Origin of the sequence: Tistrella mobilis KA081020-065 (assembly GCF_000264455.2) — a bacterium.
Taxonomy (GTDB): Bacteria; Pseudomonadota; Alphaproteobacteria; order Tistrellales; family Tistrellaceae; genus Tistrella; species Tistrella mobilis.
The window spans coordinates 2,710,001-2,764,196 of the sequence record NC_017956.1 but is presented as its reverse complement, the minus strand read 5'-3'; the positions used below and the strand labels follow the sequence as shown (position 1 = coordinate 2,764,196).

The window sequence follows — 54,196 nt, the reverse complement described above, 5'->3', positions numbered from 1 at the left end:
TGCGAGATGCCGTTATCGGCGCAGAGGGCCAGCAGCTTGCGGGTCAGGTGGAAGTCGAAGGGGCCGGCGCTGTCCATCATCGCGACGGTGACGCCGGTCTCGCGGCTGGCCTGGCCCGGGGCGGTGGTGCCGTTGTCGATGGTCACCATCTCGGCGATCTCGCCATGCAGGATCGACGAGGCGCCGGAGCCGACTTCCTCCGAGATGGTGAACAGCAGATAGGTGTCGACCGGCGGCTTCACGCCCGAGCGCTGCACCGCCTCGGCGGCGGCAAGCAGGGTGGCGACACCGGCCTTGTCGTCCAGATAGCGGCTGTTGATGAAATCATTGGGGCCGATTTCGGGGTTCGGGTCGACGGCGATGATGTCGCCCACCCGGATGCCGAGGGCTTCGAGATCGCGCTCGTTGTCGACCAGCGCATCGACGCGCAGTTCGACATAGTCCCAGCCGACCGGCAGCTTGTCGATCTCGCCGCCGAAGGTGTGGCCCGATGCCTTGAGCGGCAGGATGGTGCCGCGATGGCGGCCGTCATCGGTGAAGATGGTGCAGCGGGCGCCTTCCGAGAACCGCGCCGACCAGTGGCCGATCGGCACGACCGACAGCCGGCCATTGGGCTGCAGGCGCTTCACGATGGCGCCCAGCGTGTCCAGATGGGCGACCAGCGCCCGGGCCGGATGGCGTTCACGCCCGCGCAGCACGGCGCGGATGGCACCGCGGCGGGTGAGATCGAATTCGATGTCCAGCCGCTCCAGTTCCTGGCCGACCATGTGGACGATGCCGTCGGTATAGCCGGAGGGGCTGGGCGTGTTCAGCAGGGCCAGCAGGGTGTCGAGCAGGTAGTCGCGATCGATGCGGATGCCGGCCTCGGGGCCATGTCCATCCCGATGGCGTCGGGTCGCGTCGTTCATGCCGTCTCCTCGGCCTGGGCCGGCATGCTGCGCCGGCGGGTGGCCGTCTGTGGGAACAGGAAGTCGATGAAACGTTCGGCGGTCGGCTGGGGCTCGTGATTGGCAAGGCCCGCGCGCTCGTTCGCCTCGATGATCCAATAATCCGGCTGATCGGCGGCCGGGACCATGAAGTCCAGGCCGACCACCGGAATGTCCAGTGCCCGGGCGGCGCGGACTGCCGCCTCGGCCAGGGCCGGATGCAGCTCGGCGGTGACGTCGTGAATGGTGCCGCCGGTGTGCAGATTGGCGGTCTTGCGCACCCGGATCACCTCGCCCGCCGGCGGCACGTCGTCCATGGTCCAGCCGGCCTCGGTCACTGCACGCTCGGTTTCGGCATCCATGGGGATCCGGCTTTCGCCGCCGGTCGCGGCGGCCCGGCGGCGCGATCGCGCCTCGATCAGCGCGCGCACGGTATCGGTGCCGTTGGCGGTGATTTCGGCCGGCTTGCGGATCGCCGCCGCCACCACCTCGCCGTCGATCACGATGATTCTCAGATCCTCGCCCTCGACGAAGGTTTCGACCACGCCCGCCACACCCTGTTCCGACAGGGCGCGGCAGGCGCGGGCCAGGGTGTCGGCATCGCGGATGTCGACCTGCACGCCGCGGCCCTGCTCGCCATCCACCGGCTTCACCACCACCCGGCCATGGGCGGCGAGGAAGGTTTCGGCCCGGGCGAGGTCGGCGGCGGTGACCTGTTCGGGCACCGACAGCCCCGCCTCGGCCAGAACGTCGCGGGTGACGCGCTTGTCCTGGCAGCGGCTCATGGCGATGGCGCTGGTCAGTTCGGTCAGGCTTTCCCGGCAGGTGATCGCGCGGCCGCCGAAGGTGAGGGTGAAATAGCCGCGGGCGGCATCCAGCACCTCGACCGCGATGCCGCGGCGCCGGGCCTCGTCGACCAGGATCCGGGCATAGGGGTTGAGCGCGTCCGAGGGCGAGGGGCCGATGAACAGCTTCTCGTTGATCGGGTTCTTGCGCTTCACGCAGAACACCGGCACCCGCTGGAAGCCCAGCTTCTCGTAAAGCGCGATCGCCTCGGCATTGTCATGCATGACCGAGAGATCCATATAGGCGCGGCCGCGGGCGAGGAAATGCCCGGCCAGATGCAGCGTCAACGCCGAGCCCACCCCCGGCAGAGAGGCCTGCGGATCCACCGCCAGCGCCCAGAGGCTGGAGCCGCCTTCCGGATCACCGAAGGCCTGGACGTGATCGACACCCATCACCGTGCCGATGATCGCCCCGGAGGCCGTCTCCACCGCCACCAGCTGGGTGACGGTGCGAGACCGGCGGAAGGCCAGCGCCATGTCTTCGGGCACCGGCACCATGCGCCGCGCGGCATAGATCCGGTTGACCTCGGCGACCTCTTCGGCCGTGCGCACCCGGCGGATGGTGAAGCCGCGCCGCCGCGGCGGGGCCGGGCGATAGCGGTCCATCCACAGCCGGTAGGTGTGCGACGGGTCGAGGAACAGCTCCTGCGGGGCAAGCGACAGCAGGACATGGGGCTCGGCCAGATAGAGCGCCACATCGCGCTTGCCTTCCTCTTCCATGCGGATGGCATCGGCGAGGTGGCGGTTGTCGTCGAAGGTCTGGCCGAAGATCAGCCGGCCCCAGCCCATGTCCACCGTCGCCTCCTGGCGGCTGAAGGCGGTGCCATGGGCCTGGCGGCCGGCGAGCGAGGGGCCGGATCGTCGATCCAGCCGGGTATCCCGCGCGGGGCGGGTGTCGCGGTTCTGGCGGCGCGTCATGTCGACCGGAGCCTTTCTGGTCATCTCGGAGCGGCGGGGGAGGCCGGGACCGGTGGATGCGGGTGCGTCGGCCATGGTCGGGTCACCCGCGGATGCCGTGGGTGTCGAGCCAGAGTTCGAGCAGGGCCAGCTGCCAGAGCTTGGAGCCCCGGAGCGGCGTGATATACGCCTTGGGATCGGCCAGCAGCCGGTCGACCGCCGCCTGATCGAACAGGCCGCGCGACCGGGCGCCCTCGCTGCCCAGGCTGGCGCGGACCATCTCCAGATAGGGGCCTTCCAGATGCTTCAGCGCCGGTACCGGGAAATAGCCCTTGGGCCGGTCGATCACCGCATGGGGGATCACGGCGCGGGCGGCCTCTGCCAGCACATATTTGCCCTGGGCCAGATGGCGGCCGTCGGGGGTGGTCTTCACCTTCATCTCGGCCGGCACGCGGGCCGCAAGTTCGACCAGTTCATGGTCGAGGAAGGGCACGCGCGCCTCCAGCCCCCAGCTCATGGTCATGTTGTCGACCCGCTTCACCGGGTCGTCGACCAGCATGATGTTGCTGTCGATGCGCAGCGCCTTGTCGATCGGGCGCGTGGCGCCGGGCTGTGCGAAATGCTCGGCCACGAAACGGCGGGCATGGTCCTCGTCGACCCGGTGTTCGGGCCGCACCAGCCCCAGATATTCGTCATGGGGGCGGTCGCAGAAATGGCGGGCATAGGTCTCGACCGCGGCCTCGTCGCCGGCGGCCAGCATCGGCGGATACCAGTGATAGCCGCCGAAGACCTCGTCGGCGCCCTGGCCCGACTGCACCACCTTCAGATCGCGCGAGACCGCCTCTGACAGCAGGTAGAAGCCGACCGCGTCGTGGCTGACCATCGGCTCGCTCATCGCCGCCACGCAATCGGGCAGGGCTTCGAGCGTTTCCGAGGCGGAGACCCGGATCTGATGGTGATCGGTGCCGAAATGGGCGGCCACGACATCCGACCAGCGGAACTCGTCGCCCTCTTCGCCGCCGGCGGCGTCGAAGCCGATCGAATAGGTCTTGAGGTCCTTCTGCCCGGCCTCGGCGATCAGCCCGGTGATCAGGCTGCTGTCCAGCCCGCCCGAGAGCAGCACGCCCACCGGCACGTCGGCGACCAGACGGCGGCGGACGGCGGTGCGCAGGGTGTCGAGCACCTTCGCCTGCCAGTCCTGGAAAGAGAGATCGCGTTCATCGGCGCGCGGGCCGTAATCGGGTGCCCAATAGATCTCGTCGCGGGCGGTGCCGTCGGGCTCGATGATCCGGCGGGTGGCCGGCGGCAGCTTGCGGATGCCCTTCAGGATGGTCATCGGCGCCGGAACCACGGCGTGGAACTGGAGATAGAACTGCAGCGCCACCGGGTCGATGGCGGTGTCGACACCGCCGCCGGCAAGCAGGGCCGGCAGGGTGCTGGCGAAGCGCAGCGTGCGGCCCCGGTTCTCGATATAGAGCGGCTTGATGCCCAGGCGGTCGCGGGCCATCAGCACCCGGCCGGTATCGCGTTCCCACAGCACGAAGGCGAACATGCCGGCCAGCCGGTCGACGACCTTCGGGCCCCAGGCGCGATAACCCTTGAGGATGACCTCGGTGTCGCCGGTGGAGAAGAAGGCGAAGCCCATCGCCTCCAGCTCGGCGCGCAGTTCGCGGTAATTGTAGATGGCGCCGTTATAGACCAGGCCGAGGCCCAGCCCGGCATCGATCATCGGCTGCTGGGCCTGTTCGCTGAGGTCGAAGATCTTGAGCCGGCGATGGCCGACCGCAATCCGCCCCTGGGCGTGGATCCCGGACGCATCCGGGCCGCGCCTGTCCATCGCGGCGGTCATGCGTGCCACGGCCCCGACATCCGCCGTCGTGCCGTCGAACCTGATCTCGCCGCTGAAGCCGCACATGTCTGTCTCCATCCTCCTATGATCCGAAGACGCGGACGGACCGGTTCCCGCTGGGGGCGGGACCGTTGCCGGTGGTCGGGGACGGGAAGGGAAGACGGGGCGCACCGGTGCGCGAGAATGTGAGCCGGGCCATGCCGGGCCCCGCACGTTCGGTCCGGCGACAGGGCGTCTGCCAGGAACCCGACGTGTAGCAACGCGGCCACTGCCAAAGATGTCCGGCAATGGTCCGACGGTCCAAAGCGTCAAAGAGCTTCGGGCGAGCTGATCAAAGACGATCACTGCCCGATCCCCACAGAGACTAGTGGAAGATCATGGCAGGTTCACGTGTCATGAGCGTGACATATGCAGGCCGAATTGATCGGCCGGGATTGTCGCGCCACAGATTGTCCTTGAGCGGTTCGTCCGAAAAACGTGTCCCAGACTTGGGGCTTCGGCCGCGAATGTCAACCTTCAGGGACGAAAAAACCCCCGCCCGCCGATGCGGGGGCACCGGCGGGCGGGGGGCTGAAACCGGGGCGGGCGGTGGCCGGGATCAGCCGGCCAGGGCCTCTTCGGCGTCGAAGGTGGCGGCCACGGCATGGACGACCGAGGCGATGCGGATGGCATCCTGCACCCCGTCGCGGCTGATGCCCTTGTCGCGGACGACCTTCTCGTGGCTGTCCATGCACATGCCGCAGCCGTTGATCGCCGAGACCGCCAGCGACCACAGTTCGAAATCGGCATGGTCGACGCCGGGCTTGCCGATCACGGTCATGCGCAGCTTCGCCGGCATTGAGGCGTATTCCTTGTCCGACACCAGATGGGTGTAGCGGTAGTAGATGTTGTTCATGCCCATGATCGCCGCGGCGGCCCGGGCGGCCTTCTGCGCCTCGGGGCTGAGCTGGGCGTCGGCATCGGCCGCGATCGCGCGGATCACGGTGGCGTTGCGCGCGGCGAGCGCCGAGGCGAGGGCGGTGCCCCAGAGCTGCTGTGCGGTCAGATTCTCCGACTGCAGCACGTTGCCGAGGTTGAGCTTCAGATCCTTGGCGTAATCCGGAAGCGCGCCGCGCAGCTGCTCGATCGACATCTCGACTCTCCTGGGGATTTCAGATGGGTGGGGCTTCAGCGCGGCCGGAGGCGCGGCGCTCTTGGGACGGGTGGAAAGCTGCGGAGCCAGATATCTTCATCACGATCAGATTGCGCGCGATCTATGCGCATGCGCAATCCGGCCGGGGCTCGACGCGGCTGTCCGGGAGGATGGAAAGGGGTGGTGGGGAAAGGGGGGGTGGAAGGTAGGGGCGACGGACGCCGGGGCAGGCAAGGGCAAGACGGGGGTCGGCGGTGCGGGATCCCGCACCGCCGACCGGATCCGCAGGATCAGGCCACCTTGAGGGTGTCCTCGCCCTTCTGCCAGTTGCAGGGGCACAGTTCGTCGGTCTGCAGCGCGTCGAGGATGCGGATGATCTCCTGCGGGTTGCGGCCCACGTCGAGATCGTTCACCGACACGTGACGGATGATGTTGTCCGGGTCGACGATGAAGGTGGCGCGGAGAGCCACGCCCTCTTCCTTGTGGAGGATGCCGAGCGCATTGCACAGCGCATGGCTGACATCGGCCAGCATCGGGAAGGGCAGGTCGTTCAGCTCTTCCTTGTGGACGCGCCAGGCATGGTGCACGAACTCGCTGTCGGTGCTGCCGCCGAGCACGACCGCGTCACGATCCTCGAACTCGCCGTTCAGCTTGCCGAAGGCCGCGATCTCGGTCGGGCAGATGAAGGTGAAGTCCTTCGGCCAGAAGAAGTAGACCTTCCACTTGCCCCCATAGGTGTTCTCGTCGATCTCCGAGAAGGCGCTCTTCAGGTCGGTCGACACGGTCGCCTTGACCTTGAACGACGGGAACTTATCACCGATGGTCAGCATGGATCCTGCCTCTCGTTTCTGGAGGATGCCCCCGGACATCCGGCCCGGGGGCGGCAACTCGGGGTCTTGATCGTTGGAACCGCCCGGTTCGTTTTAGAACGGTTCCAATCGATGTCGAACCGGGTATATCAGTCGGTGCGGGGCAGCGCAAGAGCCTTTTTAGAAGAATTCTAAAAACTGTCACGCCGGGCGGGCGGCAGCCCCGGCATCCGGGTCAGCCCGTTTCGCTGCGAATTTTAAGTCGCGGTTAAGTTGGGCACCCTATACTGACCCTGCAAGGGGGCAAGCCTGCGGAAACTGCAGAGGGGCGGGAGACCATGCGGATCGCTGTCGAGAGCAGCCACGACGTCGCCGGCTGGCTGATGCAGAGGGCCCGCAATGACGGCCGTGTCCTGGCCCCGGCCAAGCTTCACGCCCTGCTGTTCCTGGCCCTCGGACAATTCGCCGCAGCCGGCCGCGGCCGGCTGATGCCGGCGGTTTTCGTCGTCACCGATGTCGGTCCGCGCGCGCCCGACCTGCTCAGGGTCGACGCAGCGACCCTGAAGCTCCGGCCGCTGCCTCAGGTGGTGGAGCGCTTCATGGAAACGGTCTGGGCTGGGCTCGGCAGCCTGGAGCTGGACCGGTTGAACGCGCTGATCGGCGGGCTGGAGACCTGGCGCCTGGCCCGTGACGGCGGCATCGGCAGCGAGATCGAGCTTGAGATGCTGGGCCGCGAACTGCGCGGCCTGTCGGAGCGCACCCGCAGCGGCATGTCGGCCGCGGCGGCGGCCGAAATCGAGCGGCGCGCCGCCCGCGACCGGGTGCCGCCGCCCCTGCCGCCCGCCCAGCCCCAGGTGAAGCTGCCGCCGGTGCCCCAGGGGCTGGCGTCGGCGGGTGATGTGCCGCCGGCGGGCAGCCCCGGGCGCCCGGCGCGGTGGGAACCCTCACGCCGGGTCCGGCGTGACGAGGTCGCCGACCGCATCGTCGGCCGGCCGGGGGCGGCCCCGGCCGAGGCACCCAGGGCGCGGCGGCCGGACGGTTTGGCGGCAGAAATCGCCGCGGCTGCGCGCAAGCGCCCGCTGCCCCAGCCGATGGCGCAGCCGCGCCCCCAGATGGCGGGGCCCGACGGGCTGGACCCCCGCGCGGCCCGCGCCCTGGTCCGGGCCCTGTTGCGCGATCGGCGGCGCGCCGAGACGCCGCGCCATGCCGCCGATGTTGCCCCCACCCCCTGGCACCCGGAACGGCTGCGCCATATCGGCCGCGCCGAGGCAGAGGCCAGCCGCCTGATCAGCGCCGACGGGCCGACGCTTGCCGATGCGCTGGGGGCCGACCTGCCCGGCCTGACCAGGCCGCGCCGGCAGACCCGGGTCTTCGCGCCCCGCCGCGGATCGCCGGCTTCCCCCTCTTGATCCGCCTCTCGCCTTCTCCCAGATCGCCTGTCTGAGAGCATGCCCCTCAGGGGTGGCGTCGCGGGCGGAGGTGACGGATGGCAACCACACGCCAGGTTCTGCGCAATCTTGCCTGGTCGGTTCTGCTGGTCGCTGGCATGGCGCTGGTTCTGTGCCTGACCAGCTGGATCGTCTGGGGCCCCGGCGGCATTCCGTGGGCGCTGGCCGGTGCCGTCGCCGCGGCCCTGCTGCTGCCGGGCCTGCCGGCCGGGCTGGTGCTGCGCGCCCATCGCGCCCGCCCGATCCCCTATGCGGCCCTTCCGGAAATCCACGACGCCCTGGCGGCGCTGGCCGCCCGTGCCGGGATCCATGCCCGCCCGCGGCTCTGCTGGTGCCCGGCGCGCCAGCCCAACGCCTTTGCGCTGGACGATGCCGGCGTGCCGGTGGTGGTGATCACCGACGGGCTGCTGCGCCGCCTGACGCCCCCGGAACTGATGGCGGTGCTGGCCCATGAACTGGCGCATATCGCCAATGGCGACCTCAAGATCATGCGTCTGGCCGACGGGCTGGGGCGGATCACCGGGCTGATGGCCTGGCTCGGCATCGCCCTGCTGGCCCTGAACCTGCCACTGATCCTGCTGGGTGCCGTCACCGTGCCCCTGGCGGCGGTGCTGCTGCTGATCGCCGCCCCCGGGCTTGTGGGGCTGATGCAGCTGGCGCTCTCCCGCACCCGTGAATTCGCGGCCGATCTGGAGGCGGCGCGGCTGACCGGCGATCCGGCGGCGCTGGCCAGGGCCCTGCTGGCGCTGGAGCGTTCGGGCCCCTGGGAGGCGATCTTCCGCCTGCGCCACCAGGGGCCCGGCCTGCTGCGGACCCACCCCGCGACGGCGGAGCGGGTCCGGCGGCTGGCCGAAATGGCCCGGCCGCTCAGGCCGCCGCTTCCGATTCGGACAGGCGGCTGACGAAACCCGCAACCAGATCGCGCAGCTCGCCCGACCGGCGCGAAACCTCGGTCGAGAAGCCGCCGACCCGGCCGGCGATGTCGTGGGTGCGGGTGGCGGTCTGGTCCAGCACCTGCACATCCTGGCGGATCTGCTCGGTGCCGTTGGCCGCTTCCTGCACATTGCGGGTGATTTCGCCGGTGGCGGCGGACTGTTCTTCCACCGCGGTCGCGATCGAGGTGGTCATGCTGCTGATCTCGCCGATCATCCCGACGATGCGCTCGATCGAGGCGACGGCGCCGTCGGTTGCGGTCTGGACCGCGGCGACCTTGGCGCGGATTTCTTCGGTCGCCCGCCCGGTCTGGGTGGCGAGCGTCTTCACCTCGGCGGCGACGACCGCGAAGCCCTTGCCCGCCTCGCCGGCGCGGGCGGCCTCGATCGTGGCGTTCAGCGCCAGAAGATTGGTCTGGGCGGCGACGTCGGTGATCAGTGCCACCACCTGGCCGATCTCTTCGGCCGTGCGGCGCAGCTGGCCGACCTGATCGGCGGTTCGCCGGGCCTCGTTGGCACTGCTGCCCGAGGTTGAGGCGGTTTCGTTCGCCCGCGCGCTGATCTCGCCGATCGAGGCCGAGAGTTCCTCGGTCGCGGCCGCCACCGTCTGGACATTGGCGGTGGTGCGGTCGGTGGCGGTGCTGGTGCTGGCGGTCATCCGGCTGGTCTCGGCGGCGGCGCCCGAAAGCGCGCCGGCATCGGTTTCCAGCTGCCGGGCCTCGTCGGCCAGGCGGGCAGAGAGGCCGTTCATGCCGTCGACGAACTCCTTCACCAGCTCGGCCCGGCGGGCCAGGCGGCGGAGGGTACGTTCTTCGGCGGCACGCTGTTCGGCCTGCAGCCGGTCGGTTTCCTGCATCGCATCGCGGAAGGTCGCGACCGCGGCGGCCATGGCGCCGATCTCGTCGCTGCGGCCGGCATCGGCCAGATCGAAACCGTAATCCCGGGCCTTCAGCCGCGCCATCGCCCCGGTCATCCGGCCAAGCGGGGCGATGACCCCGCGGCGCGCGACCAGGCTCGAGAGCAGGACGCCGGCCAGGATGCCGATCACGGCGGTGGCCAGCATCACACTCATGACCGAGGTCCGGGTGTCTTCCAGGCCGGTGGACTGGGCCGCGACCTCGGCGATGCCGTCGTCGATCATCGGGTCGGTCAGCTCCGATGCCGCACGCTCGGCCTGGCGCACGCCGTTGATGAAGGCCTGATGCGCAGCATCGGTCTCCCCCGCCAGCGCCAGTTCCCGCACGCGGATCAGGGCCCGGATCACCTCGCGCTGCAGCCCGATGAACCGGCGGTCGCGGTCGCCGACGACGGCCTCGATCGCCACCAGCTGGGCCTCCATGGCCTGGGCGCGGCTGTCGAAGCGGCTGGCGATCGAGGCACGGCCGGCTTCGGGCTCGAAGATCAGGTTCAGCGCATCGCGCTGCAGCGCCCGGCTGACGCTTCTGAGTTCCGACGTCTTGATCACCAGGTCGGAATCGTCGGCCATGCGATGGGCGGCATCACCCATCCGGTTCAGGCCAATCATGCCGGCGAGGGCGATCAGGATGGCGATGGCGGCAAGGATCGCGACCGGCGCCAGGATCTTGTGTGCGAGCTTCATCTGGAGGCGTCCCGGGGAGATTCATGAGAACGTGCGCTTCAGAGTGCGACTTTCGACCTTACCAGGGCGTAAAGAGTGTTATGTCATTTCGTCGTCTTGCTACTTTTGCCACTGGCATGCATTCATGCTGAACATATCAAATCATATGATCTGCAAAGACATTTGCGGTCCTTTATTCATGTGCGGTTGAGTTGGGAATTAAGCTAACCATTTGTTAATGAAGATCATTTGACATCGATCAAGGCGGATTTTCGGGGATCGAATACTTTGTACATCAGGATTTGATTCAGGCGCGGTGTGGAGGGGGAAAGATGGTGTCTGTTCTGTCGGGGCGGCTGACCAGCGTGCAGGCCAGGATCGCGCTGACCGCGGGGCTGTGCCTTGCGACGACGGTGGTGGTGCTGGTGGGGTTCAGCCTGGTATCGGCGCGCAACACGCATGAATATGTTACCGAGAGCGTGCTCGGGATCGTCGACGGCCAGACCAAGGCGGCGCTGCAAAACCGGGCGGCAACCGAGGCGGCGGCGATCAAGGCCCAGCTGGAAGCCGGGCTCGATACTGCCCGGACGCTGGCGCGCAGCTTCGCGGTGCTGGCCACGGATGGTCCGGCAGGCACGCCGGCCGGGCAGCGGCGCGACCAGCTGAACACGATGCTCCGCCAGGCGCTGGCGCAGGATCCGGCGCTGAACGGCACCTATTCGGCCTGGGAACCGGATGCGCTGGATGGCGCCGATGCCGCCTTCCGCGGCGACCGCGAGCACGGATCGGATGCGACCGGCCGTTTCCTGCCCTACTGGACCCGTGGCACCGACGGCCGGATCGCGATCCAGCCGCTGGTCGAATACGACAGCAGCGACCGTCATCCCAACGGTCTGGTCAAGGGCGGCTGGTATATAGGCCCGGCCGAGACCGGCCGCGAGAACATCCTGGGTCCGCTGCCCTATATCGTGCAGGGCAAGCCGGTCTTCCTGGCGACGCTGTCGGTGCCGATCATGATCGACGGCCGTTTCCGCGGCGTGGCCGGCACCGACTACAACCTGGATTTCATCCAGGCGCTGGCGGTGAAGGTGTCGAACGCGCTCTATGACGGCCGAAGCCGGGTTGCGATCATCAGCGATGCCGGGCTGATCGTGGCCGACAGCGGCGCGCCCGAGACGATCGGCCAGCCGGTGACCGCGGCCGGCGACAGCTGGACCGACGGGCTTGAGGTGATCCGCGCCGGTGAGGCGACGGTGCTCGACCGTCAGGGCCATCCCGATATCGACGTCTTCTCGCCGATCCGTTTCGGCGACACTGCCACGCCGTGGTCGGTGGTGATCTCGGTGCCGCGGGATGTGGCGCTCGCCTCGGTCAATGCGTTGAGCGGCGATATGGCCGAACGGTCGACGCGCGACACGCTGGTCTCGCTGGGGGTCGGGCTTGCGGTGGTGCTTGGCGCGATCCTGGTGGTGGCGCTTGCCGCCCGCGGGATCGCCCGGCCGATCCGCGCCTGCGCCGGCTTTGCCGACGGCATTGCCGAAGGGCGCTTCGACCAGAGCCTGACGGTCGATCAGAAGGACGAGGTCGGCCGGCTGGCGACGGCGCTGACCCGCATGCAGGGGGATCTGCGGCGCAACATCGCCCAGCGTGCCGAGGATCAGGCGGCGGCCGAAGCCGCCCGGCGCCAGGCGATGCGCGACATGGCCGACCGTTTCGAGGCCTCGGTCGGCGGGGTTCTGAACGGGGTCACGTCGGCCGCGACCGAGTTGCGGTCGACCGCCGAGACCATGACGGTCACGGCCGACGAGACCAGCCGGCGGTCCACGGCGGCTGCGAGTGCGACCGAACAGGCCAGCCAGAACATCCAGACCGTGGCGGCGGCGGCCGAGCAGCTTTCGGCCGCGATCGGCGAGATCGGCGACCGGGTCAACCAGTCGAGCGGCATCGTCAGCGAGGCGGTGCGTCAGGCCGACGCCACCGGTCTGCGGGTGAAGAACCTGTCCGAGGCGGCGCAGAAGGTCGGCAATGTGGTGCAGCTGATCAACGACATCGCCTCTCAGACCAATCTGCTGGCGCTGAATGCGACCATCGAGGCGGCCCGCGCCGGCGAGGCCGGCAAGGGCTTCGCGGTGGTGGCCTCTGAAGTCAAGACGCTGGCGGTGCAGACCGCGCGGGCGACCGAAGAGATTGCCGCCCAGATCCGGTCGATCCAGGACGCGACCCGCGACTCGGCCCATGCGATCGAAGAGATCGGCGCGACCATCAATCGGGTGAATGAAATCTCGACCGCGATTTCCGCCGCCATGCAGGAACAGGGCGCGGCGACCCGCGAAATCTCGCGCAATGTCCAGGAAGCGAGCCAGGGCACGGTCGAGGTCACGGGTAATATCGGCAGCGTCACCGCGGCGGCGCGGGAAACCGACCTCGCCGCCAATCAGGTGCTCTCGGCCGCGGGCGATCTGGGGCGGAACGGCGAGGATCTCCGCCGGCAGGTGGAGGACTTCCTGCAGACGGTGCGGGCCTGACGACATCGGCATGTCCCGGACGACAGGTGGGGGTGCGGCATTACTTGCATGCCGCACCCCCTGCGGCCATTTTGGGGGCATGAGCCTCAGGGAAGATGATCTCGACCGCGCTGCCCGGAACGTCCGCCTCGACGAGGCGGCGATCGAGGAGAGCTATCTGCTGGCCTCGGGGCCCGGCGGGCAGAATGTGAACAAGGTGTCGACCGCCGTCCGTCTGCGCTTCCGGGTGGCCGGGGCGCGGTTCGTGGGCGATGACGAGACCCGGCGCCGCCTGCTGGCGCTGGCCGGCAGCCGGGCGACGGCCGAGGGCGATATCGTGCTGCTCGCCGACCGGTTCCGCAGTCGCGAGCGCAATCGCGAGGACGCGCGGGACCGGCTGCGCCGGATGATCGCCGAGGCCCGCCACCGCGACCCGCTGCGCCGCCCGACCCGGCCGTCACTGGGCGCGAAGCGGCGACGGATGGACGAGAAGACGAAGCGTGGGGCGATCAAGCGCAATCGCGGCCGCCCGGTTGCCGACTGAGTGTCGCCGGTTTTCAGCCGGGCCCGGTTTCGTGATACACTGTCTCAGCACCGGCCGCGATTTCGGTCAGCGTGCCACGACCCGTTTCGGCGGCCACCACAGGCAGGATAGATGAACGACGCATCCCCGACACGATCCCGCCGCATGTCGGCGGCGCAGACGGCCCCGGCACGCAGCCGGGCCGCGAAGACGCCGGGCCTTGCCGCGAAGACCCCGGGCCTGGCCGAAGGCGGGCTGGAAGACGATCGCCCGCGCAACACCGCCGAGGCCGAGGTGGTGAAGGCGGCCGTGCGCCGCTATACCCGCGGCGAGGCGATCGACATGTCGGATCTGGCGGTCGAACTGGGGGTGGGCCGGGCGACGCTCTATCGCCGGGTCGGCAATCGCGACCGGCTGCTGGGGCTGGTGCTGGCCGATCGCACCGAATACAGCTTCCGCCGCGCCCAGCGCGACATCCGGGAGACCGGCGTGCCCGGCATCGTGGCGCTGCTCAACCGGTTCATGACCGATGTGCTCGACGCCGAGCCGCTCAAGATCTTCGTGCAGCGCGAACCGTTGCTGTTCATCCGGCTCGCGACCTCGATGGGGCCGATCGAGACCCGCTCCGCCCGGCTGCTGGGCGAGGTGATGGCGACCGAACAGGCCGCCGGACGCTTCACGCCCTGGCTGCCGATCCCCGTGCTGGCCGAGGCGATCGTGCGTCTGGGCGATGCCTTCATGTACGCCCATCTGCTGGGCGGGCCGCGGCGGGACCTGCGGACCTCGCTCGACGTCACCTCGCTGCTGCTCGACCCGGCAGCCGCACGCGAAGCGGCGGCCCGGGTCGGCTGACGCCGATCACACGAGTTTCCTCAAGCGCTCACTCCATCGTCGCCCTGGGGCTGGGGGCGCCGGATGCCTGTGATCGACTGCCTGAGCCGCTGCAGGTCACGGACGGGTGGTGCACCGAACTGCCTCAGATATTCGCGGCTGAACTGCGAGGCGCTTTCGTAGCCGACGGCGAAGGCGACGTCGGCAGCATTGTGGTTGCCGGCCAGAAGCAATGTCCGTGCTTCCTGCAGGCGGATCTGTTTCTGGTACTGAATCGGGCTCAGTCCGGTCAATGCCACGAAGTGGCGGTGCAGGCTGGCGCGGCTCATGCCGCTCACATCGCACAGGTCTTTGATCCGCAACCGGGTATTGTGGTGCTCGCGGATCCACTCGACGGCGCGCCGGATCCGGCCAAGTGCGCCCTCGGGCCGGGCGATATGACGCAACAGGCGCCCCTGCGGTCCCTGCAGGAGACGGTAGAGCAATTCACGCTCGGCGATCGGGGCCAGGACGGGGATGTCGCCCGGCGTATCGAGCAGCGCGAGCAGGCGCAGCAACGTGTCGCGAAGCTGTGGCGTCAGCGGATTGATCGCGATGCCGCTGCCCGGCGCATCGGGGTCGCGGACGGGCGGCATTGTGGACGCCATCTGCGCAAGCTGTGCAGGATCGAGAACGAGCGAGACGGCAACATATGGCCGACCATGGCCCGCATCGTAGATCTGGCCGCTCAGCGGCAAGTCCAGCGCGCTGATCAGATACTGCCCCGCACCATAGCGGAGCAGGTTGTCGTGAATGGTCACCTCCTTCGAGCCCTGAAGGATGAAGCAGATCATCGAGCGGTAAAGGCAGGGTGACGTGCCGGACGTCGCCTGACCGACGCCTATTTCCAGGCGGGGGATCGGCGTCACGGTCATCCCCGATCGCGCGTGGCGCCGGGCAAGGTCCAGATGGGGCTGAAGAGTATCGCTCATCGTCTCATCATGACATCCCTCGCCCCCCGGGCAAAGCCCTTGAGACAATCGGGCAATGAGTTGAGACGATCGGGCGGGCGCGCGGCACGTCTGGGGACCATCTGGCTGGTATCGGACCGGCACCGCAATGCAGCAGCGGTGCCTGACCGGATCATCCCGAGAAAGGGCCGCGCTCCATGACCGACACAAATCTCACCCTTATAAGCCATCCGCTCTGTCCGTTCGTCCAGCGCGCCGCGATCACCCTTCTGGAAAAGGGGGTGCCGTTTGAACGAATAAATGTCGACCTGTCGGCCAGGCCGGACTGGTTTCTGGCGCTGTCGCCGACCGGCAAGGTGCCCGTGCTCAAGGTGCGCCAGCCCGACGGAGAGGATGCCGTTGTCTTCGAGAGCATGGTGATCTGCGAATATCTGAACGAAACGCTGGGCGGTGCCTCGATGTACCCCGAGGATCCTCTCGCCCGCGCCCGGCACCGCGCCTGGATCGAGTTCGCAACCCAGACCATGGCCGACGCCTGGCAGTTTCTCCATGCCGTCGACGTTCCGACCGCTGACGCCCGGCGCTCCGCACTTCGCGACAAGCTGCGCAGGCTGGAGGCGGAGCTGGGCGCCGGGCCGTATTTCGCCGGTCCCGATTTCGGCATGGTCGATGCGGTTTATGCTCCGCTCTTCCGCTATTTCGGGATCATCGACCCGGCTGTATCGCAGGCGGTTTTCGATGGCCTGCCACGCATCACGGCGTGGCGCGCCGCGCTGGCGGCGCGGCCGAGCGTCCGCGACGCCGTCGTGCCCGACTACGCCGACCGCTTCCGCAATCATCTGCGTCAGAACGGGGCACTGGCCGCGGCCTGACTTCAGGCATCCCGCCGCCATGTCCGGGCAGCGACGCTTCAGGTCGGGCGTCCCGGCCATTTGCGGACTACACGGGAGCCGCTGTTCAGCGCGGGCAGCTTGAGATGATCGGGCAAGAAGCTGAGCGTATCCGGCACGCACGCCGCGTGCGGGTTGCCCATGTTTTCAGAGGACCGACGGGGCCGGCCGTGGCGAGGCCCGCCCTGTCGGTTGCAGCAAAGACGTCAATCAACAGGACAAGGCATATGACACGACTCAACGGAAAGCGCACCCTCATCACCGGTGGCACGAGCGGGATCGGCCTCGAAGCCGCCCGGCAGTTCCTGAACGAAGGCGCGCGCGTCATCGTGACGGGCAACAATCCCGACACGATTGCACAGGCGAGGTCGGTCCTCGGCGCCGAGGTTCCCGTCATCAGGGCCGACAGTGCGCGCGTGGAAGAACAGCAGGCACTCGCCGCCGCGGTGAAGGAGCACTACGGCCAGTTGGACGTCGCCTTTCTCAACGCCGGCATCTCGATCTGGCAGCCGATCGAATCCTGGACACCGGAGGCGTTCGACCGGATCTTTGCGATCAACGTCAAGGGGCCGTACTTCCTGACTCAGGCGCTGCTGCCTGTTTTCGCCAACCCGGCATCGGTCGTGCTCAACACCTCCATCAATGCGCATGTCGGTGCCGCCACCTCGTCGGTCTATGGTGCCACCAAGGCGGCTTTCCTCAATCTGTCGAAGACGCTGTCTGCGGAACTCCTGCAGCGCGGCATCCGGTTCAACGCGGTCAGCCCCGGTCCGATCGACACGCCGCTCTACGACAAGCTCGGTGTTCCCGATGCTTATCGCGAGCAGGTCAACAGGGACATCATCGCGGGGATCCCGGCCGGCCGCTTCGGCAGCGCCGAGGAAGTCGTCAAGGCGGTGGTCTATCTGGCATCCGACGACTCGGCATGGACGATCGGCAGCGAGATCGTGGTCGATGGTGGCCGCATGCTGAACATGTGAACGCGGTGGTATGAGGTACTGCTTTCCGTTCAGTCTCGCCAGCCTCGAAGCCGCGCGCGAGGCGATCGACATCTCGGCAGCTTTCATCATCGGCCGGCTTGCCGGGGACGCAGATCGGCCATAAGGCGGATCGGGCCGCCGTATCACTGGCGTTTCATGTTGCGCAGCTGGTCGGCAAAGGCCTTGCACGGATCTTCGCGCGGCTGGGCCTCTGCCACCCAGACGAGATCGAACGGCTCTTCGTCGCGGGCCGGGCGCAGATCGGGGGCGGCATCGCTCTCGCCGGTCTCGGCCAGGCCCACCGTCAGTATCGGCAGTTCCGGGGCGGCGGCCTTCAGATAGAGCGGCGCCCCCAGATCGCGGCGGACATGGCCCGCGCCTGCGATCACCAGCACCTGATCGACCCCGGCCGCTGCCAGGGCGTCGAGCGCCGCGCCGGCAATGCCGGCATCACGGGCCCGCTGCACCCGGACCATGCCTTCCAGCGCATCGCCGGGGGCATGGCCGCAATGGCCTTCGACGATCGCCCGGGCCAGCCCGTCTTCGACATCCGGCTCCGCCGGCTCGTCGAGCGCGAAATGCTGAACGAAGCCCGAGGGCAGGGCCTGCCAGCCTTCCAGGGCCAGGGCCCGCCGCGTCTGCCGCGGCCAGTCCGCTGCCCGGACCGGCAGGCCGTGTTCCAGCGCCACGGCCACGATCGGGCGATAGGCGGCCCAGTCCTGCCAGCCGCCGGCGGTGAATCCCGAGATCTGCGGCATCTGCTCCAGCGCCAGATCGAGCGCCCGCTGATCGGGGGCGGTGCCGAGGCCCGCCAGCAGCGCATCGATCGCCGGCTGGGCGTCGCGGCTGAACATCTCCATCACCAGCGCCGGCCGGTGGCCAGTGGCGATCAGCGCCCGGTAGGTTTCTTCCTGCATCAGATGGTGGCCGGCATGGTCGTGGCGTTCGCCCAGCAGCACGACCTTTGCGTCGCGGGCGGCATCGAGCAGGGCGGGCGGTACATCGGCCTGCGCCGCAGGGGCGATCAGCATGGCAAGGGTGAGGGCGGTGAGGGTATGCAGGAACATGGCCGGAGAGGGCTCCTCGGAGGCATGTTTGAGGGGCTGACGCATCGGGACGCTGGCGATGGCTCGCGACCATGCCTACATTTCGCCCGAAGCGGCCGCAAAGCCAAGCGCTTCGCGTGATGCCGCCACACCGATCGCAGGGAGCCCGGATCAGCATGGTCCAGAGCACACCGAAATTCGAACTCAGGCCCGGCGCGGACGACCGCACCGCCCATCAGGCCGAGGTGATGCTGACCGTGACCTACGGCCTGCATCTGCTGGGCATGCTGACCGCCCTGCCGCTGGTGGTGGCCAGCATCATCGCCCATGTCCGCTTTTTCATGCTCGACACCGAAACCACCGAGCGGGCGCATTACCGCTATCTGGTCGAGACCTTCTGGTTCGGCGTGATCGCCAACATCATCGGCGCCGCCCTGACCGTGATCTTCATCGGCTTCGTGGTGCTGGGGATCACCTGGATCTGGATGGTCTGGCGCTTCGTGCGCGGCTGGCTGCGGATGCGCGAGGGCCAGGGTCCCCGTTGACGGGGCGGGGGAATCAGCCGATGGCCGAAACCAGCGCCATGGCACCCAGATCCAGCCAGAAGGCGGCGAGCAGCGCCAGCAGCAGGGCATAGCCGATATTGCGGGTGACGGTCTGGTTCCAGGGGCTGGCGCCGGTCAGGCTGGCGAAGACCTGGCCGGTGACGCTGAAGGGCGAGGCGAGCAGGGTGAGGGTATAGCCGGCGAGGCTCGCCCCCGCAAAAACCGCCTCGCGACCGGCCACGACCTCGGGGGGCAGGGCGCCTGCGACCAGCAGGATCGAGGCCACCGGGTGCACGCCCAGATGCGACAGGCCGAAGATCACGAACTCCACCGCCAGGATGGCCAGCCAGAGCGGCATGGCATCGGCGACGGCGGCGATATTGCCGGCCGCCGGCGCCAGGATCGCCGCCAGGCCGGCGGCGAGGGGACCTGCCGCCGCGAAGACCGCGATTTCATTGGCCTGAAGCGTCATGCCCGGCGGGCCGATCAGCCGCGGGCGGATCAGCCGGTCCCAGGTGGCGGCGGTGCCGTTGGCCCAGATCATCCAGATCAGGGCGGCGGCCAGCGCCGCCACGATCACCCAGACCAGCGTCGGGCCGGGCATGACCATGTCGAGGCCGATGCCGAGGGTGGCGAGACCGCCCGCCGCCAGCCAGAGCGAGGGCCCGCGCCGGCGTGGCCCCGATGGCGAGGGCGCCTCGTCCTCCGGCACGGCGGTTTCGACCGAGCGGGCAAGGGCGGTGCGGCCATGACGCAGCGCCGCCCCCATGTCGAGCAGGAAAGCGGCCGGGATGATCGGCAAAGTGGCGGCCAGCAGGCCCGGCCAGCCGGCCCCCGGATAGGCGATCAGCACGATCGCGACCGTGGCGTAGAACGGGCTCCAGAACCCGGCAAGGCCGAAGCCGCGATGCAGGCTGCGCATCAGCCGGCCGTCGCGCGCCCGGGCACCGCCCAGCGCCGGCAGCAGCACCGACAGCGCCGAGATGTTGAGCAGCGCCCCCAGCACATGACCAGTCCAGAACACCAGCGCCAGCCGGCCGAGCGGCGGCCGGCGCCCCTCGGTGCCCGAGACAAGCCGGGTGAGTTCGGCGACATAGCGCGGGCTTGCCGCCGGCACCGCCAGCAGGCCGCAGGCGACGATCAGCACGCCGACCACGGCATTGGCCGAGAGCGCACGGATCAGCGCCTCGGGCCCGGCACCGGTGGCGAGCTGGGCCGCCCAGCCGATCGCCAGCATGGCGCCGACCACCCGCCTTGTGGGGCGGCGCAGATCCTGCCAGGTGAGGGCGAGATAGGCGGCGAGCGCGATGCCCGCGGCCAGCCCCCAGCCCGGTGTCTTGAACAGCCAGGCGAGCAGCACCAGCGGCACGGCGGCCAGCATGACCATGGCGGCAGCCCGGGTCCGCCGGGGCCAGATGCGCGTGCCGCCGGGCTCTGGTGCCGGGCCTGGCTTCATCAGGCGAGGGCCGCGGCGCGCGGCGCGGTCTGCTCGGCGACGAGGGGCTTGCGCATGCGGTGGAAGCTTTCCCCGCGCACGACCGCGCGGCCCGAGACCGCGTAGCCGAGCTTCTCGTAGAGACCGCGGGCGGCGAGGTTGCGTTCGTCGACGATCAGCGAGACGGCGGGGAAGCCGTTGCCGCGTGCGGCGGTTTCGGCCGAGACGATCAGCCGGCGGGCGACGCCGCGGCCGCGGTGTTCCGGGAAGACCGCGACATTGTCGATGTAGAATTCATCGGCCTCGGTCACCCGGGCTTCGGCCGGGACGGCGGGGCCAGTGACCAGACGGCCGGGATAGGCCACCACCACCCCGATCGGGCGGCCGGCCTCTTCGAAGACGCGGGCATAAAGATGCGAGGCGACGCCGGACCGGCCGCGGATCAGACCGCGGAAGGCTTCCATCGCCTGAACCGGATCTTCGATGCCGGTCAGACCACCAATGCTTTTGGGGTCGGCCATGGCGACGAGGTCGGCGATCGCGGCGGCGTCTGTGGGACGTGCGGGACGCAGCATGACGGATGCTCTGTGCATGTCGATGTGTGAGGGGGGCCTGCGGATGATACGGCACCGACCCTTTCGCAAACCTTAGCGCCGCAAGCCCCCCGGCGACCAGCGCGGCGGCGGCATGGCGGCATTGCAAACGGCGTTTTTAACGACGACGCCCCGCCGACGGGGTCGGCGGGGCGTCGGGAACGGCGAGACCCGGGCGGTCAGGCGGCGTAATAGACCACCAGACAGAGGCCCAGCATCACGGTGATCCCGAGCACGGTGCCGCCGGTCGGCCAGTCGCGGGCCAGCGGTGCCTCGGGGCCGTGGATGCGGAAGATGCCGGCCATCACGAAATCGATCCGCCGGTGGATCCGCTTCGCCAGGCCGCTGCGCAGCGGATCGCCATGGATGGCGAATTCTGCCGCCAGCCGGGGCAGGAAGGTGCGATAGATCCAGTCGAAATCACGGGTGATGCCACGGCCGGGAGCGAGCCGCGGGGCGGCCGCGAACCAGACCACGGCAGCGGCCGCCAGCAGCTGGATCTGGGTGATCAGATGGTCGGCGGTGAAGACGGCATAATCGGCCGAGGCCGGGAACATGCCGAGCAGGGTGCCCGGCACCACGCCGATGCCCACAACCAGCGCCGCCATGAAGCCCATGGCGACCATCTGCACCACGCCCGGATCGCCGACGCCGCGGCCGACACCCTGGATGCGGTGGGTGCCCCAGAGCACCATGGGCAGCTTCAGCGCCGCATAGACGGTGGAGACGACCGCAATGCCGACCAGCGCCGCCCAGGCGATGCCGGCGCCATCCTTGCCCAGTGCCGAGAGGATCACGCCCTTGGAGACGAAACCGGCGGTGAGCGGGACGGCAGCCAGGCCGAGCCCGCCCAGCAGCAGCGCCGCCCAGGTGAGCGGCATGGCCCGTCCGATACCCGCAAGATCGCCCAGCCGGCGCCGGCCGGTGGCGGCGACCATATGGCCCGCGGCCATCACCATCAGCGACTTGTAGAGGATATGGGCGAAGGCCTGGGCCGAGGCGCCGGCCAGCGCCAGCGGCGTGCCGATGCCGACCGCGGTGACCATGAAGCCCACCTGGCTGACGATCGAGAAGGCCAGCACCCGGCGGAGATCGTTTTCGATGACGGCATAGAGCGCGCCATAAGCGGCCATGACGATGCCGGTCCAGACCAGGATCTCGGTGCCCGGGAACAGCCGGATCAGCACCAGCACCGCGGCCTTGGTGGTGAAGGCCGACAGGAACACCATGCCGGTGGACGAGGCTTCGGGATAGGCGTCGGACACCCAGGCCCAGAGCGGCGGGGCGCCGGCATTGATCACCACCCCCGCCAGGATGAACCAGGCGGCCCAGCTGCCGGCATCGATATCGGCGGTCAATGCGGCGAGGGTATTGGCGCCGCCGCCGGTGATGTGGCCGACGATGCCGATCATCAGGATCATGCCGCCGGCCAGATGGATCTGCAGATAGCGCATCGCCGCCCGGCGCGCGCGTTCGGTGCCGGCCGCCCAGATCACCACGGTCGAGCCGATGGCGAGCACTTCCCAGAACACCAGCACCGTCAGCAGATCGCCCGCGAAGGCGAGGCCGACCGCGCCCGCGCCATAGGCCTGGGCCGCGACGAGTTCGGTGGTCGATGCCCGGGGCAGGGCATAGAGACCGCCGGCCAGGGCCGCGAGCGCGAAGATGGTGGTGAAGGCCCGGCCGGTGGCATCGACGGTGACCGGGACCAGAACCTGATCGAGCCAGGCATGGCCGGCGCCGGGGCCATCGGGCAGCAGCCAGGCCACCGCCAGCACGGCCAGGGGGGCTGCGATCACCGGCAGGGCGCGCAGCCCGCGGGGGAGAAGGGCGGTGAGCAGGGCGCCGAGCAGCAGCAGGCCGGCCGGCGGCAGGGTGGCGAAGAGGCCGGGTTCAGTCATCATCCGCCTCCGTCGCCTCGGGGCGGCCGAGGGCGAGGGCGAGCGCGCGGGCGCCCACCACCGCCACACCGCCGGCGATCAGGCCGAACCAGCCATGGAAGGCAAAGATCTCGTCGAAGCCCAGATAGCCGTGACGATGGATGGCGAGTTCGGCGAGCGCGGCCAGGATCAGCACCGCGCCCGCAACCGCAAGCCCGGTCTTCTGCAGCCTTGGGGAAATGGGACCGGTCAACGCAGGCCTCCCTGTGTGACGGTGCCGGCCATGGCCTCTGCCAGCGCAAGCACGGGATCGGGGTAGAGGAACAGCAGGAAGGTGAGCCCCGCCGTGGCCAGGATCGCCAGCACCATCGGCAGCGGCGCCTCGCCATGATCGTGATGGCCATCGCCACCATGGGGGGCGGCGGCCCCCACCGATTTCGCCGCAACCGGCGCCCGGAAGAAGGCGCGCCAGACGATCGGCAGGAAATAGGCCGCGTTCAGCAGGGTGGAGGCGCCGAGGGCGGCGACCGCGATCCACTGATCGCGTGAGACCGCGCCTTCCAGGATGAACCACTTGCTGGTGAAACCGACCGCGGGCGGCAGGCCGATCATCGACAGGGTGGCGAGGACGAAGGCGCCCATGGTCCAGGGCATGCGCCGGCCGATGCCGTCCAGCTGGCTGACATAGTCCTTGTGGGCGGCGGTGTGGATGGAGCCCGCGGCGAAGAACAGGGTGATCTTGCCGACGGCATGGGCGGCGATGTGCATGGCCGCCCCCACCAGCGACAGCGGCGCCATGATGGCCGCTGCCAGCGTCACATAGGCGAGCTGGCTGACGGTCGAATAGGCGAGCCGGCGCTTCAGATGGTCCTGGGTGAGCGCGATCGACGAGGCGATCACGATTGAGGCCGACGCCACCCAGACCAGCCAGTCATTGGCGCCGGCGGCGGAGAGGCGATCGGCGCCCAGCGTATAGGCCACGACCTTGACCACCGCGAAGGCGCCGCCCTTGACCACGGCCACCGCATGCAGCAGGGCCGAGACCGGGGTGGGCGCCACCATCGCCGCCGGCAGCCAGGCATGCAGCGGCATCAGCGCCACCTTGCCGATGCCATAGGCGAAGAGGCCGAGCAGCAGGCCGAGCAGCGCGGGAGACAGCCCATCGGGCAGCACGCCGCCCGCGGTGAAGGCCACGGTGCCGGCCAGGACATAGACGCCGATGATCGCGGTCAGCTGGAAGCCGATCGAGGTGCCGAGCAGGATGCCGAGATAGGTCCGGCCTGCCTTCATCGCCTCCTTGGTGCCCGAATGGGTGACCAGCGGATAGGTCGACAGCGTCAGCACCTCGTAGGCGATGAACATCGACAGCAGGCCGTCGGAATAGGCGAGTGCCAGCGCGCTGACGATGGCCAGCGCGAAGCAGAAGTGGAAGCGGGTCTGATGCGCTTCGTGATTGCCGCGCATATAGCCGATCGAATAGACCGCGGTGATCGGCCAGAGCGTGCCGGCGACAGCGGCGAAGATCATGCCCAGCGGTTCGACCGCAAAGCCGATCGGCAGGCCCGGCATCAGCTGATGCAGGGTGAGCACGGGCCGGGCGCCGTCCAGCACCCGGGCCGCCAGCATCAGGGTGAAGACGGCGGTGACCACCGCCGCCGCCACCATCAGGATGTCGCGCGCCCCCGGCGAGCGGCCGGCGGCAAGGATCAGGATGCCACCCGCGACCGGCGAGAGCAGCGACGCGACGAGCAGGAATTCAGGCGTCATGGCGTCAGGCTCCCCCGATCAGCGCGCGGGTCGCAAGCTCGGCAAGCCCGGCCGTTGCCCTGGTGTCGATGCCGAGATAGATGCAGAGCGCCGCCGCAAACCAGGCAGGCCAGGCCAGCCAGGGGTTGGACGGGCCCGCGCAGGCCTCGGCGGCGCCTTCGACCGGGGCGCGGAAATACATCGTCTCGACCAGGCGCCAGACATAGATCACCGCCAGCAGCGAGCTTGCCATCACCAACACGGCCAGCGGCCACATGCCGGCATCGAGCGTCGCCGAGACCAGATACCATTTGCTGATGAAGCCCGAGGTCAGCGGCACGCCGATCAGGCTGAGCCCGCCGATCACGATCGCGGCCGCGGTGACCGGCATGGTCCGGCCCAACCCCTGGAGATGTTCCAGCCGCGTGCCGCCCAGGCGGACCGCGATCAGGCCCAGCGCCAGGAACAGCGCCGCCTTCATCACGCCGTGATTGATCAGATGAATGAGGGCGGCCGAGACGCCGTGCTGGTTGCCGAGCGCCAGGCCCAGCATGATGTAGCCGATCTGCGCGACACTGGAATAGGCGAGCAGGCGCTTGACGTCGACCTGGAAGATCGCGACCAGCGAGCCTGCGAACATCGCCAGCACCGCAAACGGGATCAGCGTCCAGCCCAGCGGCATGGCGTCGAAGGCATAAGAGGCGCCGAAGACCGAGACGATGAAGCGCAGCAGCACATAGATGCCGACTTTGGTCGCCGTCGCCGCCTGGAAGGCGGAGACCAGCGAGGGCGCGAAGGCATAGGCGTTGGGCAGCCAGACATGCAGCGGGAAGAGCGCGATCTTGATCGCAAGCCCGATGACCAGGAAGGCGAAGCCTGCGACCACCACCCGGCTGCCTTCGACCGCCGGCAGGCGCTGGGCCAGATCGGCGATGTTGAGCGTGCCGGTCATCATGTAGATCAGGCCGATGCCGATCAGGATGAAGGTCGCGCCGATCGTGCCGATGATCAGATACTGAAAGGCGGCCGACAGCGCCCGCCGGTCCGGTCCCATGGCGACGAGCGCATAGGTCGACAGCGAGGTGATCTCGATGAAGACGTAGATGTTGAAGGCGTCGCCCGTCGCCACCATGCCGGACAGGCCGGCGAGCGCCAGCAGATACATGGCGACGAAAGACGGGATGCGCTTTTCGGGGATTTCGGCCGAGATCGAGGCGGGGGCGTAGGGGGCGCAGATCGCGGCGATGCCCGAGACCAGCAGCAGGGCCAGACAGGTCAGCAGGTCGATGCGGTATTCAATGCCCCAGGGCGGCGCCCAGCCGCCCATCTCGTAGGAAATCGGCCCCTGGTTCAGCACCTCGATCGTCAGGGTGACGGCGCTGGCGAAGCTCGCCAGGCTGACCAGGACCAGCACGGCATAGGCGAAGCTGCGCCGGCCGACAATGGCCACGAACAGGGCGGCGACCAGGGGCGTGGCAACCTGGAGCGCCGGCAGATGGGTGACCAGGCTCATGGACGGCCCTTCCCTTTGCGGGGCGCGCTCTTGCGGCGGCTCATGGGTCCGCGCTTGGGCGCGGGCGGCCGGGGCGCCGCCTCGCGGGCGGGCTGTCTGGCGGGCTCAGGCGGCGTCACGCGCGGGGCGCCGCTGCGGGGCAGCCAGCCCAGCCGGCGCTTGGCCTCGCGGATGGTCGGCGGCATGGCGTCTTCCGCACGCTCGTCGGCCATGTCCATGGCGATGGTCTTGTCCTCTTCGACGGTGCCGTAGGCCTCGCGAATGCGCACCACGATCGCGAGGCCGACCGCGGTGGTCGCGATCGAGACCACGATCGCGGTCAGGATCAGCACGCTGGTCAGCGGGTTGGTGTAGGTGTTTTCGGAAAAGGGCACGCCGTCGACCAGATAGGGCGCGGTGGCGCCCCGGATCTTGCCCATGCTGATGTAGAGCAGGAAGACGGCGGTCTGGAACATGCCGAGGCCGATCAGCTTCTTCACCATGTTCGTCCGCGCGATCACGGTGTAGAAGCCGGTCATCATCAGGAAGACGGCGACCCAGTAGTTGAAATGCTCGAACACGCCCACCTCAGCTCCGCCGTTCCGAGAAGGTGAAGAAGATCAGGATCATCGAGGCGGCGACGGCCAGGCCCACGCCCAGTTCGACCACGATGATGCCGATGAGCAGGCCGAGCTTGGGCTCGGCCGGCGCGAAGGCGGCGTATTCCAGGAAGTTGCCCCCGAAGAACAGGGTCGCGAAACCGGTGCCGACGAAGAACAGCGCGCCCAGCGGCGCCAGCAGCCGGCAGACCGAAAGCATGCCCTCGCGCTGACGATCGGTCAGGCCGAAGATCAGCGCATAGAGGATCAGCCCGGATGCGATGATCACGCCGGCCTGGAAGCCGCCGCCGGGGCCGTATTCGCCGTGGAACTGCACATAGAGCCCGAACATCACGATGAACGGGATCAGCACCTTCGAGACGACCCGAAGGATCAGATAATGATCACGCATCATCAGAGGTGCCCTCCTCGTCGTCGCGGCCGTTGCGGCGCCGGCGGGCCACCGCCACGCCGCCGCCCAGGATCATGGTCACCGCAAGCGCGGCCGTGAACACCACCACCGTCTCGCCCATCGTGTCGTAGCCGCGATAGCTGGCCAGCACGTTGGTCACGATGTTGGGGATGCCGTGTTCAGTGACCGAGCCCTCGATATAGCGCGGCACGGTATGGGTCTGGACGGGGGCCTCTGGGTCGCCGAAGGCCGGCATGTCGGCCGTGGCATAGAGCAGGGCGGCGCCGGTTGCGACCACTGCGATCATCGGCAGCACGGGGTTGTGGCCGCGATCCTCTTCTCGCCCGGTCAGCACCAGGGCGGCCAGGAACAGCACGGTGGAGATGCCGGCACCCACCGCCGCCTCGGTGAAGGCGACGTCCATGGCATCCAGCACCATCCAGAGGGCGGCGATCAGCAGGGAATAGGCGCTCTGCAGCAGCACCGCGGTCAGCAGGCTGCGGGTGCGCACGATCGCGATCGCGACACCTGCCAGCATCAGCAGCAGGGCCATGTTCAGCAGATCGGCGGTCAGAATCGACCATGGTCCGATGACGATCACGGGCGCGTCTCCCGATGGGCACCGGCCGAGGACGGCTCGGGCGTGTCGAGACGCCGGCCGGTCGGCTTCATGCCCGACACCAGCGCCGCATTGGCGACGATGTGCGAGGCGGTGGGCGAGGTGAAGAACAGGAACAGGCCGATGATGATCAGCTTGACGGTGACCAGGGTGAAGCCGGCCTGGACACACATGCCCGCCAGCATCAGCCAGGCGCCGAAGGTGTCGATCATGCCGGCCGGATGCAGCCGGGTGTAGAAATCGGGCATCCGCACCAGGCCCACGGCACCGGTGATCACGAACAATGGCCCCCCAGGATCAGCGCCCAGGAGATCAGGTCGATGACCAGTGTCATGCGGGGCCTCCCTTGCGCTTTGCGGCGGCATCCATCTCGTCGGCGGCCACGTCCTCGGTGGTCAGGCTGCGGAGATGGCGGTGGCGCAGCAGCTTCAGGATCGCCACGGTGGCGATGAAGTTGATCAGCGCATAGGTCAGCGCCAGGTCGAGGAAATGCGGGCGTTCGGTCAGAAAGCCGATCACGGCCAGCAGCAGCACGATCTTGGTGCCGATGGCGTTGGCGGCGAGCACCCGGTCGAAGAGGGTGGGGCCCAGAACGGCGCGGGCCAGGCCCAGCACCAGGGCGACGACAAGGGCGGCGGTGGCGGCGATGAACATCAGACACGGCCCTCCAGCGCGGTGCAGCGGCGGTCCATCTCTCCCTCGTCCATCCCCTCCAGCGCGCTGGAATGCAGGGCGTGGGCGACGATCATGCCGCCTTCGAAATCGACCGAGACAGTGCCGGGCGTCAGGGTGATCGACTGCGCGTAGATCACCCGGCCCAGATCGGTCGTCTGGCTGGTGGGCACCCGCTTCCAGGCGGGATCGATCGGGGCCAGGCCCCAGACGCGCTTGAAGACGTCGATGTTCGACTTGATGATCTCGACCGACAGCCAGAACCAGTAGGGGATTGCACGCGGCAGCATGCCGAGCGGCGCCCCTTCACGGTCCAGGATGCCGAGCCAGCGTGCGATCCACACCGAAAAGGCGCAGGACAGCACGCCGAAGCCGATGATCAACGGCTTGTAGATGCCCGACATCAGCAGCCAGGTCGTGAGCAGTGCCAGAAACAGGCCGAAGGCTCGCGCCACCGCAGTCTCCCCTGAGTGGTTGGTCCCCTTGACGGCAAGGAGGCGCCGGCGCGCCTGCGGCCGAACGTCGTGTTCAGCCGGACGCAAAGCGGAGATGGCGCATGCAGAGCGCGTGTCCGTCCCGTCGAACAGCGTCCTCCCTGGCCCGCGTTTTTCCCAGGAAACCCGGGACGGGTCAAGGAAATCCGGACGAATTAAGTCCGATAAGTCCTTGGCATAGCATGAGACCGACCCGGGGCGTGGCAAAGGCAACGCCCGCTTGCGGCACATGGTCGCAAGCGGGCGTTTCAGGCTTGATCAGACGGGAAGGAGAACCGGATCAGCGCCAGTTCTGCATCAGCGCCGGTTTCGCATCAGCGCCAGGCCTGCGCATAGTCTTCGACCGGCTTCGGGGTGTCGATCAACCCGGCCTCGTGCATGAAGGCGGCGAAATTGCGCCAGCGGCCGTAATCGAGGGCCGCCGGGCTGTGGGCGAAGCGCGGCAGCGTCGCCTCCAGCGACTTCCGGTTGCCTTCGTCCGCGATCTCGGGCCGGCCCTTGATGTACAGCTCCCAGGACTGATCAGGGTGGTTGATCAGGAACTGCACGCCCTTTTCCAGCGCGCGGTTGAAGGCGGCGAAGCGCGGATCGGCCGCCTTGTCGGCGCGGGCGGCGACGACCAGCTCGTCATAGGGCGGCACGCCGTGCTCTTCCACCAGGAAGGCGCGGCCGGGGCGGCCTTCCAGCGCCATCTGCACCAGCTCGACATTGCGATAGGCACCGATCACCGCATCCACCTGCCCCGACATCACCGAGGGGGCGAGGGCGAAGTTGACGTTGATCAGCGTGACGTCGTCGATGGTGAGCCCGGCGCTGGCCAGCATGCGGCCGAGCAGCGCGTCTTCGAAGCCCGCGACCGAATAGCCGATCCTGCGGCCCTTCAGATCGGCGAGCGTCTTCACCGGGCCGTCGGCCAGCGTGATGATGCTGTTGAGCGGGGTGGCGACCAGGGTCGAGACCCGCTTCAGCGGCAGACCTTCATGCACCATGGCGATCAGCTGCGGCTGATAGGTGATGGCGAGATCGGCCCGGCCGGCGGCGACCAGCTTGGGCGGGTCCGACGGATCGGCCGGGGCGATCATCTCCACCTCCAGCCCTTCCTCGGCGAAATAGCCCTTCTCCTGAGCGACCAGCAGGGGGGCGTGGTCGGGGTTCACATACCAGTCGAGCAGCAGGGTCAGCTTTTCGGCCGCCTGGGCAGCCGGGGCCGCCAGGGCGGTGGCGGCAACCAGGGTGGCGGCCAGCAGACGGCGCATGCTGCGCCGCGTGGCAACACGCTGCGTCATGGGGCATCTCCTCCGGGAGGGGTTTATCTGTCGGGTGGGGTGTCAGCCTCGCGAGCCGCCGTCGAGCGCATCCGCCTGCCAGGGCATGGCGGCGCGCAGCGCCCGGTCGACCACGAGATAGAGAACCAGGGTCAGGACGACCAGCACGGCGAGGGCCGCGAACATCTGGTCGGTCTTCATCCGGCCGTTGGCGTGAAGCATCAGGTAGCCGAGGCCGGCGGACGAGCCGACCCATTCGCCGACTACGGCCCCGATCGGCGCCACCGCGGCCGCGACCCTGAGCCCAGAGGCGAGGGCCGGCAGCGCGGCGGGCAGGCGGATCAGCAGCAGGCTGCGCCGCCGCGAGGCGCCCATCACCCGCGCCATGTCGAGCCAGCCGGGTTCGGTCCGCCTGAGGCCGTCCAGGAAGGCGACGGCGACGGGGAAGAAGATGATCAGCGCCGCCATCACGATCTTGGGCGCATAGCCATAGCCGAACCAGAGGGTCAGCAGCGGCGCCAGCGCAAAGACCGGCAGGGCCTGGGCGCCCACCATCACCGGCATCATCCAGCGGCCGAGCCTGGGCGCGCCGGCGATCGCCAGCGCCGAGGTGACGCCGACGGCCGTGCCGGCCCCGAGCCCGAGCGCGATTTCAAGCGCGGTGACCGCGGCATGATCGGCCAGCAGCGCCCGGTTGGTCCAGATCGCCTGCGCCACCTGATCGGGGGCGGGCAGCAGGAAGGGCGGCAGCCCGGTCGCGAGCACGGCCGCCCACCAGACGGCGATCAGCCCCGCCACCGCGACCAGCCCGCGCCACCATGCGCCCGAAGCCTGTCCGGTCATGCGCGCACCTCCAGCACAGCCATCAGCCGGGCCAGCCGGTCGCCCAGATCGGCGGCATCCACCGGGCGCGGCACCGGGCCGGGTGGGGCCGCGACCGCCATCGGCCGGGCCGGGTTGCCGGTCAGCACCACGATCTCGTCGCCCATGCGCAGCGCTTCCAGCGGATCATGGGTCACCAGCAGCACGGTGCGGCCGCGCAGCATGCGGCAGGCCAGATCCTGCAGCCCGTGGCGGGTGACGGCATCGAGCGCGCCGAAGGGCTCGTCCATCAGCACCACCGGCCGGTCTTCCATCAGCGTGCGGGCCAGGGCGACGCGCTGGCGCATGCCGCCCGACAGGGCCGCCGGGCGCAGCGCCGAGGTGCCGGCCAGACCCAGCCGGTCGAGCAGATCCAGCGCCCGGGCGCGGTCGGCTTTCCGGCCACGCAGCCGGTCGCCCAGCGTGACGTTGTCGATGACCCGGGCCCAGGGCATCAGCAGGTCCTGCTGGGCCATCCAGGCGATCCGGCCGTCGAGCGGCTGGCCGTCGGAGGCGGTGACCCGGCCGCGTTCCAGCCCCGCGACATCGAGGCCCGCGATCAGGCGCAGCAGCGTGGTCTTGCCCGAACCGCTGGCGCCGAGCAGCGCGGTGATGCGGCCGGCGGCGATATCAAGGTCGAGCCCGTTGGTCACCAGCCGCCCGCCCGGACGGATGGTGACATCGGCAAGGTGCAGGGCAGGCGCCTGCATCCGGGCCGCGGGCTCTGCGGTCAACGGATGGATGAGGGGACGGATGTCGTCGGGCATGGCATGCGCACTTGTTCCTCCGCCGGTGCGAACCGGATCAGGTTCAGGGGTCGTTCCGAACCGGGAACCTCTCAGCCGCCGCACCGCGGCTCCCCCCAAGTGAAGGCCGAACTATGCACCGGCGGTATCCAGGGTGCAAGATCCCATGGCATCCCTTGCGTAAGGCGCGTGTTTTCGCAGGGCCTGAGCGTTCCGGTTGCGCGCAGGCCCGGGCAGGAGTATGACCGAAGACGCACCCGGGCCGTCTTGCCGTTCGGGCCATCCCGCCGGGAGGGTAGTCGTGGTGCAGGCTCCGCCACGTCCCCCGACCGCACCAAGCCGCGACGGCCGACGCGACGACCGCCTTTCAGAGGTATGTCTGGTGCATGCCCGGGAAGGCAGACGACGGTAACGGCCGCGTGAGCCCCCGACGAGGAACGCGCATGCTGGACCAGGTCCTGAACCGGTGCCGCAGAGGCTACCGGGCATCGCTTTGTCTGTTGATCGCAACCATGATGCTGGCCGCCAACTGCGCCTGGGCCTGGCCGGCGGTGGCGGCGAGATCATGGCCGAGCGCGGTGATCCAGGCCCAGGCCCTGCCGGAACAGCCGCTGGAGCCGCTGGCGATCCGGCCGGCCGAGGGCGGCAAGGCGCGCATGTTCCGGGTGGAGGTCGCCCGCTCGCACGAGGCGCGGACCATGGGGCTGATGTTCCGCTCCGATCTCGACGCCGATCGCGGCATGCTGTTCGTCTTCCCCGAGGACAGCCAGCCGACCATGTGGATGCGCAACACCTATGTGCCGCTCGATATGCTGTTCCTGGATGCCGAGGGCGTGGTGGTCGACATCGCGGCCGATACCGTGCCGCTGACCGACACGCCGATCGGCTCCAAGCATGCCGCACGTGCGGTGCTGGAGCTGAATGCCGGCACCGCCCGGCTGCTCGGCATCCGCCCCGGCGACACGGTGGTGCATGCGGAATTCCCGCTCGACTGAGCGCCACGCCCGGAAAGAATGCCGGTGAAGGAGATGCCGGTGGAGATCTTCGACCTCGACCAGCTCAGATCCTATACCCTCGGCGACCGGGATCTCGAAGACGAGGTCTTCGGCCTGTTCGAAGCCGGGGCGCTGGAGTATCTGGCGGCGCTGGAGGCGGCCCTCGGTGCGGGCGGCGAGGCCTGGCGGCGCGCGGCCCATGGCTTCAAGGGCTCCGCCGCCAATCTGGGGGCGAGGGCGCTGGCCGCCGAACTGGCCGCGGCCGAGCCGCTGGCGACGGCCGATACCGCCGCCCGGGCGGCGGCGCTGCACGCCATCCGCCATCTGTTCGAGCACAGCCGGGCGGTGTTCCGGAGCCGGCCCTGACCCCGCCGCGCCGATCTCGCTGCGCCAAACTCGCGGTGCCAAACGCGCGGTGACGGCGCGATGTCACCGACATGGTCTTACCCCCGGACGCGGAAGATGCCATATGCTGGTCCGCGGCAGCCCAGCCTGCCGCCCTCCCTGCGGACCAAGACCCTCCCGAGGACCCATGCCCATGCCGCCGCCCAAGCCGGCCGGAACCCGACGCTATCTGATCACCCTGGCGGCGACGGAAACCCCGTCGACCGGACGAGGGCTCGCTGCCGCCGCCGCCGATACCGCCCGCCGCGCCCGCGGCCTGCAGGCAGAGGCCGAGCGGCTCGGCCTGGCCGATCATCTGGTCTGGATCGGGCCGCCCACCGCCTTTGGCATGGTGCCGGTTGCCTGCACGGCTGAATTGGTGGAGGCGCTTCGCGCCAGCCCGGTGGTTGCGCGGATCGAGGCGGAAGCAGACTAGATCATGCCCGGCCGGCGGATGCCTGCTCGTCCCAATGGCGGAGCGGCAGCACCTGTCCGTCGGCCCGCACCCGCCTGAGTGCGCCGAGATCGAGCGTGGCGATGGTCCAGCCCGGCTGGTCGAGCCCGCCCTGCGCCACCACCCCGTCATCGGGCAGGCCACGATCGGGCGGCGCGAAGATGCCCGCCGCCCCCCGGTTCACATCCACCGCTTCCGACCAGTCGGCCACCCCGACGGTGGGGGACTGCATCACGAAGCACTGGCCTTCCAGCGCTCGTGCCCGGGCTGCGACCCGCACCCGGTGATAGCCGGCGGCGCTGTCGGTGCAGCTCGGCACCAGCAGGATTTCGGCGCCGGCTGCGACCATGTCGCGTACTTCGAGCGGGAATTCCGCATCATAGCAGATGGCGATGCCGATGGTGCCGAGGGCGGTGTCGAAGACCCGCCGGGCATCGCCCGGGCCGATCCCCCAGCTTTCCCGTTCGAACCGGGTCATCATCCGCTTGTCCTGATGCGCCGCACTGCCATCGGGGGCCACCAGCCAGCAGCGGTTGACCGGCAGGCCATGGACCGGATCGCGAACCGGCAGGCTGCCGGTCAGCAGATGAATGCGGTGGTGGCGGGCAAGCCGCCGGTGCAGATCGAGCCAGATCCCGGCCATGTCCGAGGCGGCATCGATATCCGCCGCAAGGTCGCCGGGTCGCCAGCGGGGCGAGAGCACCCCCGCCTCGATGCCGCCATATTCAGGGAAAACCGCCAGCTCGGCGCCGCCGGCCACGGCCTCGCCGAGCCATTGGTCGAGACGCGCTTCCAGCGCCTGAAGGCTGTCCGGCCGTGCGACCGGCCAGGCGGCCGCGGCGACGGTGATCCGGTCGGGGCCGGGGGCCGGGGCGCTGCGGCCGCGGGCGGGACGTGCGGTGATGCCGGTCAAAGCGCGCGCGCCCAGAACTGCATGGGCTTGGCCGTCTCTCCGGCCTCGCCCAGGTCGCGCCACGAGATTTCCCCCACCGCGCCGGCCACGGGTTCATAGCCCCGGCGGCGCCAGAACCCGTCGAGCGGCACGAAGCCCGCCGGGCGGCGCGGGTGGTCGTCGGGCCTGACCACGCCGCAGAAACAGGCATGGCTCATCCTGCCCAGCGCCCGGGCATGGGCTTCCCGGGCATTGAAGAAGCCGACGCCGATGCCGGTGCCGCGCCAGGGGGCGAGCAGGACCGACTCGCCGAAATAGAACAGCCGGTCGATGTCGTAGCCCGCCTGCCGCATGGGGCCGGCCAGGGTTTCGGGCTCGTGGCACATCGGCAGGCCGGTGGCGGCGCCGACCACCCGGCCGGTCGCCGCCTCGATCGCGGCCACGATCACGCTGCCCGGGGCCTCGGCATAGGTGGCGAGATAGCGGCGTTCGTAATCGGGGTCGCCGTCATAGAGATAGGGCCAGTCGCGGAACACGGCGATGCGCAGGGCCGCCAGATCGTCGAGCCGGTCGTGCAGCGCCCGGCCGGTCAGACTTTCGATATGGATCGCGGCGGACATGGCGGCCCCTTCGTCAACTCAGGTCTCCTTCCGGATAGCCTTGCGGCACCCCGCCCGTCAACCATAGGCAAGCTTCAGCCCCGCCCGCGGCCAGGGCACGCTGACCAGCCGTCCGGTGCCCGACAGGGTGACATAGGCGGTCTTCAGCCCGGGGCCGCCGAAACAGATATTGGTGGTGTAGGGGTCGTCGAAGGGCACGAAATCGATCACCGGCCCGTCGGGTGCATAGACCTCGATGCCGCCGATGCGCAGCGAGGCGACGCAGATATTGCCCGAGGCTTCCACCGCCAGGCTGTCATAGCGCCGGAAGCCGGGGGCCGGGCCCATCAGCCGCGGATGCTCGACCTCGGGCCAGCTTTGCGGCGCCAGTTCTCCCGGGCCGGTAATGGTCCAGGCCCAGAGCCGGCCGGTGGTGGTCTCGGCGGCATAGACCGTGCGGCCGTCGGGCGAGAGGCCGATGCCGTTCGGGTTGCTGACCGGCCAGGCGGCGGTGCGGATCAGCGAGCCGTCGGCCCTGGCGTAGTGGATGGCGCCGTGATCGGTCCGGTCGTGGAAGGTCTTGCCCAGATCGGTGAACCAGAACCCGCCCTGATCGTCGAAGACGATGTCGTTGGGGCCGCGCAGGCCCCGGCCATCGCTTTCGGTATAGAGCACCTCGACCTTGCCGGTCTCGGGATCGACCCGCTCGATCCGCCCGCCCGACCAGTCGGCGGGCGTGCCGGCGGGTTTGGTGAAGCCCTTGTCGACCGCCCATTCGAAGCCGCCATTGTTGCAGATATAGAGCATGCCGTCGGGGCCGATCGCGGCACCGTTGGGGCCGCCGCCGGGCTCCGCCACGGTCAGCTTGCGGCCATCGGGCATCACCCGGGTGATGCGGCCGGCGGCGATCTCGACCAGGATCACCGAGCCGTCGGGCATGGCGACCGGGCCCTCGGGGAAGGCCAGACCTTCGGCGAGCAGGGTGACGGGGGGTGTCTCGGACATGGGCGATCCTCCTGGGTGTTCTTCGCGTGTTTTGCGAAGCCTAGCGCGATCCGCACCGCGCCGCGCGGCCGGTCTGTCCGATGGCCGGCCTGCGGAATTGCAGCCGTGGGCCGGGCGGATCATGATGGCCCGATGGAGACGCCCACCGATGACACTGGCGTGGCCCGGCCGGTCTTCTGGACCATCGGCCATTCCGACCACCCGATCGACCGCTTCGTCGCCCTGCTTCAGGCGGCGGAGATCACGGCCGTGGCCGATCTGCGCTCGGTTCCGTGGTCGCGGCGTCATCCGCAATTCGGGGCCCGGCCGCTGGCGGCGGCGCTGAAGACGGCCGGTATCGCCCATGTGCCGCTGGGGGCCGAGCTGGGCGGCCGGCCGCCGGCCGATGCCGATCCGGAGCGGCTTGCCGAGGCGCGGGCGCGCGGCATCGCCCGTCTGCTCGACGGCGCCCGCCAGCATCGCATCGCGCTGATGTGCGCCGAACGCGACCCGCTGGACTGCCACCGCTTCCATCTGGTCTCGCCGCTGTTGAGGGCGGCGGGGGCACAATTGGTGCATCTGACGCCCGATGGCGGCGCCGAAACCGATGCGGCGGCGCTGGAACGCCTGGCCCGCAGTCGCCCGGCCCCTGCCGCAATCGGGGACCTGTTCGGCTAGGCGGAGAGGGCGGCGGCCATCGGCGCATCGGCCAGGCCCTGGATGAACCAGTGCGGATAGACCGGGGCGAGGGCCGTGGCGGTATCGAGCGCCGCGATCTCGTCCGCGGACAGGCGCAGGCCGGCGGCGGCGATGGTGTCGTCCAGCTGGTCCATGCGGCTCGCCCCCAGGATGACGCTGGAGACGCCCGGCCGGGCCAGCAGCCAGGCGATGGCGAGCTGTGCGAGGCTGGCCCCATGGGCCGCCGCGATCGGCCGCATCACGTCGAGCAGATCAAAGCCGCGCGCCTTGTCGAAGGGCAGCAGGTCGAAGCCCGACAGCCGGCCATCGGCCCGGTCCATGTTGCCCCGATCATATTTGCCGGTCAGGAAGCCGCCCGAGAGCGGGCTCCAGACCGTGAGACCCAGGCCATAGCGGGCGGCCATCGGCAGAAAATCCCGCTCGATGTCGCGGCCGAGCAGTGAATAGTGCATCTGGGCATGGGTGAACGGAGCCAGGCCGCGGGCGCGCTGGATCTCCAGCGCCGCGGCGATCTTCCAGGGCTGCCAGTTGGAGACGCCCAGATAGAGCGCCTTGCCGGCGCGGACCACGGCATCGAGCGCGTCCAGCGTCTCTTCCAGCGGCGTGTGCGGGTCTTCGCGATGGGCGACGTAGAGCTCTACCCGGTCGGTGCCGAGGCGGGTGAGGCTTTCATCGATCGACCGCAGGATATGGCGGCGCGACAGGCCCTGACGATCGAGGGCCGGACCGTTGCGGAAACCGACCTTGGTGGTGATGGCGACCCGGTCGCGATCGACCCCGAGCGCACGGCTGAGCATGGTCTCGCTCTCGCCGCCGGCATAGCCGTCGGCGGTGTCGAACAGGGTGATGCCGGCATCGAGCGCCCGGCCGATCATCGCCTCGGCCGCGGCCGTGCCGGTCTTGTAGACCGAGGGCATGTCGGCATTGCCGGCGGTGAAGGTCATGGTGCCGAAGGCGAGCCGCGAGACGACGAGGCCGCTCTGGCCGAGGGTCGTGTACTGCATGAGCGGGGCCTTTCCCGATAACGGATCCGATAGCTGATCCTCCTCCGGTGAAAGCGTCATGAAAATCGTGTAGTGATATCCAGTCTGTTAAGTTCAACTTTCTAATCGAGGTGTTCGATGTCGCGGAGCGACGCCTTTCAGGGCGTGGCCGAATTCCTGGCAGTGGCCGAGCAGGCGAGCTTCCGGCGCGCGGCGGGCGTGCTGGGGGTGACGCCGGCCGCCGTCAGCCAAGCCGTGCGGGCGCTGGAGCTGCGCACCGGGGTGGCGCTGTTTCACCGCACCACCCGCAAAGTGGGGCTGACCGAGGCGGGGGAGGCGCTGAAGGCGAGGCTGGCCCCGGCCATGGCCGACATGACCGCCGCCTTCGACCGCCTGGACGATTTCCGCGGCCGGCCGCAGGGCCATCTGCGTCTGACCGTGCCGCGGCTGGCGGTGGATCTGGTGATGGTGCCGGTGCTGCCGGTCCTGCGCCGGCTCTATCCGGCGGTAACGGTCGAGGTGGCGGTGCAGGATGCGGCGGTGGATCTGGCCGATGAAGGTTTCGATGCCGGCATCCGGATCGGCGAATTCATCGCCCGCGACATGATCACCCTGCCGCTGACCCGCGAATTCCATTGGGTGGTCGCGGGCACGCCCGGCTATTTCGACACCCATGGCCGGCCGTCGGAACCGCGGGCGCTGCTGGATGGCCATGACTGCATCCGCTATCGCTATCCGACTTCGGGCATGATCTATCGCTGGGAATTCGAACGCGGGACCGAGGCCTTCCGGCTGGACCCGCCGGGGGCGACGATCGTGAACGATGCCGCCCTGATGCGCGAACTGGCTCTGGCGGGGCTGGGGCTGATCTATGCCGCCGATCTGCAGATCGCCGATGATCTTGCGACCGGCCGGCTGGAGACGGTGCTGGCGGACTGGCTGCCGGTCTCGGACGGGCTGCGGCTCTATTTCCCCGACCGCAGCCGCAATCAGCCCAAGCTGCGGGCCTTCATCGACGTCGCGCGGCGGGTTCTGCGCGAGCGGGCGGCGGCGCTGCCCGCCTCCGGCCGGGAGGATCGCCCATGACCGTCGCGCATGAAGCCCGGGTTCTGCGCCGGTCGATTGCCGCCACCCTGCTGGTCTCGGCGCTGGGGATCGGCTTCGGCCTGGCCTCGGGCGCGCAGTCGATCATCTTCGACGGCGTGTTCTCGGTGCTGGATGCCGCCCTGTCGCTGCTGTCGCTGATGGTCACCCGTCTGGTCGCCCGCGAGGACAGCCGGCGCTTCCAGCACGGTTTCTGGCATATCGAGCCGATGGTGATCGCGGTCAATGGCGGCATCACCCTGCTGCTCTGCGGCTATGCCTTCGTGACCGCGGCGACCGATCTTCTGGCCGGCGGCCGGCCGCTGGCCTTCGGCTGGGCGGCCGGCTATGCGGTGGTAGTGGCTGCGATCGGCTTCACCATGTTCGCCTATGGCCGGCGCGCCAACCGGCAGATCGGCTCGGACCTGCTGGCGCTGGATGCGCGGGGCTGGCTGCTCTCGGCGCTGATCACCAGCGCGCTGCTGGCGGCCTTCGTCGCGGGGGCCATTCTGGACGGCACACCCCATGCGTGGCTCACCCCCTATGTCGACCCGGCGGTGCTGATGGTGCTGACGCTCTGCCTGCTGCCGGTGCCGGCGCGGATCGTGTGGCGGGCGGCGACCGAGATCTTCCTGATGACCCCCGACACGCTGGATGCCCGGGTGCGGCGGGTGATGGATGCGGTGGTGGCGCGGCACGGCTTTACCACCTATTCCAGCTATGCCGCCAAGGTCGGCCGCGGCCGGTTCATCGAGATCCATGTGGTGGTGCCCGCCGATCATCCGGGCACGACCGCCTGGTTCGACGGCATCCGCCGCGAGATCGGCGAGGCACTGGGCGAGGCCGGCCCGCATCGCTGGCTGACCATCGTGTTCACGACCGATCCTGCCTGGATCTGAGGGCCGAAGCCCGCCGGCCGGCCATCATGCGCCCCAGAAGCGCGACGACGATGCCGGCCAGCATCAGCGCGGCGGCCGTGGCGAAGGTGATGCGCAGCCCCCGGGCAACCGCATCGGCACCGGCGGTGGCAACGTCCCCGCCCGCGGCTGCGGCAAAAACCGCGCCCATCACCGCCGCACCGGTCACCAGCCCCAGATTGCGGGCAAGACCGAGCATGCCCGAGGTGACGCCGCGCCGGTCGGCCGGCACCGCGCTCATGATCTGGGTGTTGTTGGCGGCCTGGAACAGCTGATAGCCGGGTGTGAGCACCACGATACCGGCAAGATAGCCGGGCAGGCCGAACCAGGCCGGCAGAAGCGCGAGCAGGGTGGCCCCCGTGGCCATGGCGCCGAGCCCCGCCACCGCCATCAGCCCGGCATCGACACGATCGACCAGCCGGCCGAGCGGAACGCCGGTCAGGGCCGAGAGCACGGGGCCCGCGGACATCACCAGCCCGACCAGGGCGGTGTCGAGGCCGAGCGTGTGCGAGAGGTAGAAGGGCGCGACCACCAGCGTGGTCATGATCACGGTCGCGATCAGCAGGTTGCAGATCAGCCCGCTGGCGAGCAGCGGGTCGCGGAGAGCCGCCGGCCGGATCAGGGGGGACCCGGCACGCTGCTCCACGGCCAGGAAGATCGTGACGCCGAGGCCCGCGAGGCCGAGCAGGCCGAAGCCGATGGCATCCAGCCCGTGAGGCCGGGTCATGGCCAGGGCATAGGCGGCGAGGGTGAGCGCCAGCACCAGCGTGCCGGGCAGGTCGAGTCCCTGCCGGAGCGTTGTGGCCGGGGTGGGGGCAGGAGAGGCAGGCAGGCCCCGGCGGATCAGCAGCAGAGCGGCGAGCGCCGCGGGCACCAGCACCACGAACACCGCCCGCCAGCCGGCAGCGGCGATCAGCAGCCCGCCCATGGAGGGGCCGAGTGCGGTACCGATGGCGGAGGTTGTGCCGAGCAGCCCCATGGCGGCGCCGGTGCGCTCCGCTGGTACCGTCTCGCGAACCAGTGCGAGCGTCAGGGCCATCAGCGCGGCTGCCCCCAGCCCCTGGAGCGCCCGGGCTGCAACCAGCAGTTCGAACGAGGGGGCCAGCCCGCAGAAGGCGGAGGCGAGGGCGAAGAGCCCCAGCCCGGCCGAGAGCACCCGCCGGCGCCCGAGTGCATCCCCCAGCCGCCCGACGCCCACGATCGCGACCGTGACGGCCAGCAGATAGGCCAGCACCACCCATTGCACCGCCTGAAAAGGCACGTGGAGGGCAAGGGCCAGGGTCGGCAGGGCGACATTGGCGATACTGACGCCGAGCGAGGCGGTCAGCATCGACAGGGCGAGGCCAATCAGGCCCGCGCGGCCGGGGGCAGAGATGGGTGGTGAGGCGGGCATGTCTGTCATGGGGGTCTCCGTCGGTCTCCTGCTCCGGCTCAGGAGCTGCAGACAGCCTGCACCCCGGCCAGACATGGCGGAAGGCACAGCATTTGCAGTCAATAGCTGCATTGCACGCCATATGTCGTGCCGGTTGGTGTGTTATCATTCCGGCATGTCGACACCTGATCTCAACCTGCTCATCGCGCTCGACGCGCTGCTCGGCGAATGCAGCGTCGCCCGGGCGGCCGCGCGGCTGCAGCTCAGCGCCTCGGCGACCAGCCGGGTACTGGCGCGGCTGCGCGAAATCACCGGCGATCCGCTTCTGGTCCGGGCCGGCCGCGGCCTGGTGCCGACCCCGCGGGCGCTGGAACTGCGGGACGAGGCGGCGCGGCTTGTGCGCGATGCGGCCGCCCTGTTGCGGCCGGCAGCCCCGCCCGACCTGGCCCGGATCGGGCGCGATTTCACCTTCAGAACCCGAGAAGGTTTCGTCGAGACCTTCGGCCTGGCCCTGCTCGGGCGCATCGCGCGGGAGGCGCCGGGCGTGCGGCTGCATTTCGTCGCCCGCACCGACAAGGACGGCACGGCGCTGCGCAACGGGGTGGTGGATCTGGAAACGGGGGTGGCGGACGGGACCGCGGGGCCCGAATTGCGGGCCCAGGCCCTGTTCCGCGACCGCTTCGTCGCGGTGGTGCGTGCCGACCATGCGCTGGCCAGCGCGCCCCGGGCGACGCCGGCACTTTATGCCGCGGGGGACCATGTCCGCGTGGCGCGCCGGCCCACGGGCCACGAAGCCGTCGATCAGGCGCTGGCGGTGCTGGGGCTGGAGCGGCGGGTGATCACCACCGTCGCCAGCTTCTCGGCCGCCCTTTCCCTGGTCCGCGACGGCGGGCTGATCGCTACCGTGCCCGAGCGGTCCACCGGCCGGCTGCGCGACGGCCTCGTCACCATCCCCCTGCCGCTGCCGGTGCCCGACATCACCATCTCGCTGCTCTGGCACCCGCGGATGGACGCCGATCCGGTCCATCGCTGGCTGCGCGGGGTGGTGCGGGAGGTGGTTGGGGAACGGGGGCAGGTCTCTGCCCATGCCGGCCTGCAGGACCATCGCTCGCAGGAGTAGATCTTATATATTTCAAGATTGTAGACGGGTTCCGGGTTGCGGTCGCAGCTCGCCGGCCGCATATTTAGTTCAGCCGCCCAGTCAGGGATGTGGCTGTGGATGTCAGCCGAGGGTGATCATGAGCCGCGTCAATCTTCAGGATGCCCGGATCCGGCTTGACGAACTGGTCGACCGTGCCGAAGCGGGTGATACGGTGGTCATCATCCGCAATGGGCAGCCGGTCGCACGGCTGGTCGGATGGGATGACGGGGGCGATCCCGAAGCGTCCGGGCACGAGGGGCGTGGGCGCAGGCCGGGCAAGGGCATCGATCTGAACCGGTTGAGGGCGTTGACCGCGCGCATGCCGCTGCAGCCGGAGGAGGCGGGTGATTTCGTCCGGCGGATGCGGGACGAAGATCGCTTCTGAATGTATTACCTGGACACCTCCATTCTTGTCTCGGGGCTGACTCGTGAGACAGCCACTGAGCGCGTGATTCTGTGGCTGGAAAACTATCAATCTCAGGGGCTCTGGATCAGTCGCTGGACGATCACGGAATTTGCATCCGCACTGTCGCTCAAGATCCGGACAGCGCAGATCAGCCCGTCGACTGGCGAAGATGTCGAGAGCACCTTCGCAACCATGCTTGATGATGGAATATCCGTTCTCCAGATCGCGGCGGAGGATTTTCTGAAGGCCGCAAGATATGCCAGACACCATGCTCTCGGCCTGCGTGCCGGGGATGCGCTTCATCTGGCGGTGGCCAGCCGCCATGATCTGGTGATGTGCACTCTGGACCGGCGCATGGCGGCGGCAGGTCGCGCGCTCGGCATGGCGGTGATCTCTCCCTAGCCGCTAGGGGCTGCGCCAGATCCCCCCCACCACCAGCGCCTCGGTCAGGATCCGGGCGGCGCGGGCTTCGGGGCTGTCGGGCGGGCGGCGGACCGAGACGTCCTCGATGATGAACTCCACCTCTTCCAGCGCCGGCAGGCCGGGGCCGGGGCCGATTTCCACCAGGCCCTGGGGACGCATGCTGCGGGGCTGGACCATCACGCCCAGCCCGGCATCGGCCGCGGCCTTGAGCCCGCTCAGGCTGCCCGAGGTGCAGACGATCCGCCAGGCCCGGCCGGCACGGTCGAGCGCGTCGATCGCCGCTGCCCGGGTAATGCTGGGGGGCGGAAAGGCGATCAGCGGCAGCGGCCGGGCCGGATCGGCGATGTCCGGGCTGCGCGCCGCCCAGATCAGCGGCTCGCGGTGCACCGGCCGGCCGCGGGGGCGGCCCAGACGCCGCTTGGCCAGCACCAGATCCAGCAGGCCATCATCCAGCATGCGGTGCAGCGTGCCCGAGAGCGCGACGGTGATTTCCAGATCGATGGCCGGGTGGTCGCGCACGAAGCTTTCCAGCACCCGGCCGAGCCGGCTGGTGACGAAGTCTTCCGAGGCGCCGAAGCGCAGCCGGCCATGGAGTTCACGGGCGGCGAAATGCGCCCGGGCGCGATCTTCGACCGCCAGCATGGCGCGGGCGAAGCCGAGCATGGCTTCGCCATCCGTCGTCAGCGACAGATGATGGGTGTCGCGATCGATGAGCCGCCGGCCGGCCGCCGCTTCCAGCCGGGCGACATGCTGGCTGACGGTCGACTGGCCGAGCCCCAGCCCGCGGGCGGCGGCCGTAAAACTGCCGGCCTCGGCCACGGCCATGAAACTGCGCAGCTGAACGGGATCGAGCATCGGCTCGGCCTCTCGGGGATGGGGATCCGGTCATCGTGAAACATGATGCCTGTTATTCCTTCCATCCTGAACCGCGATGGCGCAGAACAACAAAAAGGGAGGACGGCCATGGCTCTGTTGTCGCGCATTCTACCAGACCGTTTCGTGCTGGCGCTGATCCTGGCGGTCGCCACCGCCTCGCTCCTGCCCGTGGACGGCCGGGCATCGGAGATCCTGCACGACGTCGCGACCGTCGCCATCGCGACGGTGTTCTTCCTCCATGGCGGCCGGTTGTCCCGCGCAACCGTGATCGAGGGCATGACCAACTGGCGCCTGCATATCGCGGTGCTGGCCACGACCTTCGTGATCTTCCCGGTGCTGGGCCTTGCCATCACCCATCTGCTGCCGGAAAGCGTGCTGTCGCCGGCGATCGCGATGGGGCTGCTGTTCCTCTGCGTGCTGCCCTCCACCGTTCAGTCCTCGATCGCCTTCACCGCCATCGCCGGTGGCAATGTCCCGGCGGCGGTATGCTCGGCCTCGGCCTCGAACATCCTCGGCATGTTCATCACCCCGGCCATGGTGGCGCTGCTGTTCGGCGCCAGCGGCCAGGGGGTGTCGCTGGATCAGGTGGAGGCGATCGTCTTCCAGCTGCTGGTGCCGTTCATCGCCGGCCAGGTGCTGGAACGCTGGATCGGCGACTGGCTGCGCCGGCACCGCAAGCCGCTGGGGCTGGTCGATCGCGGTTCCATCGTGCTGGTCGTTTATCTCGCCTTTTCGGGCGCGGTGGTCTCGGGCTTCTGGAACCGGGTGGGCGCGCTGGATCTGGCGGTGATGCTGGTGGTCGACTGCCTGCTGCTGGCCCTGGTGCTGGCGATCACCATGCTGGGCTCGCGCTGGCTCGGCTTCTCGCGGGCCGACCGGATCACCATCGTGTTCTGCGGCTCGAAGAAGACCCTCGCTTCGGGCGTGCCCATGGCCAATGTGATCTTCGCCGGCCGCGATACCGGCGCCATCCTGATGCCGCTGATGCTGTTCCACCAGATCCAGCTGATGGTCTGCGCCGTGCTGGCCCGCCGCTATGCCCGGCTCGCCGAAGCGGAGGCGGAGGCCGAAGCGGACGCCAGGACAAAGGGTGCCGCCACCGGACACAACGCCGCATAGCACCGCACCGCGCCCGCTGCTAGCCTGTCGCCCGCGAGGCCGTCCCGGCCTCGGCGGCCGGTGTCACGGAGGAGGGGCGCATGCAGACGGATGTGGCGGTGATCGGCGCGGGCCCGGCAGGGCTTGCCTTCGCGCGGGCGCTGGACGGCACCGGGCTCGACGTTACCCTGATCGATCCGCAGCCGGCAGCCGTGCTGGCCGACCCGCCTTTCGACGGCCGCGAGATCGCGCTCACCCATCATTCCATGGCGGTGCTGGAGCGGCTGGGCGCCTGGGCGCGGATCCCGGCCGGAGAGACCGCCCCCCTCCGCGCCGCCCGGGTGCTGAACGGGGCCGGCCATCGCAGCCTGATCTTCGACGGCGCCGCCGATGGCCGCCCGCTGGGCCGTCTGGTGCCCAATCACCTGATCCGGCGGGCGCTTCATGACGCGGTGCGCGAGCAGACCTCCGCGACGATCCTGGACGGTCTGAAGGCGACCGGCATCCGGGTGCGCCCGCATGGCATGGCGGTCGATCTGGAGGATGGCCGCGAGCTGACCGCCCGCCTGGTGGTCGCGGCCGATACCCGGTTCTCGAAGATGCGCGAGGCCCGCGGCATTGCCGCGGATCAGGTGGATTTCGGCAAGACGATGCTGGTCTGCCGGATGAGCCACGATCAGGTCGATCATGGCGGTGTGGCGACCGAATGGTTCGGTCACGGCCAGACGGTGGCGTTGCTGCCGCTCAAGGGCCGCCGCTCCTCGGTGGTGCTGACGCTGCCCCATGCCGAGATCGCGCGGCTGACGGCGCTCGACCCCGCGGCCTTCGCGGATGAGATCATGGTCCGGCTCGATGGCCGCCTCGGCCGGATGCAGCTTGAGAGTACCCGCCATGGCTGGCCGCTGGTCGCCGTCCAGGCCCGCCGCTTCGTCGGCCATCGCTTCGCGCTGATCGGCGATGCCGCGGTCGGCATGCATCCGGTCACCGCCCATGGCTTCAATCTGGGCCTGAAGAGCGCCGACCGCCTGGCAGACGGCATCATCCGCGCCGCCCGCACCGATGGCGATATCACGTCACCCTTGATGCTGCATCGCTACGAAGCCGGCCATAAGCTGACCGCGGCCCCGCTCTGGGCTGCGACCAATGCCATCGTCGGGCTCTACACCCGCGACGACCCCGCCGCACGCCTCGCCCGGCGGGCGGTGATGGATCTGGGCCGCGGGGCCGCACCGGTGCGCCGGGCGATTTCGGCGCTGCTGATGGATCGTGGCCGGCCCCGGCAACTCAGCGCCTGAAGTCCCGTCAGCGCCTGAGTTCCAGAATGTCGAACTTGGACTCGAACTGCGGCAGCGGCAGTTCCAGCCGCATGCGCTCGGGGCCGAGCACCACCAGATAGCCGACCTGGTTGCGCTCGGGATCGCTACCGTACTGCATGGGGGCCTCGCCCGCCACCCAGCCGGCACCAGCATAGCCCAGCCGGGTCTCGTCGGCCAAGTCATAGAAGGTGCCGCCGGTCCGCTGCGAGCCGGTCAGCTTTTCGAGCCGCAGCCCGCCGCCGTCATCGGTGATCCGGCACTTGAAGTCGCGATAGATGGTGAGCGGCAACAGCCCGCCCAGCTTGATCGTCCGGCAGCGCCAGATCCCGGCCATCTCGGCCGGTTCCATCGTGGTCGGCTCGCCGCTCAGCACCTCGTCCAGCACCGACACATCCTCGGGCGACCCACCGGCGCGCGCCTCGGCGACCGCCTCGGCGCGGGCGGTGTCGAAGGCCTCCAGCCGCTGCTGATCTTCGGTGGCGAGGCTGGTGGGGAAGGTGCCGTCGGCGCGGGCGGGCAGGGCGGCGGTGGCGACGGCAAGCATGGCGGCCAGGGCGGCCGGCACCGCCTTGCGGGCGTTCAGGGGCATCACGTCCTCCGGTTTCCGGACTGCAGGGTCTGCCCCTCAGCATGATCGAGCGGGCGCCCTGCCGCCACCTCCGGCAGCCCCATGTCTCAGCAAGAACACGGTGTCTCAGTAAGAAGACGGGCACCGGCCGGCCACGCCCCCGAAACGACACGCCGCAGCCCGGCGGACCGGACTGCGGCGTGGAAGACTGGCGTGCCCTGCAGGATTCGAACCTGCGACCGCCGGCTTAGAAGGCCGATGCTCTATCCAACTGAGCTAAGGGCACCCGTCAGGCCGGAACGCTGTTCAGCGCACGCGGTCCCAGCGGAACTTGTCGGCATAGGCCTGAATCTTCAGGTCGCGCATATGTGGCTCGTAGACCTCATAGGTCAGGCCCTTGCGCTTGGCGAAGGCCACGGCCTCGTCCAGGGTCTCGAACCGCAGCACGACCTGCTGGTCGGTGTCGGCAGATCCGGTCCAGCCCATCAGGGGGTCCAGGCGCTTCGCCGCAGCGGGTTCCATCTCCAGCACCCATTTGCGGGTGTTGGCGCGGCCGGACTGCATGGCGTTCTTCGCCGGCAGGTAAATGCGCGCGTCCATCGCCTCACACGATCCTTGTCGACCGGCCTTGATGCCGGTCGCTCGGGCCGGCGGGCCGATTCTGGTGGTCCCGGTTTCAGCCGCGGGCCTGATGGCCGGCGCGGCCGGACAGGATAGATATGGTCGGGGCGGCGTGATTCGAACACGCGACCCTCTGCTCCCAAAGCAGATGCGCTACCAGGCTGCGCTACGCCCCGCCAAAATTCGGGAATGTGGTCACGGACGGGCCGTTGGCTCTCATCCCCGGCCCAGAGATATACCACGCGGATGCTGCGGCGCAAGCGCCGGGGGTGTCACAGCGCGTCTGAGGCGTCTTCCGAGGGGCTTTGCGCCGCGGGTGCGGGGTCGGACAGGCGGGTGACCGCCCGGTTTTCCGCCTCTGCCAGGGCGAAGAGCCGGAGCGCGCTCGACAGGTTGACCCGGTCCACCCGCCGGGCGGCATCGATCGCGGCCACCAGCGCGCCCAGAGAGATGCCGCGCGCGCGTGCCGCCCGCTTCAGCACCCGCCAGAACGGCGCTTCCAGCGACACGCTGGTGCGGTGGCCCTGGATGGAGACCGAGCGTTTCTCGACCGCCGCCTCAAGGGGCGGCAGCATCAGGTCCTGCGGGGGATCGTCGTCCAGGGGGGTGGGCGGGAGCGGAGCGGCCATGGCCGGCCGGTCAGGCTGCAGGCGTGGCGGCCACGGCTGCGACCACGGCACCGGTGATCCGGGCCAGATCGGCCGGCGTGGTCTCGAACACCGCATGCGGGGTGCCGGCGGCCGCCCAGGCGGTGGACAGCGCCATCAGCCCTTCGTCCATCACAACCACGGGCGGTGTCGCATGGCCGAGTGGTGGCACGCCGCCGATGGCATAGCCGGTGGTCCTGCGCACGAAATCCGCATCCGCCCGGCCGGTCTTCGCCCCCACGACCCGGGCGAGCTTTGCGGTATCGACCCGATCGGCCCCACCGATCAGCACCAACACCGCGGCATCGTCGTTGCTGCGCCGGAAGATCAGCGATTTGACGATCTCTTCCGTCCGGCAGCCGACGGCGGCGGCTGCCTCGGCGGCGGATCGGGTGCTGTCGGGGAAAATGCGGATCACGGCCGGGTGGCCGGCCGCTTCAAGCGCTGCGGCCACACGGCGGGCGGCCGCCGGCAGGCCGGCGGCACCATCGGCGGTCGTTGCCTCCGCCATCGGGGGTCAGCGCTTGCGGAACCGGTCGAGCGCCACGACGTTGTCGCCGGCCTCGGCCTCGGGGGTCGGCGCCGCGCGGCCGTTGTCCTGGCCCTCGGACAGCCGGTCTTCGATCTCGAACATCTCCTCGTCGACCTCTTCATCCTCGTCGTCGAAGAGGTCGTCTGCCTCGTCGATGGCGTGGAACTGAAGGCCGAATTTGACGCTCGGATCGGCGAAGCCGGTGATGGCGACGAAGGGCACGACCAGGCGCTCATGGCGGCCACCGAAGGCCAGCGTCACCGCAAAACCGTGCTGGTTCACGTCCAGGCCCCAGAACTCGTGCTCCAGCACGATGGTCATCTCTTCCGGGTAGCGGGCGCGAAGATATTCCGGCACCTCGACGCCCGGCGCCTGGGTGCGGAAGGTCAGGTAGAAATGATGGCCGTCGGTCAGGCCGCTTTCGGCAGCCTGTTCGAGAACGGTGCGGACCACCCCACGCAGAGCGGTGTCGATGAGCTGGTCGTAGGCGATCTGCGGCATGCGGCGTCCGGTCTCGATGATCGTCGGTTGAAGATGATCGTCGGCTGGTCAAGAAGGGCCGAGGTCGGCTGCAACGGCGGACCCCGCATCCCGCGACACGGCATCCGGACCGGCTGCAGCCGGTGATAGAGTGGGGGGCTTCTGTTGCCCGGTGCCCCCCGGACCGCGCTTGCCTAGTTAGGCAGCGAGGGCGACACGGTTGTCGTTCGCACCTGTTTGAGTGACCCGATAACGGCGGTATCATGCCGGGCGAAGACCAAACCTTTACCACGCACGTCGATCCTGGCTCGCCCCCATGGAGCACCGGCCCGAAGGCCGGTGATCTGAACTGGTGGAGGCGCCGGGCACTGCCCCCGGGTCCGATACGTTTATTCCGTGAGGCCCTGTATCGCCATAGCCGGCCTTGCGACCGGCACCCCATATATAGGCGCTCGGCCGTGACATGCAAAGCCCAAGCTGCGGCCATGCGATGCAGGGGCACGCCGCGCCCTTGCCTGCGGGGGGCGGCCCCTGTATCCAGGGGCGACCAGATCCACGCCGGAAGGAGACCGACGCGATGACCGTAACCCCCGAGCAGCAGGCCGAAATCGACGCCCTGCGCGCCGAGGCGGTGCCCACCCTGCGCACGGTCTCGACCGGCATGGAAAGCGTGCTGCACACGGCCTTTCCGGTGCTCGACCACGGTTTCGTGCGCGTGGTCGACTATATGGGCGACGATGCGGCGGTGGTTCAGGCGGCGCGGGTCTCGTATGGCCGCGGCACCCGCAAGGTCAACGAGGACCGCGGGCTGATCAATTATCTGATGCGCCACAGGCATACCACGCCGTTCGAGATGTGCGAGATCAAGCTGCATGTGAAGCTGCCGATCTTCGTGGCCCGGCAGTGGATCCGCCACCGCACCGCCAATGTCAACGAGTACTCGGCGCGCTATTCCATCCTGGACCGGGAGTTCTATGTGCCGGCGGCCGACCAGGTGGCTGCGCAGTCGACCAGCAACCGTCAGGGCCGCGAGGCGCTGCTGCCGGCCGATCAGGCCGGCCGGGTGATGGACATCCTGCGCGACGATGCCCGGCGGGTGTACGACAATTATCGCTGGATGCTGAACGAGACCGACGAGGGCGAGGCCGAGGATCCGACCCGCGACCGCCTGGCGCGCGAACTGGCGCGGATGAACCTGACCCTGAACTACTACACGCAATGGTACTGGAAGACCGATCTGCACAACCTGCTGCATTTTCTGTCGCTGCGTGCCGATCCGCATGCCCAGTACGAAATCCGCGCCTATGCCGAGACCATGATGGACATCACCCATCGCTGGGTGCCGCTGGTCGCCGCCGCCTTCGAGGAATACCGGCTGGGCGGCGCACACCTGTCGCGCAGCGCCCTGCATGTTGTCCGGCGCATGCTGGCCGGCGAGACGCCGGCGCGCGAGGAGACCGGCATGAGTCCGCGCGAATGGCGCGAGCTGATGACGCTGCTCGGCCGCGAGGCCTGAACGGAGAGACCACACGGCAGGCCGGCAGAGACCGGCCGAGACGATGGATAAGGAGACGCCCATGCAGTTCCTGGTCATCGCCCGCGACGGTACCGATGCCGAAGCGCCGGCTCGCCGTGCGGCGGCGCGCCCGGCCCATCTGGAGAATGCGCGCAAGATGAAGGCCGACGGCCATCTGATCATCGGCGGCGCGATGCTGGACGAGGCCGGCACCATGATCGGTTCGTCCATGCTGGCCGAATATCCCGACCGGGCGGCGCTGGATGCCGCCCTGGCCGCCGACCCCTATACCGTTCAGGGCGTATGGCAGAGTTTCGAGATCCGGCCGTTCCGGATCGCCGATCTCTGATGCCCCGACGCCCGACCCCTCTTCGACGCCCGACCCTTCCTGTCCTGGTGGCGGCGCTCACCGCGCTCGGCATCATGCGGGCCCCGGCCGCGGCGCCGGTTCTGCCCCAGGGCGTGGTGCCGCTCTGTCAGGCCATGGCCGGGCGGGTGGATGCGATCGACGGCGCCGGGCCGGTTTTCCTGCGCAGCTGGGACGCCCCGGCGGGGTCGGGCCCGCATCCGGACCCGGCGCTTGCCGGTGCCGCCTTCGCCTATGACAACGCCCTGGCGCTCCGGGCGTTGATCGCCTGCGGCCGCAGCGATGCCGCGGCCAGGATCGCCACCGCTTTCGCCGATGCCGTGCTGTCGGAGGATCCGCGCCAGGCGGCTGCCGATCGCGGCCGTGTGCGCAATGCCTATCGCGCCGGCGCCCAGACCGAAAGCCCGCCGCCGCCCAATGGCTGGTGGGATGCGGCCGCCGGCCGCTGGGTGGAGGATCCCTATCAGACCGGCACCGCCACCGGAAATGCCGCCTGGGTCGGTCTTGCGCTGCTGGCGGTGGTGGAGCGTCGCGCGGATGCAGCCTTTTCGGCCGATCTGCGCCGACAGGCTCTGGACGCCGCCCGCCGGATCGGGGGCTGGGTGATCGACCAGACCGCCGACGACGCCGGCCCCGGCGGCTATACCGGCGGGGTGGATGGGGCAGGGGCGGGGCTGCGCCGGATCGGCTGGAAATCGACCGAACATCATGCCGATCTGGTGGCGCTGTTCACGCGCCTGAAGACTGCCGATCCCAACACGGCCCGCTGGGGCGCGGCGGCAGATCGGGCGCGCCGGTTCCTCGACCGGATGTGGCAGGCGGGCAGCGACCATTTCCCGACCGGCACCCTGCCCGACGGGGCCACGCTCAACACCGCGACCTCGGGGCTGGATGCCCAGCTCTGGCCACTGCTGTTGCAGGGGGCGCCCGTGGCCTGGCGGAGCGCCTGGGCCTGGGCGGGCGATGCTCATGGCGTCGATGGCGGCTTCGATTTCAACGACGACCGCGACGGGGTCTGGATCGAGGGCACCGCCCAGGCGGCCCTGGTCGCCGGCCATCTGGGGCAGACGGGCGAGGCGCAGCGTCTGCTCGATCTGGTGCTGGGCGAGGTCTCGCCCGGGGGCTGGCTCTGGGCGACGCGCAAGCCGTCGATCACCACCGGGCTCGCCATCGGTCCCGACAGCGTGATCGATGATTTCCGCTACCACCGCTGGCCGCATCTGGGCGCCACTGCCTGGGCGGTGCTGGCCGCGACCGGCGTCAATCCCTTCGCGCCTTCCCGCTGAGCGCATCCTCTACCGGCACCGCCAGTCCGACCTTCACCCGTTCCATGGCGACGAAGGTCCGGAAGCGGCGGACATTGGGGTCGTCCAGGAACAGCCTGCGGGTCAGCGCCTGATAGGCACCCATGTCGGGCACCGTCACCACCAGCACGAAATCGGCCTCGCCGGTGACGTAATAGCATTGCTGGACCTCGGGGGCGGCGGCAAAGGCGGCGCGGGTCGCGTCCAGCGGGGCCGCCTGTTCGCTTTCCACCTCCACCAGCACCAGGATGGTAATCGGCCGGCCGAGCCGGGCCGGATCGACGATCGCGGCATTGGCCAGGATCACGCCGATCTCTTCCAGCCGCCGGATCCGCCGCTGCACCGCCGGCGTCGACAGCGCCACCGCCTCGGCGATCCGCCGCTGCGGCAGGCGCGCATCCTGCTGAAGCAGAGCCAGGATCGCCAGATCGAAGCCGTCGAGTTCGGCGCGGTTGGATCCGATCGTCATCCGGCGGCCTCCGGGCGAGAAAAACTTGCGTCGACACCCCGGGATCAAAGCGCCTTTCTCTGACGACACGCAATATTCTTCCATCCTCTCACAGCAGCCAGGGGATGGACCATGTATCTGCCCAACATGCTCGCCGATGCCGGCGGCGCGCTCGATCCTGCCGATGCGACCGCCTTCGGCGCCGGGGCCGCTGCCGCGGCCGAAGCCCTGTTCGCCGTCACCCATGGCGAGGGGCCGACACCGCTGGTCGAACTGCCGGGGCTCGCCGCGGCCTCGGGCCTTGGGGCGCTGCTGGTGAAGGATGAAAGCGGCCGCCACGGGCTCGGCAGCTTCAAGGCGCTCGGCGGCGCCCATGCCGCGATCCGTCTGGCGCTGGACGAGGCCGGCCGGCGGACGGGGCGCCGCTTCGGACCGGAAGATCTCGGCACGCCTGACCTTCTCGCGGTCACCCGCACCCTCACCATGGCCTGCGCCACCGACGGCAATCACGGCCGGTCGGTCGCTGCCGGGGCGCGGCTGGTGGGCGCGCGGGCCGTGGTCTTCCTGCATCAGGGCGTGCGCGAGGTGCGCGCCGATGCCATCCGGGCCGAGGGGGCCCGGATCGTGCGGGTGGCGGGCGATTATGACGACAGCCTGGCCGCGGTCGCCCGGAGCTGCGCAGCCGAAGGCTGGATCAACGTCTCGGACATGGCCCTGCCGGGGCAGGAACGGATCCCGACCCTGGTGATGCAGGGCTATACCGTGATGGCGGCCGAGATCCTGCGCCAGTGCGGCGACCGGATGCCCACCCATCTCTTCCTGCAAGCAGGGGTCGGCGGCATGGCGGCCGCGGTTGCGGCGCATCTGACTATGGCCGGACCGGACCGGCCCCGGCTGGTGGTGGTTGAACCCGATGGTGCCGCCTGCCTGCTGGAAAGTGCGCGTGCCGGTCGGCGGCTGCAGCTGGCGAGCCATGCCCCGACGGTGATGGCGCTGCTTGAATGCCGCGAGCCTTCGGCGACCGGCTGGCGTATCCTCTCGCGCCTCGCCCGCGATTTCATGGCGGTGCCCGATACGGCGGCACGGGCGGCGGTGAACCGGCTCGCCCGGCCGGTTGCGGGTGATCCTGCCCTGGTGGTGGGCGAAAGCGGTGCCGCGGGGCTCGCGGGTCTGTTCCAGGCGGTGGCGGATCCGGGGCTTCAGGCGGCGCTCGGGCTCGGGCCTGCGGCGCGGGTGCTGGTGATCGCGACCGAAGGCGCCAATGATGTCGACGCCTGGTCGCTGTCGACCGGGCTGGTGCCCGAAGATGTGAAGAGGGTGGGAGCGTTGAAGAGGGCAGGATGACCGGATCTGGTGATGGCGACGCGATCGTGATCCGGGCGGCCGTGGCGGCGGATGCCGGGCGGCTCTGGGCGCTGCTGCGCGATCTTGCGGTCGAGGACGGCGCCGGCCACCGGTTCCGTGCAACCGAGGCGCTGGTGGCCGCGCACGGTTTCGGTCCGACGCCGCGCTTTCGGGCGGCGCTGGCCGAAGATGCGGCCGGCCGGGCGCTGGGCTTCGCCAGCTGGTTCCCGGTCTATTCCAGCTTTCG

General features: G+C 69.5%; 59 protein-coding genes, 2 tRNA genes, 1 other RNA gene and 1 riboswitch (2 of these 63 cut by a window edge). Of the genes, 24 read left to right on the top strand and 38 right to left on the bottom strand.

Annotated elements, in window-relative coordinates; all coding sequences use genetic code 11:
* From TMO_RS12605 to TMO_RS12585, 5 genes are all read right to left on the bottom strand, one after another.
* Positions 1–908 carry the 5' portion of an osmoprotectant NAGGN system M42 family peptidase gene (locus TMO_RS12605; protein WP_014746017.1) on the bottom strand. Its footprint begins 316 nt before the window's first position, so the window shows 908 of its 1,224 coding nt (coding positions 1–908); it begins with the start codon at positions 906–908; its stop codon lies beyond the left edge, outside the window.
* Positions 905–2,689, bottom strand: a complete 1,785-nt coding sequence (gene ngg, locus TMO_RS12600) for an N-acetylglutaminylglutamine synthetase (RefSeq protein ID WP_145978130.1) — start codon at positions 2,687–2,689, stop codon at positions 905–907. Before ngg ends, TMO_RS12605 begins: the two co-directional genes overlap by 4 nt.
* A gap of 82 nt (positions 2,690–2,771) precedes the next feature.
* On the bottom strand, positions 2,772–4,583 hold the full coding sequence (locus TMO_RS12595; RefSeq protein WP_014746015.1) for an N-acetylglutaminylglutamine amidotransferase: 1,812 nt from the start codon (positions 4,581–4,583) through the stop codon (positions 2,772–2,774).
* A gap of 532 nt (positions 4,584–5,115) precedes the next feature.
* Positions 5,116–5,649 carry a carboxymuconolactone decarboxylase family protein gene (locus tag TMO_RS12590; protein ID WP_014746014.1) on the bottom strand — a complete coding sequence of 178 codons (534 nt, stop codon included), beginning with the start codon at positions 5,647–5,649 and terminating at the stop codon, positions 5,116–5,118.
* 290 nt (positions 5,650–5,939) lie between these two features.
* Positions 5,940–6,479 carry a peroxiredoxin gene (locus TMO_RS12585; protein WP_014746013.1) on the bottom strand — a complete coding sequence of 180 codons (540 nt, stop codon included), beginning with the start codon at positions 6,477–6,479 and terminating at the stop codon, positions 5,940–5,942.
* 317 nt (positions 6,480–6,796) lie between these two features.
* Here TMO_RS12585 and TMO_RS29475 point away from each other — a divergent pair, with 317 nt between their 5' ends.
* On the top strand, positions 6,797–7,867 hold the full coding sequence (locus tag TMO_RS29475; protein ID WP_014746012.1) for a hypothetical protein: 1,071 nt from the start codon (positions 6,797–6,799) through the stop codon (positions 7,865–7,867).
* A 77-nt stretch (positions 7,868–7,944) separates the two neighbouring features.
* Entirely contained in the window at positions 7,945–8,808 is an 864-nt protein-coding gene (locus tag TMO_RS12575) for a zinc metalloprotease HtpX (protein WP_014746011.1), read from the top strand.
* Here TMO_RS12575 and TMO_RS12570 read toward each other — a convergent pair.
* A complete protein-coding gene (locus tag TMO_RS12570) occupies positions 8,774–10,438 on the bottom strand; it encodes a methyl-accepting chemotaxis protein (RefSeq protein WP_014746010.1) in 1,665 nt (554 codons plus the stop codon). The two genes, TMO_RS12575 and TMO_RS12570, sit on opposite strands and share 35 nt — an antisense overlap.
* A 311-nt stretch (positions 10,439–10,749) precedes the next feature.
* On the opposite strand from TMO_RS12570, the gene TMO_RS12565 reads away from it, so the two are divergent.
* From TMO_RS12565 to TMO_RS12555, 3 genes are all read left to right on the top strand, one after another.
* Positions 10,750–12,942: a methyl-accepting chemotaxis protein gene (locus TMO_RS12565; protein ID WP_041604956.1), complete on the top strand. Its 2,193-nt coding sequence runs from the start codon at positions 10,750–10,752 to the stop codon at positions 12,940–12,942.
* Between the two features lie 79 nt (positions 12,943–13,021).
* Positions 13,022–13,465 (top strand): alternative ribosome rescue aminoacyl-tRNA hydrolase ArfB, encoded by a 444-nt coding sequence (gene arfB / locus TMO_RS12560; protein WP_014746008.1) that lies wholly within the window; start codon positions 13,022–13,024, stop codon positions 13,463–13,465.
* A 144-nt stretch (positions 13,466–13,609) separates the two neighbouring features.
* Positions 13,610–14,296, top strand: a complete 687-nt coding sequence (locus TMO_RS12555) for a QsdR family transcriptional regulator (RefSeq protein ID WP_014746006.1) — start codon at positions 13,610–13,612, stop codon at positions 14,294–14,296.
* Positions 14,297–14,316: 20 nt separating this feature from the next.
* Here the strand turns inward: TMO_RS12555 and TMO_RS12550 are convergent, their stop codons facing one another.
* Positions 14,317–15,246: an AraC family transcriptional regulator gene (locus TMO_RS12550; protein WP_014746005.1), complete on the bottom strand. Its 930-nt coding sequence runs from the start codon at positions 15,244–15,246 to the stop codon at positions 14,317–14,319.
* Positions 15,247–15,422: 176 nt separating this feature from the next.
* On the opposite strand from TMO_RS12550, the gene TMO_RS12545 reads away from it, so the two are divergent.
* Positions 15,423–16,097: a glutathione S-transferase family protein gene (locus TMO_RS12545; RefSeq protein WP_041604954.1), complete on the top strand. Its 675-nt coding sequence runs from the start codon at positions 15,423–15,425 to the stop codon at positions 16,095–16,097.
* Between the two features lie 245 nt (positions 16,098–16,342).
* Positions 16,343–17,095: an SDR family oxidoreductase gene (locus TMO_RS12540; protein WP_014746003.1), complete on the top strand. Its 753-nt coding sequence runs from the start codon at positions 16,343–16,345 to the stop codon at positions 17,093–17,095.
* Positions 17,096–17,238: 143 nt separating this feature from the next.
* Here TMO_RS12540 and TMO_RS12535 read toward each other — a convergent pair whose 3' ends face one another.
* Positions 17,239–18,162, bottom strand: a complete 924-nt coding sequence (locus tag TMO_RS12535) for a ChaN family lipoprotein (protein ID WP_014746002.1) — start codon at positions 18,160–18,162, stop codon at positions 17,239–17,241.
* A 155-nt stretch (positions 18,163–18,317) separates the two neighbouring features.
* On the opposite strand from TMO_RS12535, the gene TMO_RS12530 reads away from it, so the two are divergent.
* On the top strand, positions 18,318–18,686 hold the full coding sequence (locus TMO_RS12530; RefSeq protein ID WP_014746001.1) for a DUF4870 family protein: 369 nt from the start codon (positions 18,318–18,320) through the stop codon (positions 18,684–18,686).
* 13 nt (positions 18,687–18,699) lie between these two features.
* Here the strand turns inward: TMO_RS12530 and TMO_RS12525 are convergent, their stop codons facing one another.
* The 15 genes from TMO_RS12525 to TMO_RS12455 all read right to left on the bottom strand — a co-directional run bounded on the left by TMO_RS12525 (position 18,700) and on the right by TMO_RS12455 (position 31,521).
* Entirely contained in the window at positions 18,700–20,073 is a 1,374-nt protein-coding gene (locus TMO_RS12525; RefSeq protein ID WP_014746000.1) for a hypothetical protein, read from the bottom strand.
* 68 nt (positions 20,074–20,141) lie between these two features.
* Complete coding sequence (locus tag TMO_RS29470; RefSeq protein ID WP_014745999.1) at positions 20,142–20,696, bottom strand: GNAT family N-acetyltransferase; 555 nt, start codon at positions 20,694–20,696, stop codon at positions 20,142–20,144.
* Between the two features lie 197 nt (positions 20,697–20,893).
* The gene (locus TMO_RS12515) at positions 20,894–22,615 is read right to left on the bottom strand and encodes a proton-conducting transporter membrane subunit (protein ID WP_014745998.1); all 1,722 of its coding nucleotides are present in this window, start codon (positions 22,613–22,615) and stop codon (positions 20,894–20,896) included.
* Positions 22,608–22,847, bottom strand: coding sequence for a hypothetical protein (locus tag TMO_RS12510; RefSeq protein ID WP_014745997.1), 240 nt, complete (start codon positions 22,845–22,847; stop codon positions 22,608–22,610). The genes TMO_RS12515 and TMO_RS12510 overlap by 8 nt, the downstream gene beginning before the upstream one ends.
* Positions 22,844–24,361: a proton-conducting transporter membrane subunit gene (locus TMO_RS12505; RefSeq protein ID WP_014745996.1), complete on the bottom strand. Its 1,518-nt coding sequence runs from the start codon at positions 24,359–24,361 to the stop codon at positions 22,844–22,846. The genes TMO_RS12510 and TMO_RS12505 overlap by 4 nt, the downstream gene beginning before the upstream one ends.
* A 4-nt stretch (positions 24,362–24,365) precedes the next feature.
* Positions 24,366–25,853 (bottom strand): monovalent cation/H+ antiporter subunit D family protein, encoded by a 1,488-nt coding sequence (locus tag TMO_RS12500; RefSeq protein WP_014745995.1) that lies wholly within the window; start codon positions 25,851–25,853, stop codon positions 24,366–24,368.
* Positions 25,850–26,413 carry a cation:proton antiporter subunit C gene (locus TMO_RS12495; RefSeq protein WP_228382222.1) on the bottom strand — a complete coding sequence of 188 codons (564 nt, stop codon included), beginning with the start codon at positions 26,411–26,413 and terminating at the stop codon, positions 25,850–25,852. Before TMO_RS12495 ends, TMO_RS12500 begins: the two co-directional genes overlap by 4 nt.
* A gap of 7 nt (positions 26,414–26,420) precedes the next feature.
* On the bottom strand, positions 26,421–26,846 hold the full coding sequence (locus tag TMO_RS12490; RefSeq protein ID WP_014745993.1) for a Na(+)/H(+) antiporter subunit B: 426 nt from the start codon (positions 26,844–26,846) through the stop codon (positions 26,421–26,423).
* The gene (locus TMO_RS12485; protein ID WP_014745992.1) at positions 26,836–27,444 is read right to left on the bottom strand and encodes a DUF4040 domain-containing protein; all 609 of its coding nucleotides are present in this window, start codon (positions 27,442–27,444) and stop codon (positions 26,836–26,838) included. Before TMO_RS12485 ends, TMO_RS12490 begins: the two co-directional genes overlap by 11 nt.
* Positions 27,441–27,740 (bottom strand): monovalent cation/H(+) antiporter subunit G, encoded by a 300-nt coding sequence (mnhG, locus tag TMO_RS12480; RefSeq protein ID WP_267018702.1) that lies wholly within the window; start codon positions 27,738–27,740, stop codon positions 27,441–27,443. The genes TMO_RS12485 and mnhG overlap by 4 nt, the downstream gene beginning before the upstream one ends.
* Positions 27,741–27,792: 52 nt before the next feature.
* A complete protein-coding gene (locus tag TMO_RS12475; protein ID WP_014745990.1) occupies positions 27,793–28,116 on the bottom strand; it encodes a monovalent cation/H+ antiporter complex subunit F in 324 nt (107 codons plus the stop codon).
* Positions 28,116–28,589 carry a Na+/H+ antiporter subunit E gene (locus tag TMO_RS32215; RefSeq protein WP_014745989.1) on the bottom strand — a complete coding sequence of 158 codons (474 nt, stop codon included), beginning with the start codon at positions 28,587–28,589 and terminating at the stop codon, positions 28,116–28,118. The genes TMO_RS12475 and TMO_RS32215 overlap by 1 nt, the downstream gene beginning before the upstream one ends.
* A gap of 353 nt (positions 28,590–28,942) precedes the next feature.
* The gene (locus TMO_RS12465; protein ID WP_014745988.1) at positions 28,943–29,914 is read right to left on the bottom strand and encodes an ABC transporter substrate-binding protein; all 972 of its coding nucleotides are present in this window, start codon (positions 29,912–29,914) and stop codon (positions 28,943–28,945) included.
* A gap of 42 nt (positions 29,915–29,956) precedes the next feature.
* Entirely contained in the window at positions 29,957–30,736 is a 780-nt protein-coding gene (locus TMO_RS12460; protein ID WP_014745987.1) for an ABC transporter permease, read from the bottom strand.
* On the bottom strand, positions 30,733–31,521 hold the full coding sequence (locus TMO_RS12455) for an ABC transporter ATP-binding protein (RefSeq protein WP_014745986.1): 789 nt from the start codon (positions 31,519–31,521) through the stop codon (positions 30,733–30,735). Before TMO_RS12455 ends, TMO_RS12460 begins: the two co-directional genes overlap by 4 nt.
* A riboswitch (TPP riboswitch) is annotated at positions 31,519–31,627 on the bottom strand. (Overlaps the previous gene by 3 nt.)
* 316 nt (positions 31,628–31,943) lie before the next feature.
* Between TMO_RS12455 and TMO_RS12450 the strand changes: the two genes are divergently transcribed.
* From TMO_RS12450 to TMO_RS12440, 3 genes are all read left to right on the top strand, one after another.
* Positions 31,944–32,495 (top strand): DUF192 domain-containing protein, encoded by a 552-nt coding sequence (locus TMO_RS12450; RefSeq protein WP_014745985.1) that lies wholly within the window; start codon positions 31,944–31,946, stop codon positions 32,493–32,495.
* Positions 32,496–32,528: 33 nt separating this feature from the next.
* Positions 32,529–32,861 carry an Hpt domain-containing protein gene (locus TMO_RS29465; RefSeq protein WP_228382320.1) on the top strand — a complete coding sequence of 111 codons (333 nt, stop codon included), beginning with the start codon at positions 32,529–32,531 and terminating at the stop codon, positions 32,859–32,861.
* Between the two features lie 172 nt (positions 32,862–33,033).
* The gene (locus TMO_RS12440; RefSeq protein ID WP_014745983.1) at positions 33,034–33,315 is read left to right on the top strand and encodes a hypothetical protein; all 282 of its coding nucleotides are present in this window, start codon (positions 33,034–33,036) and stop codon (positions 33,313–33,315) included.
* A 1-nt stretch (position 33,316) separates the two neighbouring features.
* On the opposite strand, the gene TMO_RS12435 is transcribed toward TMO_RS12440, so the two are convergent.
* From TMO_RS12435 to TMO_RS12425, 3 genes are read right to left on the bottom strand one after another with little or no spacing between them, the layout of a single operon-like run.
* Positions 33,317–34,246 carry a carbon-nitrogen hydrolase family protein gene (locus TMO_RS12435; RefSeq protein WP_014745982.1) on the bottom strand — a complete coding sequence of 310 codons (930 nt, stop codon included), beginning with the start codon at positions 34,244–34,246 and terminating at the stop codon, positions 33,317–33,319.
* A complete protein-coding gene (locus TMO_RS12430) occupies positions 34,243–34,845 on the bottom strand; it encodes a hypothetical protein (protein WP_014745981.1) in 603 nt (200 codons plus the stop codon). The genes TMO_RS12435 and TMO_RS12430 overlap by 4 nt, the downstream gene beginning before the upstream one ends.
* Positions 34,846–34,902: 57 nt before the next feature.
* A complete protein-coding gene (locus TMO_RS12425; RefSeq protein WP_014745980.1) occupies positions 34,903–35,829 on the bottom strand; it encodes an SMP-30/gluconolactonase/LRE family protein in 927 nt (308 codons plus the stop codon).
* A 132-nt stretch (positions 35,830–35,961) separates the two neighbouring features.
* Here TMO_RS12425 and TMO_RS12420 point away from each other — a divergent pair, with 132 nt between their 5' ends.
* On the top strand, positions 35,962–36,486 hold the full coding sequence (locus tag TMO_RS12420) for a DUF488 family protein (protein ID WP_051045378.1): 525 nt from the start codon (positions 35,962–35,964) through the stop codon (positions 36,484–36,486).
* Here TMO_RS12420 and TMO_RS12415 read toward each other — a convergent pair.
* Complete coding sequence (locus TMO_RS12415; protein ID WP_014745978.1) at positions 36,483–37,511, bottom strand: aldo/keto reductase; 1,029 nt, start codon at positions 37,509–37,511, stop codon at positions 36,483–36,485. The two genes, TMO_RS12420 and TMO_RS12415, sit on opposite strands and share 4 nt — an antisense overlap.
* Positions 37,512–37,628: 117 nt before the next feature.
* Here TMO_RS12415 and TMO_RS12410 point away from each other — a divergent pair, with 117 nt between their 5' ends.
* Together TMO_RS12410 and TMO_RS12405 are read left to right on the top strand one after the other, a co-directional pair.
* Entirely contained in the window at positions 37,629–38,576 is a 948-nt protein-coding gene (locus TMO_RS12410; RefSeq protein WP_014745977.1) for a LysR family transcriptional regulator, read from the top strand.
* Complete coding sequence (locus tag TMO_RS12405; RefSeq protein WP_014745976.1) at positions 38,573–39,472, top strand: cation diffusion facilitator family transporter; 900 nt, start codon at positions 38,573–38,575, stop codon at positions 39,470–39,472. The genes TMO_RS12410 and TMO_RS12405 overlap by 4 nt, the downstream gene beginning before the upstream one ends.
* Here the strand turns inward: TMO_RS12405 and TMO_RS12400 are convergent.
* On the bottom strand, positions 39,447–40,892 hold the full coding sequence (locus TMO_RS12400) for an MFS transporter (RefSeq protein ID WP_014745975.1): 1,446 nt from the start codon (positions 40,890–40,892) through the stop codon (positions 39,447–39,449). The two genes, TMO_RS12405 and TMO_RS12400, sit on opposite strands and share 26 nt — an antisense overlap.
* Before the next feature lie 145 nt (positions 40,893–41,037).
* On the opposite strand from TMO_RS12400, the gene TMO_RS12395 reads away from it, so the two are divergent.
* From TMO_RS12395 to TMO_RS12385, 3 genes are all read left to right on the top strand, one after another.
* Positions 41,038–41,982 carry a LysR family transcriptional regulator gene (locus tag TMO_RS12395; protein WP_014745974.1) on the top strand — a complete coding sequence of 315 codons (945 nt, stop codon included), beginning with the start codon at positions 41,038–41,040 and terminating at the stop codon, positions 41,980–41,982.
* A 118-nt stretch (positions 41,983–42,100) separates the two neighbouring features.
* Positions 42,101–42,388 carry a type II toxin-antitoxin system Phd/YefM family antitoxin gene (locus TMO_RS12390; RefSeq protein WP_041604953.1) on the top strand — a complete coding sequence of 96 codons (288 nt, stop codon included), beginning with the start codon at positions 42,101–42,103 and terminating at the stop codon, positions 42,386–42,388.
* Complete coding sequence (locus tag TMO_RS12385) at positions 42,389–42,811, top strand: type II toxin-antitoxin system VapC family toxin (protein WP_041604952.1); 423 nt, start codon at positions 42,389–42,391, stop codon at positions 42,809–42,811. It abuts the gene before it with no gap.
* Positions 42,812–42,814: 3 nt separating this feature from the next.
* Here TMO_RS12385 and TMO_RS12380 read toward each other — a convergent pair whose 3' ends face one another.
* The gene (locus tag TMO_RS12380; RefSeq protein WP_014745971.1) at positions 42,815–43,687 is read right to left on the bottom strand and encodes a LysR substrate-binding domain-containing protein; all 873 of its coding nucleotides are present in this window, start codon (positions 43,685–43,687) and stop codon (positions 42,815–42,817) included.
* Positions 43,688–43,795: 108 nt separating this feature from the next.
* On the opposite strand from TMO_RS12380, the gene TMO_RS12375 reads away from it, so the two are divergent.
* Together TMO_RS12375 and ubiM are read left to right on the top strand one after the other, a co-directional pair.
* Positions 43,796–44,827, top strand: coding sequence for a bile acid:sodium symporter family protein (locus tag TMO_RS12375; protein WP_014745970.1), 1,032 nt, complete (start codon positions 43,796–43,798; stop codon positions 44,825–44,827).
* 80 nt (positions 44,828–44,907) lie between these two features.
* Positions 44,908–46,101, top strand: a complete 1,194-nt coding sequence (gene ubiM / locus TMO_RS12370; protein ID WP_014745969.1) for a 5-demethoxyubiquinol-8 5-hydroxylase UbiM — start codon at positions 44,908–44,910, stop codon at positions 46,099–46,101.
* A gap of 7 nt (positions 46,102–46,108) precedes the next feature.
* On the opposite strand, the gene TMO_RS12365 is transcribed toward ubiM, so the two are convergent.
* The 8 genes from TMO_RS12365 to ssrA all read right to left on the bottom strand — a co-directional run bounded on the left by TMO_RS12365 (position 46,109) and on the right by ssrA (position 49,444).
* Positions 46,109–46,711: a DUF4893 domain-containing protein gene (locus TMO_RS12365; protein ID WP_051045377.1), complete on the bottom strand. Its 603-nt coding sequence runs from the start codon at positions 46,709–46,711 to the stop codon at positions 46,109–46,111.
* A gap of 188 nt (positions 46,712–46,899) precedes the next feature.
* Positions 46,900–46,976: transfer RNA gene (locus tag TMO_RS12360), tRNA-Arg, on the bottom strand.
* Positions 46,977–46,996: 20 nt separating this feature from the next.
* Positions 46,997–47,290, bottom strand: coding sequence for an ETC complex I subunit (locus TMO_RS12355; RefSeq protein WP_014745967.1), 294 nt, complete (start codon positions 47,288–47,290; stop codon positions 46,997–46,999).
* A 120-nt stretch (positions 47,291–47,410) separates the two neighbouring features.
* Positions 47,411–47,487 (bottom strand) — tRNA-Pro (locus TMO_RS12350).
* Between the two features lie 96 nt (positions 47,488–47,583).
* Positions 47,584–47,940: a ribbon-helix-helix domain-containing protein gene (locus TMO_RS12345; RefSeq protein WP_322111252.1), complete on the bottom strand. Its 357-nt coding sequence runs from the start codon at positions 47,938–47,940 to the stop codon at positions 47,584–47,586.
* Between the two features lie 10 nt (positions 47,941–47,950).
* Positions 47,951–48,469: a YbaK/EbsC family protein gene (locus TMO_RS12340; RefSeq protein ID WP_014745965.1), complete on the bottom strand. Its 519-nt coding sequence runs from the start codon at positions 48,467–48,469 to the stop codon at positions 47,951–47,953.
* Between the two features lie 6 nt (positions 48,470–48,475).
* Positions 48,476–48,991 carry an SspB family protein gene (locus tag TMO_RS12335; protein WP_014745964.1) on the bottom strand — a complete coding sequence of 172 codons (516 nt, stop codon included), beginning with the start codon at positions 48,989–48,991 and terminating at the stop codon, positions 48,476–48,478.
* 129 nt (positions 48,992–49,120) lie between these two features.
* Positions 49,121–49,444: a transfer-messenger RNA gene (ssrA, locus tag TMO_RS30450) on the bottom strand.
* Positions 49,445–49,547: 103 nt separating this feature from the next.
* On the opposite strand from ssrA, the gene thyX reads away from it, so the two are divergent.
* From thyX to TMO_RS12320, 3 genes are all read left to right on the top strand, one after another.
* A complete protein-coding gene (gene thyX, locus TMO_RS12330) occupies positions 49,548–50,486 on the top strand; it encodes an FAD-dependent thymidylate synthase (protein WP_014745963.1) in 939 nt (312 codons plus the stop codon).
* Positions 50,487–50,547: 61 nt separating this feature from the next.
* Complete coding sequence (locus TMO_RS12325) at positions 50,548–50,835, top strand: YciI family protein (RefSeq protein ID WP_014745962.1); 288 nt, start codon at positions 50,548–50,550, stop codon at positions 50,833–50,835.
* Entirely contained in the window at positions 50,835–52,139 is a 1,305-nt protein-coding gene (locus TMO_RS12320; RefSeq protein WP_081598900.1) for a hypothetical protein, read from the top strand. Before TMO_RS12325 ends, TMO_RS12320 begins: the two co-directional genes overlap by 1 nt.
* Here the strand turns inward: TMO_RS12320 and TMO_RS12315 are convergent.
* The gene (locus TMO_RS12315) at positions 52,114–52,626 is read right to left on the bottom strand and encodes an Lrp/AsnC family transcriptional regulator (RefSeq protein ID WP_014745960.1); all 513 of its coding nucleotides are present in this window, start codon (positions 52,624–52,626) and stop codon (positions 52,114–52,116) included. The two genes, TMO_RS12320 and TMO_RS12315, sit on opposite strands and share 26 nt — an antisense overlap.
* A gap of 111 nt (positions 52,627–52,737) precedes the next feature.
* Here TMO_RS12315 and TMO_RS12310 point away from each other — a divergent pair, with 111 nt between their 5' ends.
* Entirely contained in the window at positions 52,738–53,949 is a 1,212-nt protein-coding gene (locus tag TMO_RS12310) for a diaminopropionate ammonia-lyase (protein ID WP_014745959.1), read from the top strand.
* Positions 53,946–54,196 carry the start of a GNAT family N-acetyltransferase gene (locus TMO_RS12305; protein WP_014745958.1) on the top strand. It continues 256 nt past the right edge of the window, so 251 of the gene's 507 nt are visible here — the first part of the coding sequence; the start codon lies at positions 53,946–53,948; its stop codon lies off the right edge, out of view. The genes TMO_RS12310 and TMO_RS12305 overlap by 4 nt, the downstream gene beginning before the upstream one ends.

Bases quoted from the DNA above. Each gene is read 5' to 3' on its own strand.
- ngg (WP_145978130.1), bottom strand. From the start codon at position 2,689: ATGACGCGCCGCCAGAACCGCGACACCCGCCCCGCGCGGGATACCCGG.
- TMO_RS12595 (WP_014746015.1), bottom strand. From the start codon at position 4,583: ATGTGCGGCTTCAGCGGCGAGATCAGGTTCGACGGCACGACGGCGGAT.
- TMO_RS12590 (WP_014746014.1), bottom strand. From the start codon at position 5,649: ATGTCGATCGAGCAGCTGCGCGGCGCGCTTCCGGATTACGCCAAGGAT.
- TMO_RS12585 (WP_014746013.1), bottom strand. From the start codon at position 6,479: ATGCTGACCATCGGTGATAAGTTCCCGTCGTTCAAGGTCAAGGCGACC.
- TMO_RS29475 (WP_014746012.1), top strand. From the start codon at position 6,797: ATGCGGATCGCTGTCGAGAGCAGCCACGACGTCGCCGGCTGGCTGATG.
- TMO_RS12575 (WP_014746011.1), top strand. From the start codon at position 7,945: ATGGCAACCACACGCCAGGTTCTGCGCAATCTTGCCTGGTCGGTTCTG.
- TMO_RS12570 (WP_014746010.1), bottom strand. From the start codon at position 10,438: ATGAAGCTCGCACACAAGATCCTGGCGCCGGTCGCGATCCTTGCCGCC.
- TMO_RS12565 (WP_041604956.1), top strand. From the start codon at position 10,750: ATGGTGTCTGTTCTGTCGGGGCGGCTGACCAGCGTGCAGGCCAGGATC.
- arfB (WP_014746008.1), top strand. From the start codon at position 13,022: ATGAGCCTCAGGGAAGATGATCTCGACCGCGCTGCCCGGAACGTCCGC.
- TMO_RS12555 (WP_014746006.1), top strand. From the start codon at position 13,610: ATGTCGGCGGCGCAGACGGCCCCGGCACGCAGCCGGGCCGCGAAGACG.
- TMO_RS12550 (WP_014746005.1), bottom strand. From the start codon at position 15,246: ATGAGCGATACTCTTCAGCCCCATCTGGACCTTGCCCGGCGCCACGCG.
- TMO_RS12545 (WP_041604954.1), top strand. From the start codon at position 15,423: ATGACCGACACAAATCTCACCCTTATAAGCCATCCGCTCTGTCCGTTC.
- TMO_RS12540 (WP_014746003.1), top strand. From the start codon at position 16,343: ATGACACGACTCAACGGAAAGCGCACCCTCATCACCGGTGGCACGAGC.
- TMO_RS12535 (WP_014746002.1), bottom strand. From the start codon at position 18,162: ATGTTCCTGCATACCCTCACCGCCCTCACCCTTGCCATGCTGATCGCC.
- TMO_RS12530 (WP_014746001.1), top strand. From the start codon at position 18,318: ATGGTCCAGAGCACACCGAAATTCGAACTCAGGCCCGGCGCGGACGAC.
- TMO_RS12525 (WP_014746000.1), bottom strand. From the start codon at position 20,073: ATGGTCATGCTGGCCGCCGTGCCGCTGGTGCTGCTCGCCTGGCTGTTC.
- TMO_RS29470 (WP_014745999.1), bottom strand. From the start codon at position 20,696: ATGCTGCGTCCCGCACGTCCCACAGACGCCGCCGCGATCGCCGACCTC.
- TMO_RS12515 (WP_014745998.1), bottom strand. From the start codon at position 22,615: ATGACTGAACCCGGCCTCTTCGCCACCCTGCCGCCGGCCGGCCTGCTG.
- TMO_RS12505 (WP_014745996.1), bottom strand. From the start codon at position 24,361: ATGACGCCTGAATTCCTGCTCGTCGCGTCGCTGCTCTCGCCGGTCGCG.
- TMO_RS12500 (WP_014745995.1), bottom strand. From the start codon at position 25,853: ATGAGCCTGGTCACCCATCTGCCGGCGCTCCAGGTTGCCACGCCCCTG.
- TMO_RS12490 (WP_014745993.1), bottom strand. From the start codon at position 26,846: ATGATGCGTGATCATTATCTGATCCTTCGGGTCGTCTCGAAGGTGCTG.
- TMO_RS12475 (WP_014745990.1), bottom strand. From the start codon at position 28,116: ATGTTCATCGCCGCCACCGCCGCCCTTGTCGTCGCCCTGGTGCTGGGC.
- TMO_RS12465 (WP_014745988.1), bottom strand. From the start codon at position 29,914: ATGACGCAGCGTGTTGCCACGCGGCGCAGCATGCGCCGTCTGCTGGCC.
- TMO_RS12460 (WP_014745987.1), bottom strand. From the start codon at position 30,736: ATGACCGGACAGGCTTCGGGCGCATGGTGGCGCGGGCTGGTCGCGGTG.
- TMO_RS12455 (WP_014745986.1), bottom strand. From the start codon at position 31,521: ATGCCCGACGACATCCGTCCCCTCATCCATCCGTTGACCGCAGAGCCC.
- TMO_RS12450 (WP_014745985.1), top strand. From the start codon at position 31,944: ATGCTGGACCAGGTCCTGAACCGGTGCCGCAGAGGCTACCGGGCATCG.
- TMO_RS29465 (WP_228382320.1), top strand. From the start codon at position 32,529: ATGCCGGTGGAGATCTTCGACCTCGACCAGCTCAGATCCTATACCCTC.
- TMO_RS12440 (WP_014745983.1), top strand. From the start codon at position 33,034: ATGCCGCCGCCCAAGCCGGCCGGAACCCGACGCTATCTGATCACCCTG.
- TMO_RS12430 (WP_014745981.1), bottom strand. From the start codon at position 34,845: ATGTCCGCCGCGATCCATATCGAAAGTCTGACCGGCCGGGCGCTGCAC.
- TMO_RS12425 (WP_014745980.1), bottom strand. From the start codon at position 35,829: ATGTCCGAGACACCCCCCGTCACCCTGCTCGCCGAAGGTCTGGCCTTC.
- TMO_RS12420 (WP_051045378.1), top strand. From the start codon at position 35,962: ATGGAGACGCCCACCGATGACACTGGCGTGGCCCGGCCGGTCTTCTGG.
- TMO_RS12415 (WP_014745978.1), bottom strand. From the start codon at position 37,511: ATGCAGTACACGACCCTCGGCCAGAGCGGCCTCGTCGTCTCGCGGCTC.
- TMO_RS12410 (WP_014745977.1), top strand. From the start codon at position 37,629: ATGTCGCGGAGCGACGCCTTTCAGGGCGTGGCCGAATTCCTGGCAGTG.
- TMO_RS12405 (WP_014745976.1), top strand. From the start codon at position 38,573: ATGACCGTCGCGCATGAAGCCCGGGTTCTGCGCCGGTCGATTGCCGCC.
- TMO_RS12400 (WP_014745975.1), bottom strand. From the start codon at position 40,892: ATGACAGACATGCCCGCCTCACCACCCATCTCTGCCCCCGGCCGCGCG.
- TMO_RS12395 (WP_014745974.1), top strand. From the start codon at position 41,038: ATGTCGACACCTGATCTCAACCTGCTCATCGCGCTCGACGCGCTGCTC.
- TMO_RS12390 (WP_041604953.1), top strand. From the start codon at position 42,101: ATGAGCCGCGTCAATCTTCAGGATGCCCGGATCCGGCTTGACGAACTG.
- TMO_RS12385 (WP_041604952.1), top strand. From the start codon at position 42,389: ATGTATTACCTGGACACCTCCATTCTTGTCTCGGGGCTGACTCGTGAG.
- TMO_RS12380 (WP_014745971.1), bottom strand. From the start codon at position 43,687: ATGCTCGATCCCGTTCAGCTGCGCAGTTTCATGGCCGTGGCCGAGGCC.
- TMO_RS12375 (WP_014745970.1), top strand. From the start codon at position 43,796: ATGGCTCTGTTGTCGCGCATTCTACCAGACCGTTTCGTGCTGGCGCTG.
- ubiM (WP_014745969.1), top strand. From the start codon at position 44,908: ATGCAGACGGATGTGGCGGTGATCGGCGCGGGCCCGGCAGGGCTTGCC.
- TMO_RS12365 (WP_051045377.1), bottom strand. From the start codon at position 46,711: ATGCCCCTGAACGCCCGCAAGGCGGTGCCGGCCGCCCTGGCCGCCATG.
- TMO_RS12355 (WP_014745967.1), bottom strand. From the start codon at position 47,290: ATGGACGCGCGCATTTACCTGCCGGCGAAGAACGCCATGCAGTCCGGC.
- TMO_RS12345 (WP_322111252.1), bottom strand. From the start codon at position 47,940: ATGGCCGCTCCGCTCCCGCCCACCCCCCTGGACGACGATCCCCCGCAG.
- TMO_RS12340 (WP_014745965.1), bottom strand. From the start codon at position 48,469: ATGGCGGAGGCAACGACCGCCGATGGTGCCGCCGGCCTGCCGGCGGCC.
- TMO_RS12335 (WP_014745964.1), bottom strand. From the start codon at position 48,991: ATGCCGCAGATCGCCTACGACCAGCTCATCGACACCGCTCTGCGTGGG.
- thyX (WP_014745963.1), top strand. From the start codon at position 49,548: ATGACCGTAACCCCCGAGCAGCAGGCCGAAATCGACGCCCTGCGCGCC.
- TMO_RS12325 (WP_014745962.1), top strand. From the start codon at position 50,548: ATGCAGTTCCTGGTCATCGCCCGCGACGGTACCGATGCCGAAGCGCCG.
- TMO_RS12320 (WP_081598900.1), top strand. From the start codon at position 50,835: ATGCCCCGACGCCCGACCCCTCTTCGACGCCCGACCCTTCCTGTCCTG.
- TMO_RS12315 (WP_014745960.1), bottom strand. From the start codon at position 52,626: ATGACGATCGGATCCAACCGCGCCGAACTCGACGGCTTCGATCTGGCG.
- TMO_RS12310 (WP_014745959.1), top strand. From the start codon at position 52,738: ATGTATCTGCCCAACATGCTCGCCGATGCCGGCGGCGCGCTCGATCCT.